The sequence below is a fragment of the Ensifer sp. ENS02 genome, from assembly GCF_014851885.1.
Classification (GTDB): Bacteria; Pseudomonadota; Alphaproteobacteria; order Rhizobiales; family Rhizobiaceae; genus Ensifer; species Ensifer adhaerens.
Genome location: NZ_JACVAO010000010.1, coordinates 285,586 through 340,212, shown reverse-complemented (window position 1 = coordinate 340,212; position 54,627 = coordinate 285,586). Strand labels below are relative to the sequence as shown.

The 54,627-nt window shown below is 63.5% G+C and carries 54 protein-coding genes (1 of these 54 only partly in view); 27 read left to right on the top strand and 27 right to left on the bottom strand.

All coding sequences use genetic code 11. The annotated features are described in order from the left end of the window. Positions 1–1,082: sulfate/molybdate ABC transporter ATP-binding protein (locus IB262_RS23060; RefSeq protein ID WP_246802692.1), on the top strand; the 1,082-nt coding region annotated here is incomplete at its 5' end. Here IB262_RS23060 and IB262_RS23055 read toward each other — a convergent pair. Then, entirely contained in the window at positions 1,079–1,408 is a 330-nt protein-coding gene (locus tag IB262_RS23055) for a YciI family protein (RefSeq protein ID WP_060644362.1), read from the bottom strand. The genes IB262_RS23060 and IB262_RS23055 overlap by 4 nt on opposite strands. Positions 1,409–1,559: 151 nt before the next feature. Between IB262_RS23055 and IB262_RS23050 the strand changes: the two genes are divergently transcribed. The 4 genes from IB262_RS23050 to chrA all read left to right on the top strand — a co-directional run bounded on the left by IB262_RS23050 (position 1,560) and on the right by chrA (position 5,292). Continuing rightward, the gene (locus IB262_RS23050) at positions 1,560–1,826 is read left to right on the top strand and encodes a hypothetical protein (RefSeq protein WP_060530360.1); all 267 of its coding nucleotides are present in this window, start codon (positions 1,560–1,562) and stop codon (positions 1,824–1,826) included. Positions 1,827–2,016: 190 nt separating this feature from the next. Next, a complete protein-coding gene (locus tag IB262_RS23045; protein WP_192493819.1) occupies positions 2,017–2,775 on the top strand; it encodes an alpha/beta hydrolase in 759 nt (252 codons plus the stop codon). A 287-nt stretch (positions 2,776–3,062) separates the two neighbouring features. Continuing rightward, a complete protein-coding gene (locus IB262_RS23040) occupies positions 3,063–3,884 on the top strand; it encodes a sulfurtransferase/chromate resistance protein (protein ID WP_192493818.1) in 822 nt (273 codons plus the stop codon). A gap of 1 nt (position 3,885) precedes the next feature. Beyond that, positions 3,886–5,292 (top strand): chromate efflux transporter, encoded by a 1,407-nt coding sequence (gene chrA, locus IB262_RS23035; protein ID WP_060644359.1) that lies wholly within the window; start codon positions 3,886–3,888, stop codon positions 5,290–5,292. Positions 5,293–5,307: 15 nt separating this feature from the next. Here chrA and IB262_RS23030 read toward each other — a convergent pair whose 3' ends face one another. After that, positions 5,308–5,499: a hypothetical protein gene (locus tag IB262_RS23030; RefSeq protein WP_156623672.1), complete on the bottom strand. Its 192-nt coding sequence runs from the start codon at positions 5,497–5,499 to the stop codon at positions 5,308–5,310. Positions 5,500–5,736: 237 nt separating this feature from the next. On the opposite strand from IB262_RS23030, the gene IB262_RS23025 reads away from it, so the two are divergent. The 6 genes from IB262_RS23025 to IB262_RS23000 all read left to right on the top strand — a co-directional run bounded on the left by IB262_RS23025 (position 5,737) and on the right by IB262_RS23000 (position 11,270). After that, a complete protein-coding gene (locus IB262_RS23025; protein ID WP_060644358.1) occupies positions 5,737–6,765 on the top strand; it encodes a nitronate monooxygenase in 1,029 nt (342 codons plus the stop codon). Between the two features lie 107 nt (positions 6,766–6,872). After that, positions 6,873–7,805 carry a LysR family transcriptional regulator gene (locus IB262_RS23020; protein ID WP_060644357.1) on the top strand — a complete coding sequence of 311 codons (933 nt, stop codon included), beginning with the start codon at positions 6,873–6,875 and terminating at the stop codon, positions 7,803–7,805. Between the two features lie 142 nt (positions 7,806–7,947). Continuing rightward, positions 7,948–8,661, top strand: a complete 714-nt coding sequence (locus tag IB262_RS23015; RefSeq protein ID WP_034799680.1) for an SDR family oxidoreductase — start codon at positions 7,948–7,950, stop codon at positions 8,659–8,661. Positions 8,662–8,726: 65 nt separating this feature from the next. After that, the gene (locus tag IB262_RS23010; protein ID WP_034799678.1) at positions 8,727–8,966 is read left to right on the top strand and encodes a 4-oxalocrotonate tautomerase family protein; all 240 of its coding nucleotides are present in this window, start codon (positions 8,727–8,729) and stop codon (positions 8,964–8,966) included. A gap of 238 nt (positions 8,967–9,204) precedes the next feature. Next, on the top strand, positions 9,205–9,945 hold the full coding sequence (locus IB262_RS23005) for a response regulator (protein ID WP_090426578.1): 741 nt from the start codon (positions 9,205–9,207) through the stop codon (positions 9,943–9,945). Further along, entirely contained in the window at positions 9,942–11,270 is a 1,329-nt protein-coding gene (locus IB262_RS23000; protein ID WP_090426575.1) for a HAMP domain-containing sensor histidine kinase, read from the top strand. The genes IB262_RS23005 and IB262_RS23000 overlap by 4 nt, the downstream gene beginning before the upstream one ends. A 186-nt stretch (positions 11,271–11,456) precedes the next feature. On the opposite strand, the gene IB262_RS22995 is transcribed toward IB262_RS23000, so the two are convergent. The 10 genes from IB262_RS22995 to IB262_RS22950 form a co-directional block, all read right to left on the bottom strand. Next, positions 11,457–11,873 carry an organic hydroperoxide resistance protein gene (locus IB262_RS22995; RefSeq protein ID WP_060644355.1) on the bottom strand — a complete coding sequence of 139 codons (417 nt, stop codon included), beginning with the start codon at positions 11,871–11,873 and terminating at the stop codon, positions 11,457–11,459. Positions 11,874–12,179: 306 nt separating this feature from the next. Beyond that, the gene (locus tag IB262_RS22990) at positions 12,180–13,232 is read right to left on the bottom strand and encodes an alpha/beta hydrolase (RefSeq protein ID WP_192493817.1); all 1,053 of its coding nucleotides are present in this window, start codon (positions 13,230–13,232) and stop codon (positions 12,180–12,182) included. A 149-nt stretch (positions 13,233–13,381) separates the two neighbouring features. Further along, positions 13,382–14,323, bottom strand: coding sequence for a GlxA family transcriptional regulator (locus tag IB262_RS22985; protein WP_192493816.1), 942 nt, complete (start codon positions 14,321–14,323; stop codon positions 13,382–13,384). 88 nt (positions 14,324–14,411) lie between these two features. Beyond that, positions 14,412–15,050, bottom strand: a complete 639-nt coding sequence (locus tag IB262_RS22980) for a VOC family protein (protein ID WP_192493815.1) — start codon at positions 15,048–15,050, stop codon at positions 14,412–14,414. A gap of 53 nt (positions 15,051–15,103) precedes the next feature. After that, on the bottom strand, positions 15,104–16,447 hold the full coding sequence (locus IB262_RS22975; protein WP_246802691.1) for an epoxide hydrolase family protein: 1,344 nt from the start codon (positions 16,445–16,447) through the stop codon (positions 15,104–15,106). An 82-nt stretch (positions 16,448–16,529) separates the two neighbouring features. After that, positions 16,530–17,327, bottom strand: coding sequence for an SDR family oxidoreductase (locus IB262_RS22970; RefSeq protein ID WP_192493814.1), 798 nt, complete (start codon positions 17,325–17,327; stop codon positions 16,530–16,532). A gap of 328 nt (positions 17,328–17,655) precedes the next feature. Next, positions 17,656–18,981, bottom strand: a complete 1,326-nt coding sequence (locus tag IB262_RS22965) for an acetamidase/formamidase family protein (protein WP_246802690.1) — start codon at positions 18,979–18,981, stop codon at positions 17,656–17,658. A gap of 63 nt (positions 18,982–19,044) precedes the next feature. Continuing rightward, positions 19,045–19,239, bottom strand: coding sequence for a hypothetical protein (locus IB262_RS22960; protein ID WP_060530346.1), 195 nt, complete (start codon positions 19,237–19,239; stop codon positions 19,045–19,047). 181 nt (positions 19,240–19,420) lie between these two features. Next, a complete protein-coding gene (msrA, locus tag IB262_RS22955) occupies positions 19,421–20,161 on the bottom strand; it encodes a peptide-methionine (S)-S-oxide reductase MsrA (RefSeq protein WP_246802689.1) in 741 nt (246 codons plus the stop codon). Between the two features lie 9 nt (positions 20,162–20,170). Next, positions 20,171–21,940, bottom strand: coding sequence for a cytochrome c biogenesis protein DipZ (locus IB262_RS22950; RefSeq protein WP_192493812.1), 1,770 nt, complete (start codon positions 21,938–21,940; stop codon positions 20,171–20,173). A 225-nt stretch (positions 21,941–22,165) separates the two neighbouring features. On the opposite strand from IB262_RS22950, the gene IB262_RS22945 reads away from it, so the two are divergent. The 4 genes from IB262_RS22945 to tsaA are packed head-to-tail and all read left to right on the top strand — an operon-like array spanning position 22,166 to position 25,551. Further along, complete coding sequence (locus IB262_RS22945) at positions 22,166–23,203, top strand: iron ABC transporter substrate-binding protein (protein ID WP_192493811.1); 1,038 nt, start codon at positions 22,166–22,168, stop codon at positions 23,201–23,203. Between the two features lie 23 nt (positions 23,204–23,226). Beyond that, positions 23,227–24,234, top strand: a complete 1,008-nt coding sequence (locus tag IB262_RS22940; RefSeq protein ID WP_246802688.1) for an iron ABC transporter permease — start codon at positions 23,227–23,229, stop codon at positions 24,232–24,234. Beyond that, complete coding sequence (locus IB262_RS22935; protein WP_192493809.1) at positions 24,231–25,055, top strand: ABC transporter ATP-binding protein; 825 nt, start codon at positions 24,231–24,233, stop codon at positions 25,053–25,055. Before IB262_RS22940 ends, IB262_RS22935 begins: the two co-directional genes overlap by 4 nt. After that, positions 25,030–25,551, top strand: a complete 522-nt coding sequence (tsaA, locus tag IB262_RS22930) for a tRNA (N6-threonylcarbamoyladenosine(37)-N6)-methyltransferase TrmO (protein ID WP_113136222.1) — start codon at positions 25,030–25,032, stop codon at positions 25,549–25,551. The genes IB262_RS22935 and tsaA overlap by 26 nt, the downstream gene beginning before the upstream one ends. 58 nt (positions 25,552–25,609) lie before the next feature. On the opposite strand, the gene IB262_RS22925 is transcribed toward tsaA, so the two are convergent. From IB262_RS22925 to ligD, 6 genes are all read right to left on the bottom strand, one after another. Beyond that, complete coding sequence (locus IB262_RS22925) at positions 25,610–25,816, bottom strand: molybdopterin-binding protein (RefSeq protein WP_034799649.1); 207 nt, start codon at positions 25,814–25,816, stop codon at positions 25,610–25,612. Between the two features lie 163 nt (positions 25,817–25,979). Next, positions 25,980–26,753, bottom strand: a complete 774-nt coding sequence (xth, locus tag IB262_RS22920; protein WP_192493808.1) for an exodeoxyribonuclease III — start codon at positions 26,751–26,753, stop codon at positions 25,980–25,982. Between the two features lie 13 nt (positions 26,754–26,766). Beyond that, a complete protein-coding gene (locus IB262_RS22915) occupies positions 26,767–27,408 on the bottom strand; it encodes an alpha/beta family hydrolase (protein WP_034799647.1) in 642 nt (213 codons plus the stop codon). Position 27,409: 1 nt separating this feature from the next. After that, positions 27,410–28,492 carry a tetratricopeptide repeat protein gene (locus IB262_RS22910; protein WP_112772181.1) on the bottom strand — a complete coding sequence of 361 codons (1,083 nt, stop codon included), beginning with the start codon at positions 28,490–28,492 and terminating at the stop codon, positions 27,410–27,412. Beyond that, on the bottom strand, positions 28,492–29,376 hold the full coding sequence (locus tag IB262_RS22905; protein WP_034799645.1) for a Ku protein: 885 nt from the start codon (positions 29,374–29,376) through the stop codon (positions 28,492–28,494). The genes IB262_RS22910 and IB262_RS22905 overlap by 1 nt, the downstream gene beginning before the upstream one ends. Positions 29,377–29,402: 26 nt before the next feature. Further along, positions 29,403–31,874, bottom strand: a complete 2,472-nt coding sequence (gene ligD, locus IB262_RS22900; protein ID WP_192493807.1) for a DNA ligase D — start codon at positions 31,872–31,874, stop codon at positions 29,403–29,405. A 133-nt stretch (positions 31,875–32,007) separates the two neighbouring features. On the opposite strand from ligD, the gene IB262_RS22895 reads away from it, so the two are divergent. The 3 genes from IB262_RS22895 to IB262_RS22885 all read left to right on the top strand — a co-directional run bounded on the left by IB262_RS22895 (position 32,008) and on the right by IB262_RS22885 (position 36,036). Beyond that, positions 32,008–32,655: a TetR/AcrR family transcriptional regulator gene (locus tag IB262_RS22895; protein ID WP_112985875.1), complete on the top strand. Its 648-nt coding sequence runs from the start codon at positions 32,008–32,010 to the stop codon at positions 32,653–32,655. A gap of 164 nt (positions 32,656–32,819) precedes the next feature. Next, entirely contained in the window at positions 32,820–35,099 is a 2,280-nt protein-coding gene (locus tag IB262_RS22890; protein ID WP_192493806.1) for a methyl-accepting chemotaxis protein, read from the top strand. A 127-nt stretch (positions 35,100–35,226) separates the two neighbouring features. Next, a complete protein-coding gene (locus IB262_RS22885; protein WP_060518324.1) occupies positions 35,227–36,036 on the top strand; it encodes a PhnD/SsuA/transferrin family substrate-binding protein in 810 nt (269 codons plus the stop codon). Between the two features lie 25 nt (positions 36,037–36,061). Here IB262_RS22885 and IB262_RS22880 read toward each other — a convergent pair whose 3' ends face one another. Further along, positions 36,062–36,805 (bottom strand): SDR family oxidoreductase, encoded by a 744-nt coding sequence (locus IB262_RS22880; protein ID WP_112974760.1) that lies wholly within the window; start codon positions 36,803–36,805, stop codon positions 36,062–36,064. 97 nt (positions 36,806–36,902) lie between these two features. On the opposite strand from IB262_RS22880, the gene IB262_RS22875 reads away from it, so the two are divergent. Continuing rightward, positions 36,903–37,808, top strand: coding sequence for an AraC family transcriptional regulator (locus IB262_RS22875; RefSeq protein ID WP_192444851.1), 906 nt, complete (start codon positions 36,903–36,905; stop codon positions 37,806–37,808). Between the two features lie 129 nt (positions 37,809–37,937). Next, positions 37,938–38,525 carry a YqaA family protein gene (locus IB262_RS22870; protein WP_034799640.1) on the top strand — a complete coding sequence of 196 codons (588 nt, stop codon included), beginning with the start codon at positions 37,938–37,940 and terminating at the stop codon, positions 38,523–38,525. 16 nt (positions 38,526–38,541) lie between these two features. On the opposite strand, the gene IB262_RS22865 is transcribed toward IB262_RS22870, so the two are convergent. The 4 genes from IB262_RS22865 to IB262_RS22850 all read right to left on the bottom strand — a co-directional run bounded on the left by IB262_RS22865 (position 38,542) and on the right by IB262_RS22850 (position 43,435). Beyond that, the gene (locus tag IB262_RS22865) at positions 38,542–39,981 is read right to left on the bottom strand and encodes an amidohydrolase family protein (protein WP_192444849.1); all 1,440 of its coding nucleotides are present in this window, start codon (positions 39,979–39,981) and stop codon (positions 38,542–38,544) included. Then, positions 39,974–41,080 (bottom strand): amino acid ABC transporter permease, encoded by a 1,107-nt coding sequence (locus tag IB262_RS22860; protein ID WP_192444847.1) that lies wholly within the window; start codon positions 41,078–41,080, stop codon positions 39,974–39,976. Before IB262_RS22860 ends, IB262_RS22865 begins: the two co-directional genes overlap by 8 nt. A gap of 3 nt (positions 41,081–41,083) precedes the next feature. After that, positions 41,084–42,232 carry an ABC transporter permease subunit gene (locus IB262_RS22855; protein WP_060601369.1) on the bottom strand — a complete coding sequence of 383 codons (1,149 nt, stop codon included), beginning with the start codon at positions 42,230–42,232 and terminating at the stop codon, positions 41,084–41,086. Positions 42,233–42,403: 171 nt separating this feature from the next. Next, on the bottom strand, positions 42,404–43,435 hold the full coding sequence (locus tag IB262_RS22850; protein ID WP_060530331.1) for an amino acid ABC transporter substrate-binding protein: 1,032 nt from the start codon (positions 43,433–43,435) through the stop codon (positions 42,404–42,406). 240 nt (positions 43,436–43,675) lie between these two features. Between IB262_RS22850 and IB262_RS22845 the strand changes: the two genes are divergently transcribed. Together IB262_RS22845 and IB262_RS22840 are read left to right on the top strand one after the other, a co-directional pair. Further along, positions 43,676–44,362, top strand: a complete 687-nt coding sequence (locus IB262_RS22845; protein WP_112772172.1) for a GntR family transcriptional regulator — start codon at positions 43,676–43,678, stop codon at positions 44,360–44,362. Positions 44,363–44,516: 154 nt separating this feature from the next. Then, the gene (locus tag IB262_RS22840) at positions 44,517–46,106 is read left to right on the top strand and encodes an ABC transporter substrate-binding protein (RefSeq protein WP_060518168.1); all 1,590 of its coding nucleotides are present in this window, start codon (positions 44,517–44,519) and stop codon (positions 46,104–46,106) included. A 59-nt stretch (positions 46,107–46,165) separates the two neighbouring features. Here IB262_RS22840 and IB262_RS22835 read toward each other — a convergent pair whose 3' ends face one another. The 4 genes from IB262_RS22835 to IB262_RS22820 form a co-directional block, all read right to left on the bottom strand. Further along, positions 46,166–46,840, bottom strand: a complete 675-nt coding sequence (locus IB262_RS22835) for an HAD family hydrolase (RefSeq protein WP_083523538.1) — start codon at positions 46,838–46,840, stop codon at positions 46,166–46,168. A 113-nt stretch (positions 46,841–46,953) separates the two neighbouring features. Next, a complete protein-coding gene (locus IB262_RS22830) occupies positions 46,954–47,625 on the bottom strand; it encodes a metallophosphoesterase family protein (protein WP_034799633.1) in 672 nt (223 codons plus the stop codon). Positions 47,626–47,839: 214 nt separating this feature from the next. Next, positions 47,840–48,211 carry a hypothetical protein gene (locus IB262_RS22825; protein ID WP_090295831.1) on the bottom strand — a complete coding sequence of 124 codons (372 nt, stop codon included), beginning with the start codon at positions 48,209–48,211 and terminating at the stop codon, positions 47,840–47,842. 142 nt (positions 48,212–48,353) lie between these two features. Continuing rightward, the gene (locus tag IB262_RS22820; protein ID WP_060586247.1) at positions 48,354–50,066 is read right to left on the bottom strand and encodes a phosphoethanolamine--lipid A transferase; all 1,713 of its coding nucleotides are present in this window, start codon (positions 50,064–50,066) and stop codon (positions 48,354–48,356) included. Between the two features lie 270 nt (positions 50,067–50,336). Between IB262_RS22820 and IB262_RS22815 the strand changes: the two genes are divergently transcribed. From IB262_RS22815 to hlyD, 5 genes are all read left to right on the top strand, one after another. After that, positions 50,337–51,011, top strand: coding sequence for a response regulator transcription factor (locus IB262_RS22815; protein WP_034799630.1), 675 nt, complete (start codon positions 50,337–50,339; stop codon positions 51,009–51,011). Further along, the gene (locus tag IB262_RS22810) at positions 51,008–52,366 is read left to right on the top strand and encodes a HAMP domain-containing sensor histidine kinase (RefSeq protein ID WP_090295834.1); all 1,359 of its coding nucleotides are present in this window, start codon (positions 51,008–51,010) and stop codon (positions 52,364–52,366) included. Before IB262_RS22815 ends, IB262_RS22810 begins: the two co-directional genes overlap by 4 nt. A gap of 169 nt (positions 52,367–52,535) precedes the next feature. Continuing rightward, entirely contained in the window at positions 52,536–53,702 is a 1,167-nt protein-coding gene (locus IB262_RS22805) for an HPP family protein (protein ID WP_034799628.1), read from the top strand. Positions 53,703–53,883: 181 nt separating this feature from the next. Further along, positions 53,884–54,585, top strand: a complete 702-nt coding sequence (locus IB262_RS22800) for a CerR family C-terminal domain-containing protein (RefSeq protein ID WP_060586245.1) — start codon at positions 53,884–53,886, stop codon at positions 54,583–54,585. Beyond that, positions 54,582–54,627, top strand: the start of a protein-coding gene (gene hlyD / locus IB262_RS22795) for a secretion protein HlyD (protein WP_192372802.1). The gene runs 962 nt beyond the window's last position; only the first 46 of its 1,008 coding nucleotides appear in the window; its start codon is at positions 54,582–54,584; its stop codon lies beyond the right edge, outside the window. The genes IB262_RS22800 and hlyD overlap by 4 nt, the downstream gene beginning before the upstream one ends.

Below are 54,627 nucleotides of genomic sequence, written 5' to 3'. Positions count from 1 at the left end.
TCGACATCCGCTCCGGCGAGCTGATCGCGCTGCTCGGCCCCTCCGGCTCCGGCAAGACGACGCTTCTGCGTCTCGTTGCCGGGCTCGAAAGCCCGACCGAAGGCACGATCTTCTTCGGCGACGAGGACGCCTCGCAAAAGACCGTGCAGGAGCGCAACATCGGCTTCGTCTTCCAGCACTATGCCCTGTTCCGCCACATGACCGTGCTCGACAACGTCGCCTTCGGGCTGAAGGTGCGGCCCTCCAATCGCCGCCCGCCTTCGGCCGAGATCCGCAAGCGCGCCCTCGATCTGCTCGACCTCGTGCAGCTCTCCGGCCTCGACAAGCGCTATCCGGCGCAGCTGTCGGGCGGCCAGCGCCAGCGTGTGGCGCTCGCCCGCGCCATGGCGGTGGAACCGAACGTGCTTCTGCTCGATGAGCCCTTCGGCGCGCTCGACGCGCAGGTCCGGAAAGAACTGCGCAAGTGGCTGCGCGACATTCACGACCGCACCGGCCACACGACGATCTTCGTCACCCATGACCAGGACGAGGCGCTGGAGCTCGCCGACCGCGTCGTCGTCATGAGCAAGGGTGTGATCGAACAGGTCGGCACCCCCGACGAGATCTACGACCATCCGGTCTCGCCCTTCGTCTACGGCTTCATCGGCCAGTCGAACTGCCTCAATGTTACGCTGCAGAACGGCGAGATCTGGTTCGAGGATCGGCCGATCGGGCTGCGCGCCCCGTCCGAGCCCGACGGCCCGGCGAAACTGCACTTCCGCCCGCATGACATCGAGCTGATCGACGGCTGCGGCGGTTGCCTTGCCGGCCTCGTTGCCGCCAGCCGCCGCGTTGCCGGCACCCGCCATCTCGAACTCGACCTTGGCCGCAACCATCCGCATGTCGAGATCGAACTCTCGCCCGAACGCGCCGCTGCCGGCGACCACAGCCGCATCGCCTTCCGACCGACAAAGTGGAAGATCTTCAGGGAAGGTCGACCGGAGATGAAGATCGCTCCGGCCGGAGCCACGGAATCCCAGCGCCAGACGGCCGATGAGGCCGAATCCATGCTCGCCGCTCAGGTCTCCTGGGCGACTCCCTAAGGAAGTTCAAGCGGCCAGACTTCGACCACGCCGTGAGCAACGGCGCAGGGTGTCTGCGAAACCAGGGCGATGGCTTCGTCGAGATCGGCCGCTTCGATCACCGCGAAACCGGCCACCGGCAACGGGGATGACAGGAACGGACCATTCTTGGTTTCGACCCGCGCCGCATCCGCATTGCGCACCTGCACGGGCGCGCCGGCAATCCCCATCAACACGCCATCGGCCTGAAGTCGCGCGTCATGCGCATGCGCCGCATCGCGCACCACCGCCGCCGTGCGATCGTAGCCGGCGCGATCGCCGTATCCGATGGTGATGAATTTCGGCATGAACCTCTTCCTTCAAGTTGCTCGATGAGAAACGCGTCTAGCTCTGACGGGCTAATTGACAGCCCGGCCTTCAGGCCGTTCCGTTGAAGGAACGCGGATGCGCCGGGAAAGTTGCGACGCCGGTGCACCGCGTCAAAAGAGGGAGGATCCGATGCCAACCATCATCGCCCATCACAACATTACCAAAGGCGCCGATCACTGGCTGAAATCGCCGAGACGCAAGGAACTCTTCGGCGCGCTCGGCATCACCAACATCCGGACCTTCGTCGATCCAAAGGACCCGACGCGCGTGGCCGTCATGATGGATGTTCCCGATATCGGCGCCCTCTCGCAGGCGATGCAAAGCCAGGCTGCGGCGGACGCCATGGCCTATGACGGGGTTGTGCCTTCGTCGCTTGTGATCCTGGTTGAATCGTAGCGCGCCTTCGCGCGGCGTGCCTCTGTACCTTGCCATGTAGGGTGAAAGACCGCGCTTCGGCCTCTCGCCATGGCGTCGAGATTGAGCCGCTACAATGCGGTACATATTGCGGCGAAGACCAACACATCCGGGATACCTCGCCTGAACAGATTGCGATCGTTGCCTCACGAACAGAAGAAGGAACGATCGCATGAGCCACCGCATCCTCCCGACCATCGCGCTTGCCTTGGCGACAAGCGTCGTCGCCTTCGCAGCGCAAGCAGCCGAGATCAAGAACATCGTCATCGTTCACGGCGCTTTCGCCGACGGTTCCGGCTGGAGAGAAGCCTCCGAAATCCTCGGGCGCCGCGGCTTCAACGTGACCGTCGTCCAGGAGCCGCTGACGTCGCTCGGCGCGGACATCGAGGCGACGAACCGCATCCTCGATCTGCAGGACGGCCCGACCCTGCTCGTCGGCCACAGCTATGACGGCATGGTCATCACCGAGGCCGGACACCATAGCAAGGTCGAAGGCCTGGTCTATGTGGCCGCCTTTCAGCCCGACAAGGGCGAAAACCTTGCAACGCTCGCCGGATCGAAACCTGCGGCCGCCATGAGCGTGCGCGAAACCCCGGACGGCAAGTATCTCTATCTCGACCCAAAGGCGTTTCCGGCCGACTTCGCCGCCGATTTGCCTGCGGCGGAGGCGGCCTTTGCGGCGAAATCGCAGGTCCTTGCCGCCAAGGAGGTCTTCGCCGCCAAGGTCGGCGACCCCGCCTGGCGCACCAAGAAAAGCTGGTCGATCGTCGCGACCGATGACCGCGCCATCAACCCGGACCTGGAGAGAAGCATGGCCAAGCGCGCCGGCAGCCAGGTGACCGAAATCAAGGCCAGCCACGCTGTCTTTGCTTCGCAACCGGAGAAGGTTGCGGGCATCATCGAGGCCGCAGCCAACGAGGCCGGCAAATAGCCCGAATGCCGTCCTCCGCGACCTGAGTGTGACCTTCGGCACTCAGGTCGCTTCCTTAACGGCAACCGAGATCTGGCGCCAAAGACCTGTAACAATCCTTCGGTAGTTTGCCTCGGATCACGCCTCAGCGCGAAGCGCTTTCGCCATGTCCCGTAAAGTCGCCGCCGAAGCGCGGCTTGACAGCGTGCGGCCAACGGCGGCAAACTTTGCTGATGGGGGTGCGATCACCCCATGAGGCGCCAGCCGAAGCATCGCGTCCATAGAACCGCTCATCCGGAGGACGCGTCATGTCGTCGTATCTCGAAATATCATCGGAAAAACTCGCTCGCCTCATCGGCACGCCGAACTGTCCCGCGCTGATCGACGTTCGCGTCGACGAGGACTTCGACGCCGATCCACGTCTCGTCCCGGGATCCGTCCGGCGCGACTATCGCACTGTGCAGGACTGGACACACGACGTCGACAAAGCGTCGGCGATCGTCATCTGCCAGCAGGGCAAGAAGCTCAGCCACGGCGTTGCCGCCTGGCTGCGCAATGCCGGCATCTCCGCCGATGTGCTCGAAGGCGGGTTCGAGGCGTGGGTCGAAGGCGGCAGCCCCGCCGTGCCGTCTTCGGCTCTACCGGAACGGAACGCCCAAGGGCACACGGTCTGGGTCACCCGGGCGCGGCCGAAGGTCGACCGCATCGCCTGCCCCTGGCTGATCCGGCGCTTCGTCGATCCGCATGCCGTTTTCCTTTACGTAGCGCCGTCGGAAGTGGAGATGGTCGGCGAGCGCTTCCGGGCGACACCGTTCGACATCGACGCGTCCGTGCGCTGGAGCCACCGCGGCGAGCGCTGCACCTTCGACGTCATGGTCGAGGAATTCGGGCTTGCCACGGCCCCGTTGCTGCGGCTCGCCACGATCGTGCGTGCTGCCGATACCGCCCGCCTGGAACTCGCGCCGGAGGCATCGGGCCTGCTTGCCGCCTCGCTCGGGCTCTCGCGCATGTATGCGGACGATCTGGATCAACTGGACGCCGGCATGCTGCTCTACGACGCCTTCTATCGCTGGTGCCGGGATGCTACCAACGAGACCCACAACTGGCCCTCGGCCAAGAAGGACGCCTGAGATGACCGACATCGCAGACAGGGCCGCGCCGGGACCGGCGCGGCAACGGGAAAGCCACGGCATCTCCTTCGGCGAAGCGGTCCGGGTCTGGGCGCGGATTGCGGCGCTGAGCTTCGGCGGGCCGGCTGGACAGATCGCCGTCATGCACCGCATCCTGGTCGATGAAAAGCGCTGGATCGGCGAACACCGTTTCCTGCACGCGCTCAACTACTGCATGCTTCTGCCGGGACCCGAGGCGCAACAGCTTGCCGTCTATATCGGCTGGCTCCTGCATCGCACCGCCGGCGGTCTCGTCGCCGGCATCCTCTTCGTGCTTCCGGGGTTCCTCGCGATCCTGGGCCTGAGCTACATCTACGCCGCCTTCGGCAATGTCACGGTCGTCGAGGGCCTTTTCTTCGGTCTGAAGGCCGCGGTGCTCGCGGTCGTCGTTCAGGCCGTCTTCCGCATCGGCGGGCGAGCGCTGAAGAACAAGGTGATGATCGGCATTGCCGCAGCCGCTTTCATCGCCATCTTCGTTTTCCGGGTCCCCTTCCCGCTCATCATTCTTGCAGCCGGGGTGCTTGGCTACATCGGTGCACGTTCCGGCTCGGATTTCTTTCGCATCGGCGGAGGCCACAAGGCCGGCACGGGTCCGGTACTCAAGGACGAAGACTCCGTGCTCGGCGACGAAATTCCCGCGCATGCGCGCCCGAGCCTCGCCTGGTCGCTGCGGATCTCGGCGATCCTGCTTGCCCTGTGGCTGGTGCCGCTGGCGTTGCTCGTCGCCATTCTCGGCACGGGCAACGTCTTCAGCCAGATTGGCCTCTTCTTCAGCCAGATGGCGGTGGTCACCTTCGGTGGCGCCTATGCCGTACTTGCCTATGTCGCCCAAGAAGCGGTGCAGCACTACGGCTGGTTGAAGCCGGGCGAGATGCTCGACGGGCTCGGCATGGCCGAGACGACACCTGGGCCGCTGATCATGGTCGTCCAGTTCGTCGGCTTCATGGGTGCTTATCGCGATCCCGGCACGCTTTCGCCCATGGCGGCTGCGACCCTCGGAGCGATGCTAACGACCTGGGTCACCTTCGTTCCCTGCTTTCTCTGGATCTTCCTGGGCGCGCCCTTCATCGAGCGGTTGCGCAACAACGTCGCGCTGACCGGCGCCATGTCGGCGATCACCGCCGCCGTCGTCGGGGTCATCCTCAACCTTGCGGTCTGGTTTGGCCTGCACACGCTGTTTGCCGAAGTCGCCCCCTGGACGCTCGGGCCGTTGGCGCTCGATATTCCGGTCCTAGGGTCGCTGGTATTGCCGTCGCTGCTGCTGACGCTCGCGGCCGGCGTGGCGATCTTCCGCTTCAATGTGTCGGTCATAACCACGCTGCTTGCCTGCGCGCTCGCCGGCATGGCCTGGACGCTGGCAACGAACTGAGGGCGGAGCCGGCGCTCAGTCGTCGTAGACAGATTGCGGCAGGTGAAATCCCTCCGGCAATTGCGATCCGTATTGGCGCTCTTCCGGTGGCGGCGGAGGCTCGCGGTGCTTTATTGCGCGAGCCGCAAGCACGGCCTTCAGCTGCACGGGCCGGTAGTGTTCGACAAGGCTCGGAAGTGTCTCTTGCTTGTCCGTCTGTCGCGACATCGCGGGCTCCTTGGAAAGGTCTCTCGCCACCGAGCGACAGTGCCAGTCAACCGACTGTGTTGCAACAGTTGCCGCGCGATCGACGGTCCCGAGGGGGCCATCGCCTCCGCCATACCTGCCGCGAGCGACGCACAAGATATTCGGGTGAACTGTGGCGCCTGCCCTTGCGTCCGTAACCGCTCACCCTACCTCTGCAGCGCTGCCAGATGGCAGGCAACACGCAGCGAGGACACGACTATGCAAGGCACCCTTTCGAAACTCGGCCTGAGACATCCCCTGATCGTTGCGCCGATGGCCGGAGGTCCTTCGTCGCCGGCGCTCGTGGCAGCCTCTTCCGCCGCCGGCGCGCTCGGCTCGATCGGCGCGGCCTATTCGAGCCCGCCGGCGATCGCAGAGTTCGCCCAGGCCGTGCGTGCCCGAACCGATTGTCCCTTCGCCATAAACCTCTTCATCCAGCATCCGCAGCCGAAGATCGACGCGGCGGCGCTCGAGCGCGCCCGGCGCGCGACGGCGGGATACCGCGTCGAACTCGGCCTGCCCACGCCGGAATTTGCAGCGCCCTACGAAGAGGATTTCGACGCGCAGTTCGAGGCGGTGCTGCGGGCAAAGCCTGCGGCGCTGAGCTTCGTCTTTGGCGTTCTGCCCGCCGAGCACATGCGCGCTGCTCGTGACGCAGGAATGCTGATCATCGGCACGGCAACGACGCCCGAGGAAGCCCTGGCACTCGAAGAGAGCGGCGTCGATGCCATCACGCTGCAGGGGTACGAGGCCGGCGGGCATCGGGGTATCTTCGACCCGTCCGCGGAAGACAGCGAAATCGGCCTTGAAGACCTGCTCGCCTGGAGCCTGGGAAAGGTCAAGGTACCGCTCATCGCCGCGGGGGGGATCATGACGGGTTCCGACATCCAAGCCGTTCTCGCAAAAGGCGCCAGCGCCGTGCAGATGGGTACGGCCTTCCTCAAGACCGCCGAAGCTGGGACGTCGGCCCCCTATCGCGCGGCGCTAGAGGGCACGGAGCGGAAGACGCGAACGACGCGGGCCTTTTCCGGCCGGTTTGCGCGCGGCGTCGAAAACCGTTTCATGAACGAGGTGGATGCCGCCGCCGTAATGCCCTTTCCGGCCCAGAACAAGTTCACGCGTGACATCAGAGCGGCGTCCACGGCGAAGGGGTCGCCAGACTTTCTGTCCTTGTGGTCGGGAACCGGCAAGGGCGAGCTTTGGCAGGGCTCCGCGTCCGATTTGATCGCTCGCCTCTTTCCGGCGTAGCTCAGAAGTTACAGCACTCTCCTATGCAGTGCTGTCGGCCCTTTACTTCCGCCGTCTTGCAGACGAATTCTTGCTGATTGACGTCATCTCTTGCGAAAGTCGGCAGAATGGATCGTATCGATGCGATGAAGGTCTTCGTCACGGCGATTGACGAAGGCAGCCTTGCGGGTGCGGCCCGTCGGCTGAAGCGATCGCCAACGGCCGTCAGCCGCGCGCTGAACCTGCTCGAAGCCCATGTCGGTGTCGAACTGCTGCACCGGACGACCCGCTCGCTGAAACTCAGTGAAGCGGGCCAGCGCTATGCAGCAGCCTGCCGGCGGGTGCTGGTCGATCTCGAAGAGGCCGATATGCTCGCAGGCGGCGAGCGCGCGGCTCCGCGCGGCACGGTAACGATCTCTTCGCCGCCGATCCTCGGTGAAGAGATGCTGCGCCCGATCCTCGACGACTTCCTCAATCTCTACCCGGCGGTTTCGGCCAGGTTGCTGCTGCTCGACCGCTTCGTGAACCTTGTCGACGAAGGCGTCGATATCGCGCTGCGCATAGGGCACCTCGCGGATTCTTCGCTGATCTCAACACGCATCGGCGGCGATATCAGGCGCGTCGTCGTCGCTTCCCCACGCTATCTCGCCAGTCATCCCCGCATCGACGAGCCGGCAGACCTCGCCAAGCACCAGATCGTCGCCTTCACCAATTTCGGCCTTGATTCCTGGGCCTTTACGCCGGCCGAAGGTTCGCTGATCCCGCGCACGGTACAGTTCACGCCGCGCTACATCGTCAACAGCGTGCGCGCAGCGGTCGATTCCGCCGTTGCGGGCACCGGCCTTACCCGGCTCTACTCCTACCATGTCGCGCGCCATGTCCACGACGGACAGTTGAAGATCGTGCTGGCCGATGCCGAGCATCCGCCGATGCCGGTTCATCTTCTGGCACCGCAGGGCCGCATGTCGGTTCCCAAAGTTCGCGCCTTCGCGGATTTCGCCTTGCCGCGGCTCAGGACCGAGTTCGCACGCATGGCGATGGAAGCTGGCACGCTTGACTGATTATGCCGAATTTCGGTTGATTGACCGCCTATTATCGTCAATTCTCCCACAGCTCGGATGGGTCTAAATCTGATTGCACCAACGCCGAGGGCGAAGGACGGGCTGCACGAACGCCCGTTGCAATCGAAGAAGGATCACATCTATGAGTAACGAACAGAAGGTCGCCATCATCACCGGTGCATCGCAGGGTATCGGCGCCGCCCTGGTGCAGGCCTACCGCGATCGCAACTACCGTGTCATCGCCACGTCGCGCTCGATTAGGGAGAGCGCGGACGCTGGCATCCTCGCCGTTGCAGGCGATATCGGAAATCCCGAGACCGCCGAGCGCGTCGTGCGCCAGGGCCTCGAACGGTTCGGCCGCATCGACACCCTGGTCAACAATGCCGGCGTCTTCACCGCCAAGCCGTTCACGGACTTCACCCAGGAAGACTACGACCTGAACATGAGCGTCAATGTCGCCGGCTTCTTCCATATTACCCAGCACGCCGCCCGCGAGATGCTGAAGCAGGGCTCCGGCCACATCGTCAGCATCACTACCAGCCTCGTCAACCAGCCGATCGCCGGCGTGCCCGCCGCGCTCGCCTCCATCACCAAGGGCGGCCTGAATTCGGTAACCCAGGCGCTCGCGATCGAATTCGCGACTTCAGGCGTTCGCGTCAACGCGGTTTCGCCCGGCATCATCAAGACGCCGATGCACGCGCCGGAAACGCATGCGGCGCTTTCGACACTTCACCCGGTCGGACGAATGGGCGAGATCCGCGATATCGTCGACGCCGTTCTCTACCTGGAGGGTGCCGGCTTCGTAACGGGCGAGATCCTGCATGTGGACGGCGGCCAGAACGCCGGACGCTGGTAGGCCAGTAACTCTCCAAACAAACGCGGCACCTTTGGGTGCCATCAAGTTCCAGAAAGGAGACGGCAATGCCGATCGTAACAGTTCAGGTGACCCGCGAGGGCACCACGCCGGAGCGTCAAACGGTGACGGCGGAGGAAAAGGCCGAGATCATCAAAGGCGTCAGCCAAGTGCTGCTCGACGTGCTCAACAAGCCGCTGGAATCGACCTATGTGGTCATCGAGGAAGTCGATCTCGACAATTGGGGCTGGGGCGGCCTGCCCACCGCCCAGTATCGCGCGCAGCTTGCTGCAAAAGCTAAAGCCTGACGCGATCAGCCACAGTTCCCACGACCCGCCGCTTGACAGCAAGCGGCGGGTTTCCTTTGTGAAATTGTGTCGAAATGTATCTGCAGGCGCTTGCATTACATTCGCATGCAAGTCTGGATGTTGCGAACACACCGACGACATATCCAGAGCGTCAACCAGACAGAGCAAGTGGCACAGCCCCCTCGCCCAGAAGCGGCGGCACCATGCGAAGACCAAACCGACTTGAGGAGTTTGCTCGATGGAGCATATCGACCATGTGCTGATTGTCGACGACGACCGAGAGATCCGGGAACTCTTGTCGAGCTACCTGAAGAAAAACGGCCTGCGCGCGACCGCGGTCGCCGACGGGCGACAGATGCGCAGCTTCCTCGAAGGCGATACCGTCGATCTGATCGTCCTCGACGTGATGATGCCGGGCGACGACGGGTTGGTGCTCAGCCGCGAGCTGCGCGCCGGCAAGCATAAAGCGATCCCGATCATCATGCTGACCGCCCGCTCGGACGAGATGGATCGCATTCTTGGGCTCGAAATGGGTGCCGACGATTATCTCTCCAAGCCATTCTCCGCGCGTGAACTGCTGGCCCGTATCAAGGCCGTGCTTCGGCGCGCGCGCATGCTGCCGCCCAACCTGCAGATTTCGGAGGCCGGGCAGTTGCTGCGCTTCGGCCGATGGAAGCTCGACACGACGGCGCGGCACCTGATCGATGCTGATGGCACCGTGATCGCGCTGAGCGGAGCGGAGTATCGGCTGCTGAAGGTGTTCATCGACCACCCCCAGCGCGTGCTCAACCGCGACCAGTTGCTCAATCTCACGCAAGGCCGCGAGGCCGATCTCTTCGACCGCTCGATCGACCTGCTCGTCAGCCGGGTCCGCCAGCGACTCGGCGACGACGCCCGCGAGCCGGCCTACATCAAGACGGTGCGCAGCGAAGGCTATGTCTTCTCGGTGCCGATCGAGATCGTGGAGGCGCGCGAATGACCGCGAACGCTGCTGAAAGAGGCTTTCGACTATGGCCGCGCACGCTCAGGGCGCGGCTCTTTGTTATTCTGCTGGCCGGCCTCGCCATCGCACATGTGATGTCGTTCACAGTTCTGTTCTTCGAGCGCTACATGTCAGCCAAGTCTGTCATGTTCAACACGCTCGAAAACGACATAGCGACCTCGATCGCAATCCTCGACCGCCTGCCCGCTAACGAGCGTGCCTCCTGGCTCAATCGCCTCAGCCGCGACAACTACGGCTTCATTCTCGGACCGGGCGTGCCCGGCAACGCGTCGGTCGATCCGGCCACCGCGGAGCTCTCCGCCAACATCCAGCGCGCGACCGGCCCGAAATATCCGGTCACCGTCGAGACGATCCCCGGCGATCGCCGCCACGTGCAGGCGCATCTGACATTGAGCGACGGCTCGCCGCTGACGATCGACGTCTATCCCAAGGGGGTAATGCCGCTCGCCGATTGGCTGCCTTACGTGCTGCTGGCGCAACTCGCGCTTCTGCTTTTCTGCAGCTGGTTTGCCATGCGGCAGGCCGTCCGCCCGCTCGTCAACCTTGCCGCAGCGGCCGACACGCTCGACCCGAACCGCAACACGCCGCGGCTCAGTGAAACCGGCCCGACGGAGGTCGCCTATGCGGCAACCGCGTTCAATGCCATGCGCGACCGCATCGCCCAATATCTCGAAGAGCGTGTCCAGATCCTGGCAGCCATTTCCCACGACCTGCAGACGCCGATCACCCGCATGAAGCTGCGCGCGGAAATGGCCGAGGATTTCGCCGATCGGGAGAAGCTGATCCAAGACCTCGGCCAGATCGAGAGCCTTGTGAAGGAGGGGGTTGCCTATGCCCGCAGCGCCCACGGTAATGTCGAGAAATCGACGCGCGTCGATCTCGCCTCATTTATCGAAAGCCTCGTCTACGATTATCAGGACACCGGCAAGTCCGTCAGCGCCAGCGATATCGATGGCGGCACGATCGCGACCCGGCCGCAGGCGCTCAGGCGCATTCTCACCAACCTCGTCGACAACGCGCTCAAATTCGCAGGCAGCGCCGAGATCGAGGCACGGCGGCTTGCTGACGATACGGTGGTTATCAGCGTGCTCGACCGCGGGCCGGGCATCCCGGATGATCAACTGGGCGCCGTTTTGAAACCCTTCGTCCGGCTGGAGGATTCCCGCAATCGCGAGACCGGCGGGACCGGCCTTGGTCTCGCCATCGCCCAGCAGTTGGCAGTCTCCATCAACGCGTCTCTGACCTTGCGCAATCGTGACGGCGGCGGCCTTTTGGGCGAGCTGGTGATCCGCCCTCAGTAGAGAGGAGTTTCATAGAACGCCGTATAATGCGATATAAAACAATCGAATATTTTATTTTCCTAATGTCACGATTGAGATCAAAAGCTCAAGAAGCCAAGGCTTACCGGGCTCGGCCAGCCCATGGCCGATGCAAAGAGCGGCGACCCTGATGGTCGCCGCTCCGGAGGTGACAAGAGCTAGTGCTGATCAGACGAGATTGATCGTCACGTCAATGTTGCCCCGGGTCGCCTTGGAATAGGGGCAGGTCTGGTGCGCGGCATCGACGAGCCGACGCGCGACGTCGGCGTCGATCCCCGGTAGGCTGACATTCAGCCGTGCCTTCAGGAAGTAGCCGCCGTCGCGGTTCAGCAGATCCACTTCGGCATCAACGGCGACGTCGGCGGGAAGCGCGACCTTCGACTGGCCGGCCGCCAGACCGATCGCGCCGATGAAACACGCGGACCAACCGGCGGCAAAAAGTTGCTCCGGGTTCGTCCCCGGCCCCGAACTGCCGGGCGTGGAAAGCTTGGTGTCCAGGCGTCCGTCGTCGCTGCGGGCAGCGCCGTCGCGGCCGCCGGTCGTGTGGGTCTTGCCGGTGTAGAGTACCTTTTCAGCTGCGCTCATGGTGTTTTCCTTTCGACAGGTTTGCCGTCCGGGCCCGATTGCCCTGCGACTGTCGAGACGCATCTGGCGCCCTCAAGATGTATCGAATGTTTCACCGACGCCCGAAAATGTATGGAAACCCGCCAGGCGCCGGCGCCGATACACGCTGATACGAAGCCCATCCGAAAGTGGTTGTCGCGCATTGCGCCACACCAGCATGACGCGGCGCCGCATCCGGCGGGCCCTGTCTCCAATCACCGCGCACAAAAAAAACGCGGGGCCGGCGAACCGGATCCCCGCGCCTCCACGCAATCTGCGGGAGAAAAACTAGAAACGATCGACGGCGACAATTGCCTCGGCAAAAGCGAGCGGCGCCTCCTGCGGCAGGTTATGGCCGATTCCGCCGGCAATCAGCCGATGCTCGTATCTGCCGGAAAAACGCTTGGCGTAGGTGGCGGGATCGGGATGCGGCGCGCCATTGGCGTCGCCCTCAAGCGTGATGGTCGGGACGGTAATGGTCGGGAACTGCGCCAGCCGCTTTTCGAGGTCGTCGTACTGTGCTTCCCCCTCGGCCAGGCTGAGCCGCCAACGGTAGTTGTGGATCGAGATATCGACATGATCGGGGTTTTCAAGCGCCTCGGCACTCCTGTCGAAAGTGGCGTCGTCGAAGTTCCACTTGGGCGAGGCAAGCTTCCAGATCAGCCGGGCGAATTCCTTTCGGTTCTGCTTGTAGCCCTCATAGCCCCGCTCGGTGGCGAAGTAGAACTGGTACCACCAGGCAAGTTCGCCCTGCGGCGAAAGCGGCTTCCTGTTCACCTCCTGGCTGCCGATGAGATAGCCGCTGACAGAGACCAGCGCCTTGCAGCGCTCGGGCCACAGGGCCGCGATGATGTTGGCGGTTCGCGCACCCCAGTCGCAGCCGCCGATGACCGCCTTCTCGATCTTGAGCGCGTCCATCAGGGCAATGATATCCGTTGCGATCACAGCCTGCTGGCCGTTCCTCGGAGTGTCGGCAGACAGGAACCGGGTCGTGCCATAGCCGCGCAGATAGGGAACGATGACGCGATAGCCGGCATTGGCGAGCACCGGCGCCACGTCCACATAGGTGTGAACGTCATAGGGCCAGCCGTGCAGCAGGATCACGGCAGGAGCATCGCTGGCGCCAAGTTCGGCGTAGCCGACGTTGAGCACGCCCGCATCGATCTGCTTGAGGACGGGGAAGGACTTGTTCGTGCCCGGGGCGACGGCCGGTAGGCGCGGCGCCTCACCGGCTCCCGCTTGCGCTCTGACCGCGCCAGCCGATGCGAACTGCGTTGCCGCCAACGAGAGTGCGATTGCGCCGATGAAACGGCGGCGCGGGTGGTTGATTTCGTCCGACATTGGAAGCCTCCGGTGAACTGAACTGCAGTCAGAAATGATGGGCTGGTGTATCCCGCGCGTGTGCTCTGCCGCCCCAATTGAAAGCGCATGTAGAAAGACACGTCCCGGATACACGGAGATACAATTGATCTCTCGAGGCAGTCTCGCCGTCAGGCAACGCCTTCGCGCGCATTGCGTCGGATCGTCTGGGGCGGCTGCCCGAGCGTGCGCAGGAAGGCCCGGCGCATGCGGTCGCTATCGGCAAAACCGGTCTGCTCGGCAATTACGTCCATCGAGTGACGCCCCTGCTCCATCAGGAGCCGCGCGGCTTCCACCCGCAGATGCTCGACAGCTTTTGCCGGCGACTGGCCGGTCTCCGAACGGAAGGCGCGACTGAACTGGCGCGCACTTAAGCCCGCGGCATCCGCGAGTTCGTCTACCGAGAGGACGTTTCGCAGGTTGGCCTTGGCGTAATTGACCGACTTCTGAATGCGATCCGACTTCGGATCGAGTTCCAGCAGGGCGGAAAACTGCGACTGGCCGCCGGCGCGCCGGTGATAGACGACGAGCTTGCGTGCCACCTGACGGGCGACATCCTCGCCATGGTCCTTCTCGATCATCGCCAGCGCCAGATCGATGCTTGCCGTCATGCCGGCCGAGGTCCACACGCTGCCATCGACGATGAAGATACGATCCTCCTCGACCTTGACCTCGGGAAATCGCTCGCGCAGTTGACGGGCGAACACCCAATGGGTCGTGGCGCGACGACCGTGGAGCAGTCCGGACTCGGCGAGGATGAAGGCGCCTGTGCAAGGGGCTGCCACCCGGCGCGAGACCTCCAAGGCATGGCGCGCGAACGCGGCGAGTCCCGGCGTTACCGGCTCGATCACGGTGCCCGCGCCGAACATGACGGTGTCATAGACCGCATCGTCGAAGGCTTTCGTGAGGACGCCGAAGCCGGCGGACGCCTTGACCTCGCCGCCGACCTCCGACAGCAATTCGATCGCATAGGCTGGTTCGCCAAGCGTCAGGTTGGCGATCTCGAAGGCGGTGACCGCCGCGAACCCCATAAGCTGAAATCCCGGAAAGACGACGTAGCCGATCCTGTGCATCTCACACCACCCCTGTCCGACTCTGTCTGGAATGGCCGCTTATAGCAGATTTACGCCATGGAGGAAACGCGACGGTCATGGCCGGCGCTCATTCGGGAAGCGGCTTGCCCGCATGTTCGGCCACCATGTAGGCCGCATACCAATCCGGCCAGTTATGGTCGTGCTCACCACCGTTGCGCTTTTCGTGGTCGCCATGGGCGGCAGCAGCGCGACGCAGGGCCGCCGCAAGGTCACCGACGGAAGCAAAGTCCGTCACCTCGGTATCCACACGCCCGGGCAGACGTTCGGTCACCTCTTGCAGCAGCCAGCCGTTGCCGTCGGGGTCGCTGAAGGTGGCATAGGAGCGGTAGCTGCGGCGCGCGGGATCGCGTCCGCTGATCGCTGGCTTTCCGGGGCCATCGCGGTGGAAGATGTCGCTGACCTCGGCGCCCCGTTCGACGAGTTCCGCACGCGCGGCTTCGATATCCGAAACGACCAGATAGAGGCCGCTCGCCGAACCGGGCGTAGCCGAGGTCAGCCCGGTGCCGAAGTGGATCGATGCCGGCGAGCCCGGGGGAGTGAACTGCACAACGCGAAACGCATCGCCGACGGGAAAGTCGGCATCGAGCCGCCAACCGAGGCGACCGTAGAAATTTTTGGCGCGATCGACATCCGCGACCGGAATGACGGCGACCTCGAACTTCAGGTCGACCGATGGTCCTCTGTTGTTGCTATCTGCACCTGTCATGACACTTCTCCTTTGTTGCGACGGTGGGGCGCGCTTTCGCACGCCTCTTCCTGTCAGCTCGGTTGACGCAGTGACTTGAATGAAGCCCTCAACTCGTCGACTAGGGCTTGCGGCTGTTCCCAGGCTGCAAAATGCCCGCCCTTGGCGAGACGATTATAATGGATGAGCTTGGGGAATGCCTTCTCCGCCCAGGATTTTGGTGCCTGATAAAGCTCGTCCGGGAAGGCGCTGACGGCCACCGGGATCTGCACGCCCTTCGGCTGGAAGAAGGCAAGCTTGTTTTCCCAATAGAGCCGTGCCGACGACACGGCGGTATTGGTCAGCCAGTAGAGCGTGACATTGTCGAGCACGTCATCGCGCGTCAGCCCTTCCGGCTTGCCATCGAAGACGCGGGCGATCAACTCGTAGCTGCGGGCATCGTGGTCGAGCATCCAGCTCGCAAGCCCGATCGGCGAATCCTCAATCGCATAAAGCGTTTGCGGACGTTTGCTCATCTCCTGCGCATAGGACAGCCCGTTCCGGTAGAAGAAGTCGAGCTGCTCATAGGCGCGGCGCTCGTCGGCCGAAATGTTCGCTGGTGCCGGCTGGCCGGCATCGAGGCTCTTCTGGATCTCGTCAGGCACGGTCGCCGGCATGTTGGTGTGGATCCCGAGCAAGCCCGCCGGCTGCTGCAGCGCCATCTGCTCGGTAACGGCGTCGCCCCAGTCGCCACCCTGCGCGACGTAATGGGAATAGCCGAGACGCTGCATCAGCACTGCCCAGGCGCGCGCGATCCGGACAGGGTCCCAGCCGCGCTCTGTCGGCTTACCGGAGAAGCCGTAGCCGGGAAGCGAGGGGATGACCACGTCGAAAGCATCGGCTTCCGTGCCTCCATGCTCGGTTGGATTGGTCAGGGGATCGATGATCTTCAACTGCTCGATGATCGAGCCCGGCCAGCCGTGGGTGACGATGAGTGGCATCGCGTTCTTATGCTTGGAGCGCACGTGAATGAAGTGGATGTCGACGCCGTCGATGTTGGTCACGAACTGCGGCAGGTCGTTGAGTGTCTTCTCCACGCGGCGCCAATCGTAGTTTGTTGCCCAATAGTCGGCGAGCTTCTGCATGGTGGCAAGCCGCACGCCCTGGGTGCCGTCCGCCACCAGTTCGCGATCCGGCCACTTGGTCGCCGCGATGCGCTGCTTGAGGTCGGCAAGTGCGGCATCACTGGCGTGGAATTGGAAAGGGCGGATGGATTCGTCCGTGGCCGGTTTGGCAGCCGACGTGATTGGGACGTCGCCGCCGGCGGAGACGCCCGCCGCTTGAGCGGCGAGCGGAGGAAGCAGGATCGCGATCGCGCCCGACAATGCCAAGGCGGCCAGTCGGCGGTTTTGGACAATGGGCATGGAACGTCTGAACATCATCATTCTCCTGGTTCGATTGGCGAGGCGAGGAACCGCCTCGAAAGTCCGGGTTGGGAGGTTGCCCGAAGGTGAACGGGCGCTAGCTCCCGATACGGTAGCGAGCGGCCGGCGTTTTCCTGGAAAGGTTCGGCATCAGCTTCTGCCGTGCGGCCTCATAGGCTGCCCAGTCAGCGGCATCCGGCAGCGCTGGGATAGTGATCACTTCGCCCTGGTCGAGGCCGGCAAGTGCCGCGTCCACCATGTCCTCGGCGCGCATGACGATCTCGCTCGGCACGTGTTCGATGGGGGTGCCGGCAATGCCCCAGAAATCGGTGGCGGTCGCACCCGGCAACACGGCCTGGATGCGGATATTCTTCTCGGCAAGTTCCTTTTGCAACGACAGGGTGAAGGCCAGGACGAAGGCCTTGGTGCCGCCATAGACGCCGTTCAGAACTTCCGGCGCCACGCCGACGATTGAGGCGATGTTGATGATCGTGCCAGTGCTGCGCGCCGCAAATCCGGGTGCCACCGCATAGGTCAGCCGCGTCAGCGCGCTGACGTTGAGCGTGATCATCTCGTCCATCTTGTCGACATCGGAGGCAAGCAGCGGCGCCGTCGCGCCGACCCCGGCATTGTTGATCAGCATCGTGATGCTCGCATCGCTTTCGAGGATCTTCTCGACCCGCCTGACATCATCCCTGTTGCCGAGGTCCGCGGCGACGACTTCGATGGCGCGGCCGGTTTCGTCCGCCAGCCGGCGGGCTAGATCGTCGAGGCGTACGCGGTTGCGCGCGACGAGAATGAGATCATATCCGCGATGTGCCAGGCGGTCAGCATAGATCGCGCCGATACCGGACGAAGCACCGGTGATCAGTGCAGTGCCTTTTGAGTTGCTCATTTCAAGCTCCTTTGCTTGGGTTGGAGCCTCGATGGTACGGCCGAAAGATCGCGTCTCAAATGTCGTAATTCCGTCTTTTCAGGACATAACCCGCCTGGGCGGACGCGAACCAAATTTCGCCGTGACCATGCGTGTGCTGTGTATCCGCGATGTGTTCGGAAGCGGCGTCTGTGTATCGCAATGTTTGAACGGCCGCGGACGGCGGCAAACCGATACGAAATGCCCTGGGGTTTCTGCCACTGCGCCTTAGCGTCAGAAAGCGAAACGGGGCCGACATGACGTCGGCCCCGCTATCGTCTGCAAGCAACTCCTTGAAAATACAGGAGGCTCAGAGATTGTAGAGACTGCGCGCGAACACGCCGATGCCCTTTGCGTCGAGCAGGCTGAGCGGGGCACGAAACGTTACCCGCGCCACGCCCGGATGGCGGCCGATCTCGATTGCACCTGCGATCGTTGCCCGGTTCATCACTTCGGGAACGCTGAGACCGAGCAGGTCTGCCGCCCGCTCCAGCCCGTTCGTGGTCGCATCGTTGAGGTTCGCGCCCGTGCCGATGAAGGTGACCGGGGCGTCAGCTTCGACCTCTCGGACACCGTGCTTGCGGGCAAGTGCCGCCACCCGCGTGCGTTCCGCCTCGTCGAGCGGACGTGCAAGGAACGGTACATCATCCAGAACCGGCAGAAGGATCGGCCCGTCGATCTTGAGCCCCTTGATGACATGGACCTCCAGCGTCACCGTGCCGGCGACGTCGCAGGTATGGCCGGCAATTTCGCCGTCGCCCTGCAGGGCATGCATGTCCCCCATATAGATGCCACCACCCGGCACCTTGACCGGGCAGATCAGGATCGCGCCTTCCCGCACGGTATTCACGTCCATGTGGCCGTCAGTCTTATGCTGGACGAGTTCGTCCGCGGTCAGGGAGTAAGCATGTGGTGCGTCGGTCAAAAACTGGCCGAAATCGCCGGCATTGTGCGAGTCCGGCATCGCCTTCGACGGCGTCGTGCCCAATTGGCCGAGGAATGGCCGAAGCCTTGTGGCAACACCGATGAGGTCCGCTGGCGCGAAGGTCAGGATCGGATGCTGGATCGAGCCGTCCGGCAGGGCCAGCAGCCGTTCCGCATCCGTGGCAAAGGTCTCGGCAGTCGCTTTGCCGACGGTCAGCCCCACCTGGCGCTCATCGTCGAAGGCGATCGTGTAGCCGTTGGTGAAGATGAAGGGCGTCGCGTCCGCGCCGCACTTCTCGCAGCGGATCGCAGTCTGGCCGATGCCCTCCACGCGCGTGCGCGGCCATTCCGTGCCGCAGCCCGGGCAAACGGCCGCGCAGAAGGGATCACCGTTGAAGCGACCAGCCACCACCTCGTCGTTGCCCGAGGCCGTCGCCGCGGACGTGACGATCAGCGATCGGATCCGAATGGCAACGGCGTCGCCGATTTCAGCGCCCGCGACCGCCACAGGGCGCGTCACCTCATGTCCGCCGCGGATCTCCGGCGTGATCATCGGCCCCCAACATCCCGGCGCCGTGTTCGCGATGATGACACCGCCATCGGCGACAGGCCCCAGCATCGGCTCGGCGGGGTCGAGTATCCCGTTGGTCAACTCGTTGACAAATACTGTCCGAGCCCCGGTCGTCTGGCGCTCTCTCGTTTTCTCCAGCATGTCACTTTCCTCCAGGTTGATTGGCATCAAAGGTTCGGGCCGCCCGTCTCGGCGGTACTATCGTCAGTCGAAGAACGGATCGGCAAACTCCTCGTGCGGCGCCTCTTGCAGCAATCCTGCTCCCTTCTCAGCAACCGTTGCAGATCCGGAACCGGAGACGAGTGCGGCAAGAAGCGAGGGTTCTCTCGGGTCGCTATCCCAGGCGCATGGTGCCGCCGCGAGCGCGGCGATGGCGAAAACTGTCGCGAAGATACGCATGATGGCTCCTTCCGTTATTGATGTCAGCAGCGGCGTTTCGTCGCCGAAGGCTCGAAACGTGCTCGCGGCCAGAGTGTCTCTTGGGCGTATCGCGGATGTGTGCAGCAGGCCGCGAAACTGTATCCTTTGTAAATGGCGGATCTGGCTCGGTCCTCTGGGACGCCTCACGGCGCCTCATCAGCTAAGAAGCGCTGTCCGCCACAAGCACCGGCTTCTGCCGATAGAGGCCCGGAAACAGACGATGCAGCGCGCCGATCTTCGGTTTCTCGTAGATGACCACATAGGGCTGGCCGGGATTGTTGTAGACGTAATCCTGGTGATACGCCTCGGCCGGGTAAAAGGTCTTCCCGTCCTCGATGGTCGTCGCAATCGGGCGGCTGAAAACGCCGCTCGCATCCAGTTGCGCGATATAGTCGGTGGCAACCTTCGCCTGCTTTTCATCGCGCGGAAAAATCGCCGATCGATATTGCGGTCCGCTATCGGGTCCCTGCCCACCAAGCTGCGTCGGATCATGAGCGACGGAGAAGTAGATCTCGAGCAGCTTGCCGTAGCTCACCTGCTTCGGGTCGAACGTGATCTCCACCGCTTCGGCATGCCCTGTGGCGCCGGTCTCCGTCTCTTCGTAGGTCGCCGTCGCGGCGATGCCGCCCGCGTATCCTGACGTGACGCTCGCGACGCCAGCCACGTGCTGGAACACCGCCTGCACGCCCCAGAAGCAACCGCCGGCAAAGACCGCCGTCTGGCGGCCGGCCGTCGGCGCGATATCGTGGAGCGCCTTCGGCACAGGCCTGGTCTCCTGTGCCGCCGACGGCGGCCCGTTGAAAACGAAGGTCAATCCGCCACCGACCATGGTCGCGGCGACGAGAAGGCGTCGCGTGAAGGCGGACCAGGTGCGCCTGCGCCGTTTTTCATTGTCGCTCATGGCAAACTCTCATCCAAAGGTGAAAACGAAGGCTTCTGCGCCGGGTGCGAGAAAGCGGATCTCGAAGGTCCGCTCCCGGGCTGCTCCGGACTGGCGGACGAGTTGATAAAGGCGGGTCGCCGTAACGGTACCTTTGCCGGCCGCATCGATATCCGCGCCATGGTCCGCGCCCGGCGCCACCCCATCGATGGTTATCTGAAACGGAACCGGCCTGCCGCCGGCGCCAGTGCCGAGCACCAGGTGCAGGTCCCGCGCGCGGAACCGGTAGGTGATGCCGCCGCCGGCCTCGTTGAGGCGCGCCTCTTCGGCGCCGACCGTCCAGTTGCCGGTCAGCCCCCATTCATTGAGCCCCGGTTTGCCGACCGTGTACCGCGCGGACGTATTGGCCGAGACGCCCTCGGGCGAGACGAAGTTTGCGGCTCGCGCATAACCGACATAGGTCTCGCCGGATCCGAGGCGTGCCAGGTCCGGCGAGGCCTCGGCACCCTTTGCCTCCGGCTTGACCAGATCGCCTTCGGCATTCTTCTTGCCGGCGGCTTCCGCCAGCAGGTCCTGGATCACCCGCTCGGATCCTTCATAGTCGCCCTCGCCGAAATGGGTGTAGCGGATCTGCCCCTCGGCATCGATGAAGTAGTGGGCCGGCCAGTAGCTGTTGGAGAAGGCGCGCCAGATGGCGAAGTTGTTGTCGATCGCCACCGGATAGGTGATCTTGAAGTCGCGCACCGCCTTCTCGACGTTGCCGATCTGCTTTTCGAAGGCGAATTCGGGGGCGTGCACGCCAATGACGACCAAACCTTGGTCGCGGTACTTCTCCGCCCAGGCCCGAACGTAAGGGATGGTGCGGATGCAGTTGATGCAGGAATAGGTCCAGAAGTCGACGAGAACGACCTTGCCGCGAAGCTCGGCCGGCGTCAGCGGCTTCGAATTCAGCCACTGAACCGCGCCGTCGAGCGACGGAAATTGCCCTTCCACCGGAAGATCGCTGCGATAGGCCGCCTGTCGCGTATCCTTTGCGGCAAGGGTCATGCGGGTGCTTGCGACGTCCACGGGCGAAGCACCGCTGCGCAGGCGATCGAGGATCGACTGTTCGACGCCCGACGTGCTGGCATAGGAAAGCTGCGCCAAAAGACCGGTGTCGAGGCCCAGCGCGATCGCGCCAACACCGGCGAGCACCGCAACGCCGAGACCCTGGCGGATGCGGTCGCCAAGGCCGAGGAAGCGCTTCATCGCCGCGAATACTCTGGCACCGGCCAGGACGGCGAGCGCCAGCGAGGTCGCAGCACCGGCCGCATAGGCCACAAGCAGCAGCGTGGTCTGCGCATTCGCGCCGTTCAGCGCCGCCCCGGTCAGCACCAGACCGAGCACCGGTCCGGCGCAGGGCGCCCAGAGCAATCCGGTCGCAACGCCAAGGAGGATCGAGCCGCCGATGCTGCCCTTCTCCCCGGTCGCAGCCTTTCTCGACAATCGGTTGCCGAGTTCCACGAGCGGACCGGTCACAAAGGCGGCAGCCCGCGTCGAGAGCAGCGTCACGCCGAAGACTGCGAGCATCGCGATCGCTGCGTAGCGGCCATAGGCGTTCGCCTGCACCGCCCAGTTGCCGCCTAGGGCTGCAAGCGAGGCGATACCCGCAAAGGTCACGATCTTGGCGAGCAGCATCGGAAGAATGCTGGTGGAAAAGGGTTGGCCGGCGCGGGCAAACACGAATGGCAGCACCGGCAGGATGCACGGGCTGACGATCGTCAGCACGCCGGCAAGATAGGCTACAACAAAGAGGATCATCACCGTCTCTCCGCATGGGATCAATGCCCGAGGCACAGATCGCTTGTCACGTGCGGCAGAGGACCATCGCGACGTATCGCGGATGTTTCCGACAGGAGCGGAATTGTATCTCAGTGCATCAGGGTGGCTCCCGATCGTCGCAAATCGCGCAATCAATATATTCCATGAAATATAACGACATGCCATAGTGCGGCCTGACCGATCCCTCTCGCTATCGTGGCCTTCATGTTGAAATCTCTTGCGATAATCTTCTCAGCCGTGCTCGGCCTTGCCTCAGGCGCAGCCGAGGCGCGTACGATCACCGATGCCGCCGGGCGGACGGTTGAGGTTCCCGATACCATCACCCGCGTGCTTGCTGCCGGCCCGCCGGCCTCGGTGCTCACCTATGTTCTGGCACCGGACAAGCTCGCCGGCTGGGTGCGCGAGCCGACGGAGGAGCAAAAAGCATATCTGCTACCGTCGGTCCGCGACCTGCCGACCTATGGCCAACTCACGGGCAAGGGCGGTAGCGCCAATGTCGAGGCGGTGCTTGCCGCCAAGCCGGACATTATTCTCGACGTTGGAACCGTCAACGACACCTACCGCTCGCTGGCCGATAAGGTGCAGGCGCAGACCGGCATTCCCTACGTGCTGATCGATGGACGCTTCGCCGATAGCGGCAAGACGCTGCGCGACGTCGGCGCGCTGCTTGGCGTGGCCGAACGCGCCGAAACGCTCGCAACCTATGCCGACCAGCGGATCAAGGATCTGAACGACAGTCTCGCCATGATACCGGCCGATCAAAGGCCGCGCGTCTATTATGGCCGCGGCCCGGAAGGGCTAGAAACGGGGCTTTCCGGCTCGATCAATGTCGAGATCCTGGAAGCCGTCGGCGCCGAAAACGTCGCGGCGGCAGCCGGCAAGGGCAGCCTGACCCAGGTGTCGCTCGAACAGATTCTCTCCTGGAACCCGGACGTCGTCATCGCAGCAAGCGGAAAGTTCGCAGCCTCGGCAAAGAAGGACCCGCTCTGGGCCGACGTGAAGGCAATCACGACCGGTCGAGTCTTAACCGCGCCGTCCCTGCCTTACGGCTGGTTCGACTCGCCGCCTGCGATCAACCGAGTGATCGGCGTCGTCTGGCTGCAGAACCTGTTTTATCCCGACCGCTTCAAGGGGGACCTGAAGGCTGAGACCCGCGATTTCTACCAGCTGTTCTACCAGGTCGACCTGACGGACGAACAAGTGGCCACGCTCCTGAAGGGGGCGGTGCCGGCTTCGAAATGAACCGGAGGCAGGAAACATCGGGCATGCTGGCCGACGGGCGCAAGGGCAATCTCTGGCTCCTCGTCGGCCCCCTCCTCCTGCTCGCCCTGGTGTCGATGTCGGTCGGCAAATATGCCGGCCCGTCGGAGATCGCCGGGGCGCTGCACGCGGCCCTATCGGGACAGCCGAGCGACCCCGTTCTTTCGACCGTGCTTTGGAACGTGCGGCTGCCTCGGGTGGGGGGTGCGATCCTGATCGGCGCAGCACTTGCCGCAGCCGGCGCCACCTATCAGGGGCTTTTCCGCAATCCCCTCGTCTCGCCGGATATCCTTGGCGTTTCCGGCGGTGCCAGTCTCGGCGCCGTCATCGGCATCTTTCTGTCGCTGCCGGTCCTGGCAATCCAGGCGATCAGCTTCGCAGGCGGGCTGCTCGCCGTCGCCGCAGTCTATGCCGTCGGCATGGCAATCCGCGGACGCGATCCGGCCCTGACGCTCGTTCTGGCAGGGATCGCCATCGGCGCCCTCGTCGGTGCCGGCATATCGCTGATCAAGATCCTCGCCGATCCCTATGACCAGTTGCCGGCGATCACCTATTGGCTGCTCGGCAGCCTCACTGCGATCACGCGTCTCGACGTCGTTTCGATCCTGCCGTCGCTTTTGATCGGGCTGGTGCCGCTGGTGCTTTTTCGCTGGCGCATGAACCTGATGACGCTCAGCGACGAGGAAGCCCAGACCTTGGGCGTCGACACGCGTCTTACCCGCGCATTGCTGATCGCGGCGGCAACGCTGATCACGGCGGCGGCCGTCTCCGTCAGTGGCGTCATCGGCTGGATCGGCCTCGTGATCCCGCACATCGCGCGCATGCTGGTCGGCCCGGACTTCCGCCGCCTGCTGCCGGCCGCGATGATATCTGGTGCTGCCTATCTGCTTGTTGTCGACATGCTGGCGCGCAGCATCGCGCTCATCGAAGTGCCGCTCGGCATCCTGACCGCTGCCGTTGGCGCGCCCTTCTTCCTTTGGCTGCTCGCGTCCGGCCGGAGGGCCTGGCAATGACGCTGGACATCAGGGATCTCGCCTTCGGCTATGGCGGACGCACGGTAGGCGAGAATGCCTCCCTGTCGCTTGAGTCCGGCGAGGTTCTGGCCCTGCTTGGCCCCAACGGCGCCGGCAAGACGACGCTGTTCAAGACCATCCTCGGTCTCCTGCCGGTCAAGGCCGGCGATATTCTCCTGGACGGTCGACCGCTTTCCGCCTGGTCGCGGCGCGAACGCGCCAGGCAGATCGCCTATGTTCCGCAGGCGCATGCGGCACTTTTCCCGTTTACAGTGCTGGAGGTGGTGTTGATGGGGCGAGCCGCTCGCCTCGCGCCGTTCTCATCGCCTGGCGCCCGCGACCGTCGGATTGCCATGGAAGCGCTTGGCGGCCTCGGCGTGGCCCACCTTGCCATGCGCCCCTATACCGAGATCAGCGGTGGCGAACGCCAGATGGCGCTGATTGCCCGCGCACTGACGCAGGAACCCGCCATCCTCGTCATGGACGAGCCGACCGCCAATCTCGACTATGGCAACCAGATGCGGGTGCTTTCGCATGTCCGAGCGCTGGCGGCACGCGGGCTTTCGGTCGTGCTTTCGACGCACAATCCGGATCACGCCTTCCTGGTCGCGGACCGCGTCGCCCTTCTCCACGCCTCGAAACTCATCGCGCTCGGCTTACCCAAGGACGTGTTGACGCCCGCCTCTCTCAAACAACTCTACGACATCGATGTGGTGATCGGCTCGATCGACGGCAGCGACGCCCGTCTCTGTGCGCCGCGCCTCACCACCCCCTCTATAAGGAAAGGAACTGACCATGGTCCGCCAGAACGAAATCCGTGAGAACGAGGTGACCGTGGCACCGCCCGCGGCAACCGACGCCGGTCTCGTCTTTATCGGCCGCATTTCCACGCCCTGGACCTCGCGCATGGAAACCCCTCGCCAGGGTCGGCATGACGGCCCGGTCTGCCGTATCGAAATCTTCGAACCCTGGGTCCTGGCGCTGAAAGGCGTGGAGGCGTTCGAGCGGCTGGAAATCCTCTACTGGCTCGACCGTTCGCGGCGCGATCTGGTGTTGCAAAGCCCAGCCAGCAACGGCGAAGTGCACGGAACATTTTCACTGCGCTCGCCGGTTCGGCCGAACCCGATCGGCACCTCGATCGTCAAGCTCGAAGCCGTGGAAGGCTCGAGCCTTCTCGTGCGCGGCCTTGATTGCCTCGACGGTACGCCACTCATCGATCTCAAGCCCGACCGGACGCTGTTCAAGCCGATTGCGCCGCCGCAACGCGGCGACTTCGAGACCGGCGACGGCAACGCGCATTACTGCCAGAAGGCGTGATCCGGTCGCGATTTGGCAGGGCGCGACGGTCGATCCGCGCGCCCTTGCCGCAAGCGTATCAGTCGATACCGACCATGACATCCGAGGCCTTGATGACCGCGTAGGCTTCGCCGCCGACCTTCAGGCCAAGTTCGTCCACCGACTCGTTGGTGATCGCTGCAGTCACGATCGAGCCGCCGACGTCGATCCGGACATGGGCGGTGGTTGCGCCCTTGATGACTTCGACAATCTTGCCCTTGAGGCGGTTGCGCGCGCTGATTTTCATGCGGTTCTCCTTCGTGTTGACCAGGCTGAATGTCGCGGTCACCGCATTCAGCCGCTAGGCCAGACGGGGTTTACCCCGGATCGCGGCTGCGAATAGCGGCGCTCGAGGCGAAACAGTATCACCGTCGCGCATGGACGTGCAGTCTCCCCGCAGCATTGTCAGGTCAATCGCGGAGCGTGACCCACACCGGCGCATGATCGCTCGCACCCTCCATGCCACGAACCTCCCGGTCGATGCCGGCACCGGTAAGCTTGCGGGAAAGCTTGCGGCTGAGCAGCATATGATCGAGCCGAAGGCCCGCGTCGCGCTGCCAACGGTTCCGGCGATAGTCCCAGAAGGTGAAAAGCTGGTCCTTCGGGTGGATCTTGCGCAGCGCATCGAGCCAGCCCTGGTCGAGAAGTTCGCCGAATGCGGCGCGGCTTTCGGGCTGGACCAGCGCATTGTCGTCATAGGAGGTTGTCGGGTAGATGTCGCGCGGCTCCGGAACTATGTTGTAGTCGCCGGCAAGCACGACAGGCAGATCGAGGGCGAAGAGTTCGGCGGCATGTTTGGCCAGACGCTCGTGCCAGGCAAGCTTGTAGACGAACTTGGGGCCTGGCTGTGGGTTGCCGTTGGGCGCGTAGAGACAGGCGACCAGGATGCCGCTGACGGCAGCCTCGATATAGCGCGCCTCGGCATCCGACGGGTCGCCGTCGAGCCCGACACGGGTCAGCACCGGCTCGCTGTCTCGGGCGAGGATCGCCACACCGTTCCACGCGGATTGTCCCTGCCGCACGGCGCCGTAGCCGGCCGCTTCGATCGCCGAGCGCGGGAACTGGCGATCGAGCGCCTTCAACTCTTGCAGACAGACGATGTCCGGCTCCGCCTCGCCCAGCCAGGCGATCAGGTTGTCGAGCCGCCTGTTGATGCCGTTGATGTTGAAGGTGGCGATCTTCATTCCGGCGATCGGATCAGCGTGTCAGCCGGGCAGCCCAGGCTGCCACCGCATCGGCCAAGGTCCTCAAATGATCGGCGGTCGAAAAGCCGGAAATGCTCTTGCGCGGTTTGAGATCATGGTCTCCGTCCTCGAGCCACAGGACTTCGATCGCATCGGAAAGCACGTAGTTCTGCACTTCCTCGCGCGTGCCGAATTCGTCGCGGGTTCCCTGGCAGATCAGCGTCGGCGTCTTGAGGCCGGCCAGGTGCTTGGTGCGCAGTTGCTCGGGCTTGGCTGGCGGATGGAAGGGATAACCGAGGCAGAGCAGCCCGGTGATCCTGCCGGCCGCATGCAGCGGATCGGCGATCATGCTCGCGACGCGTCCCCCCATCGACTTGCCGCCGATGATAAGTGGGCCTTTGACGTCCAGATCCTCGATGGCGGCGAGATATTCCGGATTGAGCGTGTCGGCGCGAGGCGGCGGCTTGCGCCCCTCAACGGTGCGCCTTGCCGCCATATAGCCGAACTCGAAGCGTGCAACGCGAAAGCCTGCCGTCGCAAGCGCCCCTGCGGTCGCGGTCATCGAAGCCGAATCCATCGGCGCGCCGGCGCCATGGGCAAGAAGGATGGTGACCGCGGCATCGTCGGGTCCGTCGAAGAGAAATTTGTCGCCCATATCAGCCTGTTCTCGGGCGGCTCTGCAGGTCGACATATTGCACGCCGCGCTCCGCCGTTCGCGCCCATTCGCTATCGCTATCGAGTTCGAGATAGCGGGTCCACCAACGCTTCGCCTCCGCGAGATCGCCGGCATCGAATTCGAGTTTCGCCAGGTTGAAGACGGCGTCGGCATAGTCGCCGTCAATCTCGATCGCCTTCCCGAGATGCCTGCGCGCGGCGTCGATCCGCCCCCGTTCGTTCATCAGCCCCGCGAGGTTGAACCAGGCCTCGACGAAGGATGGATCGAGCTTGATGGCGCGGGCGTAATCATGGGCCGCATCTAGCTCCCGTCCGGCTGCCTTCAGGCAATTGGCGCGGTTGAAGGCCGCGACCGAATCCGTCCGGTCCATGGCAAGATAGCGTTGATAGAAGGCCGCAGCCTCCAGGTAGTCGCCATTGGCTTCCGCCTCCTCGGCCAGATCGAAGAGATCTTCCAGGGCGGCATCGTCGGGTGTGTCGAGATCGAAGAGCAATTGCCCATTCAGCTCGCTCAGGCCCTCGGCGCTGCGGGCATAGATCGCATCGGTGCCACCGTGGTGCAGCGAAAGCGCCGTCAACGAGGCGACCGGTCCGGAGCGATGAACGGACCGGGCGATCGCAGTCCAACTCGCGCCGCTGGCAATCAGCTCGGCATATTTCCTGGCGAGAATGAGGTCGCGGAACGAGTAGGGCTCGCTGTCATGCTCGAAAGCGTCGAACAGGGAGAGCAAGTCGAAGATGCGCGGCGAGAGCCTCGCCTGATCGATCAGCGACTGGCGACTAAGCGCGGACGCAGCCGGCACCGACATCAACCCCAAAAGGCGAAGAAAGCCGTTCTCGCTGATAAGCCACCGCCCGGACGAATGTTCGGCATCGAAGCGGGCTTCGATCTCCGCCTCGCTCGATTTGGCAAGCAGGCTGCGGCCGAACACCAGATAGGTCGTCTGGCGCGTCACGCCGCGACGCACGTGGCCGTGCTGGCGCTCGACCTCGCGCGCCACAAGCCGGCGCGGGAAGGCCGACAACGCCCCGACGATACCGAATGTCTGGCCTGCAACAGCCATCAGGCTTTCTTCTTCGCGGCCGGCTTTGCCGCCGTCCGCTTGGCTGGCGCTGCCGCCTTGGTGGTTTGCTTGGCTGCCGGCTCGGCCTTGGGCTTGCTCTTTGCAGGCGGCTTCGACTGCGACAGGCTCGCCTTCAGCGCATCCATAAGGTTGATGACATTGCCGCGCTCAGGGGCTGCCGCAATGATCGGCTTATGACCTTTGAGCTTCTCGCGGATCATCTTCATCAGCGCGATCTCATAACGATCCTCATAGTTCTTCGGGTCGAAGACCGTCATCTTCTGCTGGATCAAGGCTTCGGCAAGCTGCAGCATTTCAGGGTCCGGATGACCAACGGGTACATTGCCGAAATATTCAGCGGTTCCGCGCACTTCGCTCGGGTTTCTCAGCGTACAGACGAACATTCCGGTTTCGCGCGCGCCGATGGTCACGACGCGTTCACGGCTCGAAAGCACCAGGCGCGCGATCGCCACCTTGCCGCTCTTTTTCAGCGCTTCGCGCAGGACGACGAAGGTTTCCTCGGCCATCGCGCCGTCGGGCGCGAGATAATAGGGCGCGTCCTGGTAGATCACGTCGACGGAGCCTTCATCGACGAAGGCCTCGATGTTCATCGTGTGATTGGATTCGATCCTGACGCTGTCGAGATCGCTGTCCTCGATGATGATGTACTTCTTGTCTTCGTATTCGTAGCCCTTGACCAGATCCGAGCGCTCGACGAGCCCGAGTTCCGGATCGACCGGCTTCATGTTGATCCGGTTGTGGGTGTCCTTGTGCAGCTGGTTGAAGCTGATGCGCTCGCTCGAACTGGTCGCCGGATAGAGCCTGACGGGGCAACTGACGAGACTGAGTTTGAGATAACCTTTCCAACTTGCCCTGGGCGCCATTGATGTCTCCTACGCGGCCAAACGCATTACGTCCTCGTTTCGGACAGAAGCGGCAGATCCTTGGCAAAGTCGTCGATATCCGCCCAGGGATCGCCGAAAGTATCCAGAAGTCCAGGCAGCGAAGAATAGTTCAAATCCTCCGGAGCGTCGATAGTCTCCAGATCCGCCCACTGAAGCGGGGCCGAAGCCGGCAGATTGGTGCGTGCCCGCAGCGAATAGGGAGCGGCCGCCGTATGGCTGCGCGCATTGCGATGGAAGTCGATGAAGATGCGCTTTTTGCGGTTTTCCTTGCCCATGGTCGTGGTGAAGGTCTGGGGTGCAGTCGCCGCCAGCCGCGTCGCTATCGCGCTCGTTGCCTGGTGTGCCTTCTTCCAGTCCAGCTTCGGCTTGACCGGCACCACGACGTGGATGCCGCTGCCGCCAGACGTTTTGACGAAAGGAACGAGGCCGATTGCTTCCAGCTCGCCGCGAATATGGACCGCTGCCTCGACCACGTCGCGCCACGAGATCCCCTCGCCGGGATCAAGATCGAAGACGACGCGATCGGGCTTCTCCAAGCGCGTGCGCCGCGAACCCCAGCTATGAAGCTCGATCACGCCGAACTGGGCGAGCGCCAGATAACCCTTCGTGCCCTCGATCGAGAGGAAGGACTTGCTCTCGCCCTCGGAATTGGTCGCGTTGAAGCTGACGATGGAGGGCGGCATGCCGGTGAAGGGATGGCGCTGGAAAAAGCAATCGGCCTGCTTCCCCGTCGGGCAGCGGAAAAGCGACACCGGTCGTCCGAGGATATGCGGCAGCATGAAATCGCCGACGAGCGCATAGTAGACGGCAATGTCGAGTTTGGTCGGTCCGGATCTTCCGAACACCCGGCGGTCGGCGTTGGTCACCTGGATCGTCGCCAGGTCGGCGTCCGTGATCAGCCGCTTGCGCGGCGCCGTCGCCGGGGCCGAAAGCTCGACATCGCGAAGCCCCTTGAACACCGCATGCCGCAAGACATTGTCGGTCGTGCGGTTGGAGTAGTGGATGCGGGCGGATAGCACCGGCCGCACCCAGAGGATTTCCTTGGGCGCACCGTCCAGCGCGGTCTCACCCCCGCGCAAGGCTTGCAGCCGGGCGAGTAATTGCTTGGCTGTCGCCGCATCGAAGCCGGTGCCGACCTTGCCGCGGTAGTGCAGCTCGCCGTCCACCCACTCCCCGAGCGCCAGTGCCGCCAGCCCCTCGGCCGCCTCGGAGACGGTGTAGCCTGCGATCACGAAGTCTTCGCTTTTGAGCGCTTTGGTCTTGGTCCAGGTCTGGGTGCGTCCGCTGCGGTAGGGTGCGGAGGCACGCTTTGATACGATCCCTTCCAGCCCCAGCTCGGCGACCTGATCGTAGAGCCCGCGCCCGTCACCTTCCACATGGTCGCTGAACTGAATGGCGGAACGGCTCGATATCTGCCCTTCAAGCAGCTGCGCCAGCAGACCCTTGCGCTTTTCCAATGGAACTTCGGCGAGATTCCAGCCGTCGAGATGGAGGATGTCGAAGGCATAGAAGACGAGCTTGCCATCGGTCCCGGATGAAAGAGCCTCCTGCAACAGCGAGAAGCGGCTAATGCCCTTGTCGTCGAGAGCGACGATCTCGCCATCGATCATCGCTTCCCGACAAGGCAACTTGCGGAATGCGTCTGGCAGATCGCCGTAGCGTTTCGTCCAGTCGAGCCCGCTGCGCGTGATTAGCCGTACGGAACCATCCGAGAGATCCGCCATCGTGCGGTAGCCATCGAACTTGATTTCGTGCAGCCAGGTCTGTTCTCCCGGTGAGGCCCCGGGCGGTTTCGGGGTCGGGCTGGCGAGCTGCGGCTCGATCCGCTGCGGCTTCGGACCTTTCACAGCGCCCGGCAACGAGCCGGGCTTGAGGACGGCCGGCTTCGCCGCTTTAGCCGGCTTCTTTGGCGGCTCGACCAATTCTTCGATGCGCCGCCCGCTTTTCACGCTCTCCGGGCGTGCCGTCAGAATGTCGACATCAGGATCGGCGGCTGGATCATGCTCTTTGAACAGCAGCCAGTTGCGCGTGTCGTCGTCTCCCGGTTTCGGCTTCAGCCGCGTCAGCATCCAGCCGCCATTGAGCTTTTCGCCGGCTAGACGGAACTTGAACGCGCCGGTTCTCAGGCTCTTTTCGATATCGTCCATCGGTGCCCAGACGCCGGTATCCCAGACGATCATCGGCCCACCGCCATATTCGCCTTCCGGGATGACGCCCTCGAAGTCGACGTAGTCGAGCGGATGATCCTCAGTCTCGACAGCCAGCCGTTTGTCGGCGGGGTTGAGCGACGGCCCCCTGGGGACCGCCCAGCTTTTCAGCACGTCGCCGACCTGTAATCTGAGATCATAGTGATCGGCAGTGGCATGGTGCTTGTGCACGACGAAACGATTGCCCTCCGCGCCACTTCTTCCGGCAGGCTCCGGCGTCCGGGAAAAGTCCCGCTTCGCACGATAGGTCGTGAGTTTCGACGTCGCCATGCAGCAAAGCTAGAACGTGTTCGCAAAGGTCGCAATATCCGCCACGGCCAGGACAGGCGGCACAGAAATTTCGGAAAACAATTGCTTTCTCAACTCGGCTCACCTAAAAATTCGATGAATTTGGAAAGCCGCCATGATCGAAAAGCAGAAGACGCCACGCTCCCGCGGCCGTCCCCAGGTCCGACCGGACGACGAGACGCGCCAGGTGATCGTCCTCGCCGCCGAACGGCAATTCTGCGACTTCGGCTACGAGGCGGCGAACATCAACGTCATAGCTCAGAATGCCGGCGTTTCCACCAAGACGCTCTATCGGCTGTTTCCCACCAAGGCCGATCTCTTCGAGCGCGTCATCTCCCTCAGGATCGCCGAGTTCGTACTGGAAGCCGATGAAGAGAACCTGGAAGATCTGGGCGTAAGGGGTGGCCTGGTGCACCTGCTTGCCGCCTACGGACATCTCGTGCTCTCGCACGACACGATCGCGATCATCCGCCTGGTGCTCGCCGAGGCAGAACGCTTTCCCGAAGTTGCTGCCACCTTCTGGGAACAGGCGATCCAGCGGACAAGTGCCACCTTGGAGCGATGGCTGAGGACGCAGGTGGCCCACGGCCGGCTCGCGGTGGCAGACCCGCGTCTGACCGCAGGCATGCTGCGCGGCATGATGGCGATGGAGCCGCAACGCGCCGTCATGATGGGTTGCCTTGGCACCATCGACGAGGCGACGATCACGGCGCGAGCAGAAAGCTGCGCCGACATTTTCCTGACAGGCGCCTTGCCGAGATAGAGCCGTCGCTCTTCACGGCAAACTTTGGCGATGTCATCCAGCTGTCATCAAGCTGTAACGTGAGACAGTATAACTCTCCGCGCGGAAGCCCTTCCGCCGGACGCATGAGGCGTCGCGACCAGCCTTCGGCATGGCCTCCTCCCCTTGCACGTCCGGTGATTGTTATGCGTTTGTCCGCGAAGCTTCCTCTCGCTGCGGCGGCTCTGGCCGCTTTTTCCATTGCTGCCACCAGTCTTGCCAGCCTGACCGTCAGCGGCAATCTCTCGTCACGCGCGGCAATCGAAAAGCTGGAGGCGCTCGCCGATGCCCGCCGCAACGAGCTACGCCATTACCTCACCACCGTGGAAAACGACCTGCGCAATCTGCAAGCACAGAAGTCCGTCGCCAAGGCGCTAACCGACCTCAATGGCGCAGCCGCCAAGTTCGGGGAAAAGACCGAAAGCGAATTGCAGCGCCGCTATCTGGCGGAAAACCCCAACGCCGAAGACAAGCGCGCCCTCTACAGCTCCGCCGGCGTCGACGACTACGACGCGCTGCATGCGCGCTATCACCCGTTCTTCCGGCGCTTCGCGGAAGCCCACGGCTATCGCGACGTGCTGCTCGCCAATCTCAGCGGCGATGTCGTATACGCCCTCAACAAGAAGCGGGATTTTGGCGTCAACCTCAAGGACGCGGCCTGGAAGGACACCGGGCTTGGCCGCGTCTTCCGGGAAACGGCCGAGGGAACGGACAAGAGCAAGCTCGCCTTTGCGTCCTACGAGGCCTATTCGCCGCTTGGCGGCAGCCCCGCTGCGTTCGTCGCCACCCCCCTGGAATCGATCGACGGCAAGATCGGCACGCTGATCCTCGAAATGCCGGATGGGCGCATCGGCGAAATCGTCGGCAACCGCACGGGCCTTGGCGAAACCGGCGAAACGATTTTGCTCGACAGTAACGGGTTCTTCCTCGCCGACAGCGCCGCCACACCCGGCAACGATATGCTGAACGCCCGGATCGTGGTTGAGCAGCCGGCGGAAGACGGCATCGTCAGCAGCAGGCTTGCGGATTTCCGCGGCGAGGAAGCCCAGATGGCGGCCACCAACCTTGATGCTTTCGGCACGCGCTGGACCATTGCTGCGGTCATGACCTCGCAGGAGGCCTTTTCCGCGGTTACCGCCTTGCGCAACTGGACGCTCGCGACCGCGCTTGCCGTCCTCGCGGCTGCGCTGGCGATCTCCATCTGGTACTCGCGCCGACTGACGCACCCGATTACCGGTCTCGTCCGCGACATGAGCAGGCTCGCCGATGGCGACACGACGATCAGCGGTGTTGGCGGTACCCGCAAGGACGAGATCGGTGACATGGCCCGCTCCGTCCTTGTTTTCCGCGACGCTCTTCGCGACCGTGCCCGCCTCGAAACCGAGGCAGCGGAGACGCAAACCATGATCGAGGAGGAACGGCACGGCCGCGAGACGACCCAGGCCGAGGTATCGCGCCAGATCAACGAGGCCGTCGAAATGCTGGCCTCGGGGCTCGAACGTTTGTCCCACGGCGATCTGACGGCCCGCATCGACCGCCCCTTCGGCGCCGGCTTCGATCGCCTGCGCTCGGACTTCAACCTGTCGCTGGAGAGCCTGGCGGTCACGCTCGGTGACGTGAAGGCGAGAAGCGCCGAGATCGACGGCGAGACCGGCGAGATGCGCGACGCCATCGGCCAACTCGCCAAGCGCACCGAACATCAGGCGGCGACGCTGGAGGAAGCGACCGCGGCGCTCGGCGCAATCACCGCCACCATCGGCCGCACCGCAGAACACGCCACATCCGCAACCACGATCGCCGCCGCTGCCAAGGCGAGTTCCGATCGTTCGGGTCAGGTGGTGATGAACGCCGTCTGCGCCATGGCCCAGATCGAGAAGGGATCGGTCGCCATCTCTCAGATCATCGGCACGATCAACGATATCGCCTTCCAGACCAACCTCCTGGCGCTGAACGCCGGGGTCGAGGCGGCGCGTGCCGGCGAAGCGGGTAAGGGCTTTGCGGTCGTTGCCCATGAGGTGCGGGAACTCGCGCAGAAGTCGGCGCAGGCCGCCCGGGAGATCAAGGCGATCATCACCGCGTCGGCCGAGGAAGTGGCGAAGGGCGTTTCTCTCGTCAGGGCCGCTGGCGACGCGCTCGACGAAATCTCCGGTCAGATCCACGCGATCAACGAGCAGACGCTGCAGATCGCGGGCGACGCGCGCAACCAGGCAACCGACCTGCAGCACATCAACCAGACCATGCTGTCGCTGGACGCCGTGACCCAGCAGAACAATGCGATGGTCGAGGACAGCACCGCCATGACCCACAGGCTCTCAGGCCAGGCATCCGGCCTGTTCGATCTGGTCGAGCGCTTCCGCACGACATCCAGCGGACGTCGATCTGAAACGGCCGCGGTGGAGCGGGCTGGCCTTCGCCGCACGGCCTAGCACCGCACATCGGCGCCGCCATCCAGACGCATGGCTGCCACCGCTTTGGCGCCGCGACCACGGCCTTGACGCTTCGCCGAACGCATTTTACGCCATGGCGGGAGTGCTCATGGAGCGCGGGGAAACCATGCGGATAGCCAGCCTTGCGATGTATGTCAGCCCTCAGCCGCTCGCGGCCGCAACGGCAACGCTCTGGGCGTTCCTGCGCGACGACCTGCGGCGCGAGGGCCTGACGGATGTGCCCGACCGATTGGACGCCGTCCTCCATCATGCCGATGCCTGGCTTCATCCGGCGCTGCTGCTCGCGCAAACCTGCGGCTATCCCTACGTGCGGCATTTGCGCGGCAAGGTTCGCCTTGTCGCTACGCCGGTCTACGGGCACCCGGGCTGCGACGGGCCCGACATGTGCAGCTTCGTCATCGTGCGAGCAAACGCACCGGTCCGTTCCCTCGAAGATCTCCGGGGGACACGGGCTGCCATCAACGATCCGATCAGCAATTCCGGAACCAACCTGTTGCGCGCCGCGATCGCGCCCCGCAGCCGCAATGGCCGGTTCTTCTCCTCTGTTGCCGAAACCGGCAGCCATTTGGCAAGCATAGATGCGGTTGCATCGGGCACTGCCGACGTGGCCGCCATCGACTGCGTGACCTATGGCAACACGCAACGTTTTGATCCGGAACGCGTGGCCGGTCTGCGGGTCTTGACCGCCACCGCCAGCACGCCGGGCCTGCCTCTCGTCACCCGCGGCGACGCCTCGGACGACGAGCTTTTGCTGCTGCGCAGTTCACTCGGACGGGCGATCACGGAGCCCCATTTGGCTGAGGCCCGCGCTGTGCTTTCCCTAAAAGACTTCGCGGTTCTGTCGGATGCCGATTACGAGCCTGTGGCGGAACTGGCGCGGTTCGCGCATCGTCTCGGCTACCCCGAGATCGCCTGAAGACGCGCAGTTGAGTTCAGGTACGTCAGCCTGCCTGTGCCAGCGCCACCGCATCGTCGCCGGCCGGGAAATGGAGCTGGCCGGACAAATCGTTCGCCGCTTGCCAGACGGCCTCCGCGACGTCGGCCTCGGTCGTCACCAGAGACGGTGCTGCAAATTGGGCGAAGATCGGCGCTGCGAATTCGGCATAGGCCTCGGGGATCAGGTCCTCGACCCGCATCGTCGTGTTGTGAGCAAAGCGCGTGGTTGGCGCGTAACCTGGCTCGACCAGCTTGACACGGATATCGAAGGCGGCAAGCTCGTGGGCAAGCGAACCGGTGAAGCCAGTGATCGCCGTCTTGCTGGCGGTATAGGCGGCAGCCAGCGGCATGGAAGCAAGCGTCACGCTGGAGGTGACGTTGACGACGACGCCGGACCGGCGAGCACGGAACTGCGGGATCACCGCCTGGGTCATCGCCATCACGCCGAAGGTATTGGTGTCGAAGACCTTGCGGATATGGGACATCGGCGTTGCCTCGAAGGCACCCACCACGCCGATGCCCGCATTGTTGACGAGCGCATCGATCGGACCGCTTTCCGCGATGGCGGCTGAGACGCTGTCGGGATCGGTGACATCGAGTGCCAGCAAACGAAGCCGCTTCGAATTCGGCAGAATATCGTGTCGGGGCGAGCGCATCGTGGCAATCACGCCCCAGCCTTCGGCATGAAAGCGGCGCGCAGTCTCCAGCCCGTAGCCGGAAGAGCAGCCAGTGATCAGTACGGTCTTCATAGCGGTATCCTTCGTGGTTGCGATGGAAACGGAGTACTGCGCGGACTGCGGACGTTCTACGGCTTGAAGTCCTGATTTTATTTGCTAGCATCCTGAAATGACCGATCCTCTCTCGCAGCTCATTCAGCTTCTCCGCCCACGCACAGTGTTCACCAAAGGCATCAGCGGTGCCGGCCGCTGGGCGGTTCGCTACTCCGAATTCGGTCATCCGAGCTTTTGTACCGCCATCGAGGGATCGTGCCGGCTGGCAGTCGATGGCGCGGCGCCGGTGACGCTGCAGGCGGGCGACTTCGTGTTGTTGCCTCGCACGCCCGGCTTCACCATCTCGGGCTTCGATCCGGTTCAGCCGACCTTCATCGATCCCAAGGCGGCGCCGTCACCGGTCGGCGAAGTTCGCCATGGCAGGCAGGACGGCGAACCGGACGTGCGCCTGCTCGGCGGCTATTTCGTCCTCGAGTCGCCCGACGCCGGACTGCTCGTTTCGCTGCTGCCGGCATTGATGCATCTGCGCGGGATAGAACGGCTTTCGACGCTCATCCGCATAGTGGGCGAAGAAGCACGCGACGTACGCCCGGGCCACGACCTGGTCCTCGCACGCCTTGTGGAAGTGATGCTTGTCGAGGCGCTTCGATCAATTGAAGGGGAGAGCGCGGCACCCGGCCTGTTGCGCGGGCTGGGAGATGCGCGGCTGGCGGTGGCCATTCGCCAGATCCACGCCGATCCCGCCCATCCCTGGACCGTGACGGAGCTGGCGCACGAGGCCGCACTGTCGCGCTCCGTCTTCTTCGAGCGCTTCACGCGCGCCGTCGGCGTGCCACCGATGGAGTATCTGCTCGTCTGGCGCATGGCGATCGCCAAGGACCTGCTGCGGCAACGCGAACTGGATCTTGCCGCCGTCGCCGAACATGTCGGCTACAGCTCGGCAAGCACCTTCAGCACGGCCTTCAGCCGCCATGTCGGGCAACCGCCAGGGCGCTACGCGCGCATGGCGGCTGCCCGATAACGCCGGCACGGCTTCTCGTGAGAATTGTCTCAAATACAGAAGTCAGCCACATTTACACCCTGCTCTCTGGCCTATAGACGAGCCTTGGGGCCTGTAAACGGACCCCGGGCCAACAGAGAACCGCACCTCATGCTCCGACGCCTGTACGATTGGACAATGTCGCTCGCCACACGGGAAACCGCCATTGTCTGGCTTGGCATCATTGCCTTTGTGGAAAGCTCGATCTTCCCGGTTCCGGCCGATCTTCTCTTGATCCCGATGGCGCTGGCGCGCCCGGAACGGGCCTGGCGCTATGCGCTCGTGGCGACGGTCTGCTCGGTACTTGGCGGCATCGCCGGCTGGTATCTCGGCCATTATGCCTTCGACACCATCGCAAGGCCATTGCTCGAGTTCTACGGCAAGCTCGACACCTTCGAGCACCTGAAGGCCTCGGTCGACAGCGAGATGCTGGCATTGCTGCTCGTCACCTCGGGCCTGGCGCATCTGCCGCCGATCAAGGTCGTGACCATCCTTTCAGGCGCCGCCAACATCAATCTCGGCCTGTTCATCGTCTCGGCGATCATTGCCCGCGGCGCGCGATTCTTCCTGCTCGCCTGGCTGCTGCGCCGTTTCGGCGAAGAGATCCGGGATTTCCTCGAAAGGCGTCTTGGCGCGCTGGCGGGCGCGGCGGCGACAGTCCTGATCTGCCTCTTCGCCGCACACCGCTTTCTGTCCTGACGGACCGCGGCCGGAATTACCTGCGCGGCAGTGAGAGCGGCGCAAGTGTCTCCATCGCGCGACCCTTCGTGTCATTCTCAGCCGCCTTGCGGCAAGCGCAGTCCTGCGCTTCCTGGAGCTTTGCGAGCGCGCCGTCATAATCGATCAAGGTCGGGCGGCCATCACTGACGACGCAAGTGCCGTCCACGTGGACACGCTCGATCGCCCGCTCCGCCGCGCAATGCAGGAGATTGCGCAAGGGGTCGTAGACCGGCTGCATGGCGTGGTGCCTGAGATCGACCACCAGGAAATCCGCCTTCGAGCCGACGGCGATCCGGCCGATGTCGTCCCGGCCAAGTGCCCGCGCGCCGGCGGTCGTCGCCGCCTCGAAGATGTCGCCGGTGGATACGTCGAAGACGGACTTGCCCGAGAGCCGCGCGCAGATCATCGCCTGGCGCATTTCTTCGAGCATGTTGAACGGATAACTGTCGGTTCCGAGCGCGACGTTGACGCCGGCGCGGCGGTAGCGGCCGACCGATTCCAGCGCCATGCCGCTGCGCGAGAAGGTGACCGGGCAATGGGCGACGGTCGTCTGGCGATCGGCGAGCAGACGCAAGTCGATCTCCGTGCGCTGTCGCGTCCAGGAATGGCTGTCGACGAAGATGCAATGACCAAGGATCAGGTCCTTGCCGAGCAGACCCAGCTTTTCGAGATATTGTACGGCCGTCAGCCCGTGCCGGCGCAAGAGTTCTTCGTGCTCGGTCATGGTCTGGGCAGCATGAATGGTGATCGGCATGCCGCGCTGACGCGCTGCCGCCACCGCATCCTGCAGCAGTTCCGGCGAGCAGGTCTCGATCTGCGACGGTGCGACGACGCCGCCAAGGCGGCCCGATGGGTGTGCATTCGCAGTATCGACGACCTCAAGCGCTCGCGCAAAGGCATCGCGCCCCCGCGCCCTGTCCCAACGGAAGTCAAGACGATGGCTGTCTTCGACGTGCCATTGCGCTTCGCGGAAACCCGGCGCGACGAAGGCGCGTGCACCACTCTTGGCAAGCGTCGGCAGCCAGCTCGCATGCGGGCCGGCAATATCGAGCAACGTGGTGACGCCACTACGCATCAGGTCGCCGACCATGACCGTCAGCGACGCCTCAATCGCATCGTCATCGATTTCCAGAAGGTTGGAGTATTCGTAGAGCGCATTGCCCCAGAGCGCTGCCGTCCCCATGTCCTCGAAGATGCCCTTGGAGATCGGCTCCTCGCCGGAATGGCAATGCACGTTGACGAAGCCCGGCAGGATCATCCGGTCGCGGCCGGAGCTTTCGCTGACGAACGGACCGTCATAGTGGCCGCCGACATGCACGAAGCCCTTCTCGTCATAGGCGACGTCGGCGTCGTTGAGATAGACATGGCCATTAAGCTTGCGGTCGAAGGCGACGAGCGTATGCGCTTTGCGGATGACGTGGATCTCTTTAGTCATGCGTGGTCCTGAAATATTGCTCGAGGAAACGGCTGTAAGCCCCCATGAGAGCGCTGAAAACGAAGTATACAACAGCCGCGAAGACATAGCCCTCCAGCACCGCGATGCCCTGCCATTGCGGGTCGCGCATGGCGGTGCGGACGGTGTCGAGGAAGTCGAGCAGACCGACGATCGTCACCAGCGTTGTATCCTGGAAGAAGCCGATGAACAGGCTGACCAAGGGCGGAATGACCTTCTTCAGCGCCTGCGGCAGCACGATTTTACGCATGATCTGCCAGTAATGCAGACCCAGCGAATGGCCGGCCTCGACCTGCCCGTTGGGAACCGCCTGCAGGCCGCCGCGCACGATCTCGGCAATATAGGCGGCGGCAAAGAGGATGATCGCCACCTGCGCCCGGACGAGCTTGTCGATGGTGATGCCATTGGGCATGAACAGGGGCAGCATGACCGTCGCCATGAACAGGATGCTGATCAGCGGCACCCCGCGCACGATCTCGATGAAGCCGACGCCGAGGACGCGGATTGCCGGAAGGCTCGATGCGCGGGCGAGCGCCAGCGCAATGCCAAGCGGGAGCGCGCAGGCAAGCCCGATGAAGGAGAGCATGAAGGAAAGCGGCAGCCCGCCCCATTGCGTCGTGGGCACGACCGTGAGGCCGAAATAGCCGCCCGCCATCAGCACATAGAGCACCGGCAGGACGATGGCGACCCAGGCGATCAGCAGTCCCCGCCCCCAGACCTTCGGCATCATCGAGACGAGGCAGGCGCCGAGAAACAGAAGCATCGCCGTCAGCGGGCGCCATTGCTCTTCAAAGGGATAAAAGCCGAAAAAGATGTAGCGCATCTTCGCCGACAGGAACGGCCAGCAGGCGCCGCTCGTCGCCTTGCATTCCGCCGGCGTGCCGACAAAGGTGGCGTCGACGAAGAGCCAGCCGATTGCGAGCTTGGCGAGCGCAAAGACCGTGCCGAGGCAGAGGATGGTGATCAGCGCATTGCCGGGCGTGCCGAAATAGGCGCTGAACCAGCGGCTGCGCGATGCCGGTGGCGCTTCGCGGCTCGGCGCAAGCGTCGCATTGCTCACGAGGGTGTCGACCTGTGTCATGGCTCAACGCTCCCTCAGCGCGACCCGCGCATTGTACCAGTTCATCACCAGCGAGATCAGGATCGACAGGCCGAGATAGACGCCCATGAAAATGGCAATGGCTTCAATCGCCTGGCCCGTCTGGTTCATAATCGTGTTTGAGACCATCACCAGATCCGGATAGCCGATGGCGATCGCGAGCGAGCTGTTCTTGAACACGGTCAGATAGGTGTTGGTGAGCGGCGGAATGATGATGCGCAGCGCCTGTGGCAGGATCACGAGCTTCAGCGTGCGTGCCCGCGACAGGCCAAGTGCCGTCGCCGCTTCCCACTGCCCCTTGCTGACTGCCTGGATGCCAGCGCGAACGATTTCCGCGACATTGGCCGACACGCTGAGCGTCAGCCCTAGCAGAAGCGCCACGAATTCGGGGCGCAAATGATAGCCGCCGCTCAGGCGGAAGCGGCCGAGTTCCGGCACATCCCAGGTGACCGAGATGTTTGCGAAGAGGATGGTTGCGGCGAGCGGCAGCAGAAACGCGATCGTCGCGAACAGGGCAATCGGCCGCTCCTTGCCGGTTGCGATGCGGCGGCGGCCGAGAATGCGCGCGGTAACGACGGCGGCAGCGACGCCGGCAACAAAGGCCGTGACCAGCGCAGCGAAACCGCTCTGCCAGTGCAACGCCGGCGTGACCAGGCCGCTGTTCGAGAGAAAGACGCCGGGAAGCATCTCGATCGCCTGCTTGACTGGCGGAAACACGGAGATGATCAGCGAATACCAGAGCAGAAGATAAAGCAGCAGCGGCACGTTGCGCAGCGCTTCCACATAGGCAAGCATCAGCCGCGACAACACCGGATTGTGCGACAGCCGCCCGATGCCGACCAACAGCCCGAGAACAGTGCCGAACAGGGCAGCGAGCAGCGAAACCTTGACCGTGTTGGTGATGCCGACGAGGATCGCGCGGCCGATCGTATCCGTCGGCTCATAGGTGATGGCAGATTCGGTAATGACAAATCCGGCCTGGCGCGCCAGGAAGCCGAAACCGGTCGCAATATCCTGCTTGGCAAGATTGGCGCTTGCGGTGCTGAACATCACCCAGGCGATGAGCAGCACGACGCCGACGGCGATCACTTGATAGAGATAGGCGCGAATGCGCGCGTCATAAAACAGGGGCATCGGCACCCGTCCCTTGGAGCACAATGATCTCGGGCCGGCGCGACCCAAGATCATAACTTGATCGATTTCTATCGTTTATAGTACGGCGGCATACCGCGCGCACTCTCCACGGGCCGATTAGGCACCATCTGGAGACGTGGACCCGAGCGAAACGCGCGGGCCCGTCGATTCTCAACGGAACGGCGGTGCGTAGAGTAGGCCACCTTCGCTCCAGCGCGTGTTCGGGCCACGCGTCAGGCCAAGCGCGGTCTTGGTGCCGAGGTTGCGCTCGAACACTTCGCCGTAGTTTCCAACCCCCTTGATGATGTTGTAGCCCCACTTGTTGTCGAGGTTCAGCATCTTGCCGAGTTCTTCGCTGACGCCGAGCATGCGCTGGATCTCCGGATCCTCGCTCTTGGTCATCTCGTCGACATTGGCCTGGGTGATCCCACGCTCTTCGGCAGCCATCAGCATCCAGGCAGACCAGGAGACGATGTCACGCCAGTTGGAATCGTTCTGGCGAACGGCCGGCGCCAGCGGCTCCTTGGAGATCGTTTCCGGCAGCACGACGTAATCGTCCGGGTTGTTGGCAACGGCGCGGATCGAGGCAAGGTCCGAACGGTCGGACGAGATCGCCTCGCAGCGGCCGGAGAAGAAGGCGTTGCGGTTTTCGTCCGGGCTTTCGAAGACGACCAACTCGAACTTGCCGCCGATCGTACGGAAGAAGTCGCTGAGGTTCTGGGCGGTCGTGGTGCCCGGCAGCGTGCAGATCGCCGCGTCGGTCAGTTCCTTGGCGCTGCTGACGCCGAGCGACTTCGGCACCATCAGACCCTGGCCGTCGTAGAACACGGTCGGGCCGAAATCGAGCCCGAGTGAGGTTTCGCGCGAAAAGGTCATGGTCGTCTGGCGCGACAGCATGTCGATCTCGCCGGACTGAAGCGCCTGGAAGCGCGTATTGATGTTGGTCAGGACGAAGTCGACCTTTTCCGGATCGCCGAATACGGCAGCCGCCACGGCGCGGCAGACATCGACGTCGAAGCCCTCCATGTGACCCTTGGCATCGGCCGTCGCAAAGCCCGGCGTGCTCATCGAGACGCCGCAGATCAGCTTGCCGCGGGCCTTGACGGTTTCGAGCGTCGTCGCGGCGTTGGCAGTGGTCGTGGCCACCAGGCCGACGGCGATGCCGGCAACTGTCGCACAGAGCTGCAGAATCCTGCTGTTCATGAATTCCCTCCCATTGGCTGTTCCCTTTCAGGCCTTCTCAGGTCGCGCGGTCCTCTCCGCACGCCTCCTCCCGAACCGGCCGGCACCGGCCTTTTTTTGTCGGCGCCTGCAATTGCATACGACAAGAGAATACAAACATCAACATTATTGTATACAATATTGACGACCATTTGGACGGGCGCTATCGAAGACAAGGGGCATGTTCGGCCGGTCCCCGATCGGCCCGTTGGGGAGGCAACCTTGTCTGAGAAATCTAGCCGCAGCGAAGTGGTCTACAAGCTTTTGCGCCAGGCGATCCTGGAACAGGCCCTGAAGCCCGGAACGAAACTTTCCGAAGATACGATCGCCGACCATTTCAAGGTCAGCCGTACCAGCGTTCGGGCGGCCCTGGTCCGGCTCAACGCAGAAGGCATTGTCGATTTACGCGCCAATAAGGGCGCCTGCGTGGCCGAGCCGACATTGGAGGAAGCCCGCGACATCTTCGCACTGAGACGCATGCTCGAAGCCGAGGTGATCCGACGGCTCGTCGCCGATCTCGACGCCGCCGGCGTCAAGCGGCTGCAGCAGCATGTCCGGCAGGAGGAGACGGCGCTTACAGATCACGGCCCGCTTTCGATCCGGCTCGCTGGCGAGTTTCACATCCTGCTTGCCGAGCTTACGGGCTCACAGGCGCTGACGCGGTTCGTCCGCGAGATCGTCTCACGCTGTTCGCTGATCCTCGCTCGCTTCGCGCGGCTGCATTCGCCGGAATGTGCCGTCGACGAGCATGTCCAGATCATCCGCGCCCTGCAATCGCGCGACACCGCCACGGCGGAACGGATCATGCTCGAACACCTCGACGCGGTCGAGCTTCGCGCCGAACTCGACACCGACAAGACCGAGCCGGATATCTCCGCGATCCTGCAACGCTACGCCCGCAAGGGGTGACGGCGCCTCAACTATTCGGTCGAGAATACGACTTTCTTTCGCCGATCTGCGCCACCATCTGTCGCGCGGCAACACACCAGGCGCGGCATCTGCCTCCAATATCTGCAACGATACCGGTTACACCGGGTGGGTCTTGCAAGAGAGGGAGTAAGACATGCCAATTGAACTGGAATTCATGAGCAAGCAGGTTGCCGCGGGCCGGCTGTCGCGACGGGAGTTTCTCGGACGCGCCGCGGCACTCGGGATAACCGCCGCCTCGGCGAACCTGCTGCTTGGCCAAGCGGCCCGCGCCGCAGGGCCGGTCAAGGGCGGAACACTCAAGGCGGGCCTCGTCGGCGGGGAATCGACGAACAGCCTGGACCCGGCAACCTGGGCAAGTCAGGTCCCCTACACGCTCGGGCGCTGCTGGGGCGAACAGCTCGTCGAAGTCTCGCCGACGGGCGAGATCGAGTACCGGCTTGCGGAAGCCTACGAGGCGACGCCGGACGCCAAGACCTGGCGCTTCAAGATCCGCAAGGACGTGACCTTCCACAACGGCAAGGAACTGACCCCGGCCGACGTGGTGGCGACGTTCGAGCGTCATGGCGACGCGGACTCCAAGTCTGCGGCCCTGCCCTTCGTTCAGGACTTCGAGACGATCAAAGTCGATGGCGACAGCGTGGTCATCACGCTGCGCGCGCCCAATGCCGACCTGCCCTATATCGTCAGCGATTACCACCTGATGATCCAGCCGAACGGCGGCAAGGACGACCCGACGGCGGGCATCGGCACCGGCCCCTACAAGGTCGTGTCCAACGAGCCGGGCGTCAAACATATCGCAGAGCGGCACGAAGGTTATTGGGGCTCGGCCGAGCGCGGCCATGCCGATCAGATCGAAATCGCTGTCATCAACGACTCGACCGCTCGGACCGCGGCCCTCCAGAGCGGCCAGATCCACATGATCAACCGCATCGAGCCCAAGGTGGTCGCCCTGATCAGTCGCCTTCCCGGCGTCGTCATACGGAATGTGCCGGGCAAGGGTCACTATGTCTTCATCGCCCATTGCAACACGGCGCCCTTCGACAACAACGACCTGCGCCTGGCGCTGAAATATGCCGTCGACCGCGAGGAGATGGTGGCAAAGGTGCTCGCCGGCTATGGCACCGTCGGCAACGACACGCCGATGATCAAGGGCTATCCGCTGTTCGACAACGATATCGAGCAGCGCGTCTTCGATCCGGACAAGGCGAAGTTCCACTACAAGAAATCCGGGCACAGCGGCTCGGTTCTGCTTCGGACCTCCGATGTCGCCTTTCCCGGTGCCGTCGATGCGGCGCAACTCTTCCAGATGAGCGCCGCCAAATGCGGGATCACCATCGACCTGAAGCGCGAACCGGGCGACGGCTACTGGTCGGACGTCTGGAACAAGCAGCCCTTCAGCATGTCCTATTGGACAGGGCGGCCGACGCAGGACCAGGTCTATTCGATCGCCTATCTCTCCAAGGCCGAGTGGAACGATACCCGCTTCCTCCGGGAGGACTTCGACAAGCTGATCTTTGCGGCGCGTGGTGAACTCGACAACGCCAAGCGCAAGGCACTCTATCATCAGGCGGCGATGATGCTGCGCGACGAAGGCGGCGTCATCGTACCGATGTTCAACAACTATATCGACGCGACCAACGACAAGGTCGGCGGTTGGATCGACGATCCGAACGGCGAACTGATGGGCGGGCACGCGCTGACGAAATGCTGGCTCAACGCCTAAACCAGCGACGCGAATGACGGGAGGTCGGCACGCGGCCTCCCGTTCTCATCGACGGGTTTTCAAGCGGTACGGCGCAGTGATACCGTGCCGTCTGTTGCGCGCTCCACCGCGATGTCGTGGTAGCGGGCAAGCGTCATGTGCGGCGTTCCCTCGGCGGCCGCATGCGCACCGGTGACGACGACGACATCGGCCCCGGCTGCGAGCCCGGCCAGAATTCCGGCCGGTGCGTCCTCGAACACCAGGCAATCCTCCGCACGCACGCCCAGCCGCTCGGCCGCCATCCGGTAGCCCTGTGGATCGGGCTTGCCGATGGAAACATCCTCACCGGTGATCATCAGTTGGGGCGTCGGAATGCCGGCGGCCGCGAGACGGCGCACGGCGAGATCCAGCGGCGCGGACGTCACGATCGCCCACCTTTCCGGCGGCAGAGAATTCAGGAAATCAACCGCACCGGGGATCTCGACAATACCTTCAACGTCGGCGATCTCGGCCAGCGCCAGGTCGTAGGCTTCCTTCTCCGGATCGATGTCCGGCAGCTCGAGATTGCGGATCGTATCGACGGCGCGCACGCCATGTACGGTTTTGGTAAACTCGACTGGGTCAAGACCATTGCGCTCCGCCCATGCGCCCCAGACACGCTCGACCACGGCCATGGAGTTCAGCAACGTGCCATCCATATCGAACAGGAGGGCAGCAAAATTCTTCGTGAAAACGGATGAAGGCGCGGCGTCCAAGGCAATCCCCTGAGATGATGAGACGGGCGGCAAAGGCTTCGCCCAGCGGAGAAGCCACACCTACTACCGGAGAGCCGCCCGCACAATGCCATTTACGCCACCGATGCCAACGCTCACTCGACGCGCCAGGCAGCCTTGCTCGCCGTCAGGAAGTCGATCGGCCCGCCCGCCTGATCGTCGTCGAAGATGGCGCAGGAGAGGATGCCGCTGAACACCGCGCCGGAATCGACATTGGTGCGGTTTCCGACCGTGCGCGGATTGGCCGTGCTCGGCGTGTGGCCATGACAAAGGTGCCGGCCCCAGTACTCGCCGGAATAGTCGTCGGGCGGCCGGATCCAGAGGAAAACCCCGTCGTCCTGCTGTTCCAGCGGCCGCGTGTCGTCGACGCCCGCATGAACGAAAATGCGAAAGCGCTCGACCAGGATCGTCGGCAGCTCCTTGATCCATTTCAGGTGCCGCCCGGGAACCGTGCCGTCATAGGAGATCAACGTCTCTCGGCCACCGTTGACCAGCCACCAGTCGACATCGCTTTCACCACTGCTGGCACCCCAAAGCATTTCCTCGTGGTTGCCCTTGAGGGTCAGCCAGGTCCAGCCGGGCTTCGTCGGACCAGCCATGATCAGTTCAATGACGGCGCGGCTGTCCGGCCCCCGGTCGATCAGGTCGCCGAGAAAGATCACCCGCCCCGTTGGCGCATAGTCTTCGATTTCATCCAGCAGCGCGCGCAGCTGGTCGAGGCAGCCGTGAATATCGCCGACGGCGAACGTCAGATGCCGGACGGCCATGCATTCACTCTCCAAATTCCGATAGCGGGCGCCGGCCGGTTCGAGGCCGAAAATATCGCCAGATCAAGGCGCTATAACATGCCTTTTGCGGAAAGGATGCAAGATGCGGCGGCCGCGACGCGGACCCGTGCGACAATTAAGAATGAGGGCCGCCGTGTAAGGAGCCACGGGCGAGATGCCCGCACTTGGGAGCCACTATTGTGCCGTCCTGATGTCAGCGTCGGGAATGGCCTTTGGCGATGGTCGAGCTGGCGATCGACACCGGGTCGCTTGCCGGAAAAGTATCCTCGAGCCCTTCGTCGAGTTGCTCTTCCATCGCATCGCGATCATGCGCCCGGCGCGCGTTCGGCAGGGTGCCGCGACGCACCCCTGCCTGGTCGCCGGCGGCCGCGACCGTTTCGTCGGCCGCAATGGCCGCATGCAGAATTTCCTTTGCCTTCGCGATCGCGTTCAGCCGGTTAAGGGATCCGGCCTTGTCCTGGGGACACATCACTGTCACCACCTCATCGCCGTCGCCTATGAATTCGACGGTGAACCCTGAGCGACCGGCTCTTTCGGCAGTGACCTGCTGGCCGACGATGCGCATCGGACCTCTCCTTCCTTGGGCTGTCCCGAAGGGCCGAGGCCGCGTTGGCCGCCCCGGCCGTGGCGGGAACGAAATCGGGGTGTGTTTTCAAGGAAGCGTCGAGGCCGGGTTTTGTTCCGACCGTGGGCAAATTTACGGGCCGTTAAAGGGCGCCTGGAAACCCTGAGGAACGCACGGGGCTTGCCGGCAAGTCGTTGGTCGTATCCGCGGCCTGGAACGCCGCCCCGCCGCCCGGCTTCTTCGTGCAGCTCGCAAAGGCATCAAGGCCCGGCTTGTAGACCTTGGTCTCGACATTCATCATGCCGAGCACGGTATGAAACAGGTTGTCGTGGGATTTCGGCTGCGCCGTATCCTTGGCGAGGCACGCCGTATCGACACCCATTGCCGCCTGGTAGGGCTTCGAGAACCACGCAATAAACGGCACCTGCGTCTGTTCGCGCGGGGCGATGGCATAGGGCGCGCCGTGCAGATAGATGCCGTTCTCGCCGAGCGACTCGCCGTGATCGGACATATAGATCATCGCGCCCGCGATCTGGTCCTGATGCTTTTCCAGCAACCGGGCGACACTCGCCACCACGTAGTCGGTGTAGAGGATCGTGTTGTCATAGGCGTTCGTGATTTCTTCAACCGAACACTTCATCAGTTCGGGCGTGCGGCAATCGGGCGTGAAACGCCGGAACTTCTCGGGATAGCGCAGGTAATAGGACGGTCCGTGGCTGCCGAGTTGGTGGAGTACGATCACGCTGTTCTTCTTGGTCGCCGAGAGCTTCTTGTCGAGCTCGCCGAGGAAGATCTCGTCCAGGCATTCCCCGTTCTTGCAGAGCGGGCTGTTCTTCTGGTCGGTCATGCTGGCGAAGTTGATGAGGTCGGCAATGCCCTTGCTGCCGGTGTTGTTGTCCCACCAGGTGGTCGAAACGCCGGCGCGCGTCAGCACGTTCATGAGGTTTTCCGTCGAGCGCGCCTTCCAGTCGCTGTACTCATCACGCGGGTAGACGGAGAACATGCAGGGGAGCGACGTTGCCGTCGCCGTGCCGCAGCTCGTGGTGTCGGTGTAGTTGACGACGCCCAGAGCCTTGAGTTCCGGATTGGTCTCGCGCCCATAGCCGTTCAGCGAGAAGTTCATCGCGCGCGCGGTTTCGCCGGCAACGACGACGACAACCACGGGCTTGCCGGCAGCGGCAATCCGCGCACCCTGTCGGGCATCGGTTGCGAGTGGCTGCACGACGATGTTGCGCTGCTTATAGGTCGAGGATGCATATCGCACGGCAGCCGAAACCGGCCCCGTCGGGTTGAACCGCTTCATCAGGTCCTTGTGTTCGCGGATCACGTAGGCGACGTTTGCAAAGTTCGCGTAAACCAGCCCCCCGCTGACGAGGAGGCAGGGAATGATCACCGCCAGGTTGACCGCAGCATTCGACAGGAAGGGCCGGTAGCGGAGCTTGAACCAGATCACCAGCAGCGACGGAAGTACCCCGTAAAGCAGCAGATGCGTCGCCAGACTGCCGGTCAGGAGGTGGCTGGCTTCGGCCTGCGTCGTCACCGCCGCGTTGCCGATCATGTCCTTGTCGATGATGACGCCGAAAGTATCGATGAAGTAGGAGGCGGCGGCCGATACCATGATCAGGAAGATCATCACCGGCTTCATCACATATTTGACGGAGGCCAGCGTCAGGCCTGCGAAGGTCAGCAGACACAGAGCCGCGCTGAAAGACAGACGCGCCGTGAGGGAATCGTCGAAATAGGCAACCGTGTGTGTCCAGAAGGATTTGTTGGTGGCGAGGAGCAGATAGGCACTGACAAGAGCGCTGAGCGCAATACTGCCGATTTCGGGGCGGCGAATACCTGAAAATCTCAAAACTGTAGTCTCCTGCGGTGACTGCAAGAGCGCCTGGGAGGGGCGTTGCAGGCACGGGCATTCAATCGAGATGGAGGCCGCGTGGCGGCCACCTGCTAGGTTGCAGCCTCCCCCTCAGCCGTTGAGATACGACGGACAAGCTGTCCAAACCCCGTCAAGATTGCTCATTGTTGCGCCGATACGCGCGCTGGTAGGTGTCGCGCAGGCAGTTGGCAGTCCCGGCGAAAGCCCATATGGTCGGCGGTGGCCCTGTAATATCGAGACGAATCAATGCGCCTGCTCCTGGTCGAAGACAGTCCGCGACTGGTTGAACTGGTCGGTGAAACCATGCGGGATGCGGGCTGGCGCCTCGATGCGGTTTCAAGCGTGGCCGATGCCGAAACGGCGATCGCGGCGCGCGAGCATGACCTGGTGCTGCTTGACCTCGGGCTGCCCGATGGCGACGGCCTGTCGCTGCTTCGCCGCGTCCGCCTGGAGTATCCCGGGCTGCCGGTGCTGATCATCACGGCCAAGGGCTCTGTCGACGAGCGCATCGCCGGGCTCGACGCCGGGGCCGACGACTATCTCGTAAAACCGTTCCACCATCGCGAGCTGCTGTCGCGCTGTCGCGCGATGCTGCGGCGCAATCCCCAGGCCGTACAGCCGGTACTGGAAGCTGGGACATTGCGCTACGACCCGGCAACCGCCGACCTCACCTGCGACGGCACGGTGGTGCCTTTGCCGCCGCGCGAGCGGTCGTTGATCGAGATCCTGATGCGCGAGGTCGGTCGCGTCGTGCCGAAGCGGAAGCTCGAAACGGCCCTTTCGGAATATGGCCAGGAAGTCACGCCCAATGCCCTGGAACTGGCTGTTTCAAGGGTGCGCAAACGCCTGCAGCCGCTCGATAGCGGCGTTCAGATCGAGACGGTGCGCGGCATCGGCTACCTCCTCAGGCAAGCTCCATGAGGAGCCGAAACCCTTCCCTGATCGGTATCGTAGCCCGCCGCATCATCGCCTTCTCGCTGTTGGCCATGGCGATCCAGATCGGCGTCGTCTTCGCCGACTACTGGTTCGACGACGACAAGCTGAGCGTGCTCATGCTGCAGCAGGAAACCGAAAACCTGATCGAGTATGTCCAGGTGCGCGACGGCGTGGCGCGTTACGAGCCCAATCGCGACGTGCGCGAACGCTATCTCGACCGGTCCGACGACAACGGCGCGATTTTCCTGCGTATCCGCACTGCGTCCGGCGAGATGATCCATTCGAACTGCACGGCCGAATGTGCCCAGCACTTCCTGCCGCTCAACGTCGACGCGCCGCAATTCTGGAAACGCCTGATCGCGCCGGGCAAACCTTTCAGCGTTGCCGGCGGCCAGACTTTCGAACGGGGCGGCCTGGTCGTCCTGGTCGAACTCGCGATCCTCAACGATCCGAACGGCTTCATGTACGGCGCCTTGCTGCACGAGATGTTCGATTCGATGATCGTGCCGATGACGCTAATGTTCTGTCTCGTGATCGGCGCGACGATCTGGTCGGTGCGCAGCGCCCTGCGGCCGGTCGCCATGGCCGCGCAGGCCGCCGACGCCCTCGACCCGCGCGACAGCAATGCGCGCCTGCCGTTGACGCGGATGCCGCAGGAAATCGCCCGTCTCGTCACCGCAGTCAATCGGATGCTGACCCGGGTTGCCGATCTCATCCAGTCGCAAAAGCTGTTCTCGTCGTCGATCGCCCATGAAATCCGCACGCCGGTGTCGATCGCCAAGATGGAACTGAGCCGCATCGACGACCCGCGGGCGCGCAATGCGGAGCGCGACCTGGACGCACTCACCCATATTCTGGAGCAGTTGACCTCGCTCGCGCGCGCCGATGCCGTCGATCCCTCCGCCTACCAGCGCACCAGCCTGTCTCAGATCGGCGCCGCCGTTGCGGAGGCGATTGCACCTTTCGTCTTCGACCACGACAAGTCCCTCGAATTCGTAAACGAAGGCACGCCACAGATAACCGCCATTCCGGCGCTCGTCGAAAACATGCTGCGCAACCTCATCGAGAACGCCGTCAAGCACAACCCGCCGGGAACCCGGATCGTCCTGACCTGTGGCCCCGGCCCGGTCGTCTGTGTCGAGGATGACGGCAAGGGGCTGATCGACCTTCCGGAGCACAACGAAGACCTCGGCTATGTAAAAAGCTCCGGGCAGCTCGGCCTCGGCCTGAAGATCGTGCGGCGCATCAGTGAATTGCACCAGGCAACCGTCGCGGTCGACACGACGCCCGGCCGTGGCACCCGGTTCTCGATCGATTTTTCCGCCGCCCTGTCGGGCTGACGAGCCCGACGACAGGGACAGCACGCGCCCGCGTGTGCATCGCACATTTTTTAGGCGCGATGCATATATTTCAATCCAACGCCGGTTTTTGGATGCGGATTTCATGCCCAATGCTGCGCCATGTGCTAATGGCGTGCCCAAGTCCGTACCTCCCCTCCCGAGAGGCTCCATGTCGAAGGCCCGCGCGTACATCAAGCGTTTCATCCCATCGCTCGTTCCGATCAGCCATCTGGAACGCCTGCGTGCGTCTTTGGGCGCGCTTCTTGGCATCCTGCTTACCGGCTTGATCAGCAGCTATGCCCTCGGGGCGGGCGCCAGCCTGCCGCTGCTGATCGCGCCAATGGGCGCCTCGGCCGTCCTTCTCTTTGCCGCCCCGGCCAGCCCGCTCGCCCAGCCCTGGTCGATCGTCGGCGGCAACACCATCTCTTCGCTGATCGGCGTGACCGCGGCGTTGCTGATCCCGGATCCGGTCGTCGCAGCCGCAGTCGCCGTCGGGCTCGCCATCGCGATCATGCTGCTGCTCGGCTGCCTTCATCCGCCGAGCGGGGCGGTTGCGCTGACCGCCGTGCTCGGTGGCCCGGCGATCCACGAGGCGGGCTACTGGTTCGTCCTGTCGCCGGTCGCCATCAATTCGGTCGTCATCCTCTTGATCGCGCTGGCGTTCAACAACGTGACCGGTCGCCGCTACCCGCATCTTGCGCAGGCGCCGACGCTGCATGGAACGAGCGACCCCGCGCCGACGCACAGGCTCGGCATCGTCCCCGAAGACCTGCAGGCCGTTCTCGCCCAATATGGTGAAGTGGTCGACGTCAGTCCCGAAGAGCTCGACGCGTTGATCCACCAGGCGCAGATCCGCGCCTTCAACCGCCGCTCCGGCGAAATCACCTGCGCCGAGATCATGTCGCGCGACGTCGCCACGGCCACGCCCGAGACGACCTTGCGCCAGGCCTGGCAGACCCTGATCAAGCATCACATCAAGGCGCTACCGGTCGTGACTGAAAAGGACGGCCTCGTCGGTATCGTCACGCAAACCGATTTCATGAAACACGCGATGCTCACGCCGCAGGGCGGCATCCGCCAGCGGCTCGGAAACGTTATCGGCTTCGGGCCGAAAACGCCGCGGCTCGTATCCGACATCATGACCCGCAAGGTGCAATCCGCCCTGCCGGAAACCATGATCGCCAAACTCGTGCCGCCGATGTCCGACATGGGGCTGCACCATATGCCCGTGGTCGATCCGGATAACCGGCTGCTCGGCGTCGTCACCCAATCGGATCTCATCGCCGCCCTCTTTCAGCGCCGCCTCGAACGGGGCGAAGAGCGCGACGTCGCTTAGGCCAAAAAGGTTCACCGGAGGTTCCTCGCCCGCAAAATAGAGCGCCACAGCAAAACCGCTGTGCGCCTTTGCGCGACTCGCTTTCTGCAACACGACCTCATCGAACCAAGGCATGTCGTCATCCGTCGCATCCATTCATTCGATTGACTTAATCAATGGAATGATGTAATTTCAGTATGCCATGAAAAAAGAAACCTCGCCCCGTCCGACCAAGCAGGACCGCGGAGATGTCACCCGCGAGAAACTGTTGACCAGTTCCATCGACGTCTTTGGCCGCTACGGCTTTGACGGCGCAACCACTCGCATGCTCGCCGAAACGGCAGGCGTGAACCTCCAGGCAATCCCCTATTACTTCGGCGGCAAGGAAGGCCTCCATATCGCCGCTGCGGAGCACCTTGCCTCGATCATCATCGACCACGTCGCAGACCTTCGAAACGCGGTTCTTGCTCGCCTTGCCCACCTCGACAGCCAAGGCCAGCCGTTGGAACCCCGGGAAGCCCGCGACATGCTCACCCAGCTGGCGCAGCACATGGTCGCCCTCTTCGTGAGCCGTCAGTCCGAAAGCTGGGCGCGCTTCATCATCCGCGAACAGATGGAGCCGACGGAAGCCTTTGAGCGCGTCTATTCCAACGTCATGGGCCCGATGATCGGCATGGCCGGCAGGCTGGTTGCCACCATCCTTGGCGAGCCTCCTCAATCGGAACAGGTCCGGCTGAAAACCCTGTCCTTCGTCGGCAGCATCCTGGTCTTCCGCATGGCCCACGCAGCCGTGCTTCGGCAGATGAAATGGCAGGCGGTCGGTCCTGACGAGCTCGACCTCTTGCGCCGACATGCTGCCGAGCTGGTCGCGGCCATTGGAAGCAAGCGGGAGGACCGATCATGAACAAGCCAGCAGTAGCCCTTGTATTGCTTGCCGGCGCCGCGG

Coding starts and splice junctions, on each gene's coding strand:
- IB262_RS23055 (WP_060644362.1), bottom strand. CDS start 1,408: ATGCCGAAATTCATCACCATCGGATACGGCGATCGCGCCGGCTACGAT.
- IB262_RS23050 (WP_060530360.1), top strand. CDS start 1,560: ATGCCAACCATCATCGCCCATCACAACATTACCAAAGGCGCCGATCAC.
- IB262_RS23045 (WP_192493819.1), top strand. CDS start 2,017: ATGAGCCACCGCATCCTCCCGACCATCGCGCTTGCCTTGGCGACAAGC.
- IB262_RS23040 (WP_192493818.1), top strand. CDS start 3,063: ATGTCGTCGTATCTCGAAATATCATCGGAAAAACTCGCTCGCCTCATC.
- chrA (WP_060644359.1), top strand. CDS start 3,886: ATGACCGACATCGCAGACAGGGCCGCGCCGGGACCGGCGCGGCAACGG.
- IB262_RS23030 (WP_156623672.1), bottom strand. CDS start 5,499: ATGTCGCGACAGACGGACAAGCAAGAGACACTTCCGAGCCTTGTCGAA.
- IB262_RS23025 (WP_060644358.1), top strand. CDS start 5,737: ATGCAAGGCACCCTTTCGAAACTCGGCCTGAGACATCCCCTGATCGTT.
- IB262_RS23020 (WP_060644357.1), top strand. CDS start 6,873: ATGGATCGTATCGATGCGATGAAGGTCTTCGTCACGGCGATTGACGAA.
- IB262_RS23015 (WP_034799680.1), top strand. CDS start 7,948: ATGAGTAACGAACAGAAGGTCGCCATCATCACCGGTGCATCGCAGGGT.
- IB262_RS23010 (WP_034799678.1), top strand. CDS start 8,727: ATGCCGATCGTAACAGTTCAGGTGACCCGCGAGGGCACCACGCCGGAG.
- IB262_RS23005 (WP_090426578.1), top strand. CDS start 9,205: ATGGAGCATATCGACCATGTGCTGATTGTCGACGACGACCGAGAGATC.
- IB262_RS23000 (WP_090426575.1), top strand. CDS start 9,942: ATGACCGCGAACGCTGCTGAAAGAGGCTTTCGACTATGGCCGCGCACG.
- IB262_RS22995 (WP_060644355.1), bottom strand. CDS start 11,873: ATGAGCGCAGCTGAAAAGGTACTCTACACCGGCAAGACCCACACGACC.
- IB262_RS22990 (WP_192493817.1), bottom strand. CDS start 13,232: ATGTCGGACGAAATCAACCACCCGCGCCGCCGTTTCATCGGCGCAATC.
- IB262_RS22985 (WP_192493816.1), bottom strand. CDS start 14,323: ATGCACAGGATCGGCTACGTCGTCTTTCCGGGATTTCAGCTTATGGGG.
- IB262_RS22980 (WP_192493815.1), bottom strand. CDS start 15,050: ATGACAGGTGCAGATAGCAACAACAGAGGACCATCGGTCGACCTGAAG.
- IB262_RS22975 (WP_246802691.1), bottom strand. CDS start 16,447: ATGTTCAGACGTTCCATGCCCATTGTCCAAAACCGCCGACTGGCCGCC.
- IB262_RS22970 (WP_192493814.1), bottom strand. CDS start 17,327: ATGAGCAACTCAAAAGGCACTGCACTGATCACCGGTGCTTCGTCCGGT.
- IB262_RS22965 (WP_246802690.1), bottom strand. CDS start 18,981: ATGCTGGAGAAAACGAGAGAGCGCCAGACGACCGGGGCTCGGACAGTA.
- IB262_RS22960 (WP_060530346.1), bottom strand. CDS start 19,239: ATGCGTATCTTCGCGACAGTTTTCGCCATCGCCGCGCTCGCGGCGGCA.
- msrA (WP_246802689.1), bottom strand. CDS start 20,161: ATGAGCGACAATGAAAAACGGCGCAGGCGCACCTGGTCCGCCTTCACG.
- IB262_RS22950 (WP_192493812.1), bottom strand. CDS start 21,940: ATGATCCTCTTTGTTGTAGCCTATCTTGCCGGCGTGCTGACGATCGTC.
- IB262_RS22945 (WP_192493811.1), top strand. CDS start 22,166: ATGTTGAAATCTCTTGCGATAATCTTCTCAGCCGTGCTCGGCCTTGCC.
- IB262_RS22940 (WP_246802688.1), top strand. CDS start 23,227: ATGCTGGCCGACGGGCGCAAGGGCAATCTCTGGCTCCTCGTCGGCCCC.
- IB262_RS22935 (WP_192493809.1), top strand. CDS start 24,231: ATGACGCTGGACATCAGGGATCTCGCCTTCGGCTATGGCGGACGCACG.
- tsaA (WP_113136222.1), top strand. CDS start 25,030: ATGGTCCGCCAGAACGAAATCCGTGAGAACGAGGTGACCGTGGCACCG.
- IB262_RS22925 (WP_034799649.1), bottom strand. CDS start 25,816: ATGAAAATCAGCGCGCGCAACCGCCTCAAGGGCAAGATTGTCGAAGTC.
- xth (WP_192493808.1), bottom strand. CDS start 26,753: ATGAAGATCGCCACCTTCAACATCAACGGCATCAACAGGCGGCTCGAC.
- IB262_RS22915 (WP_034799647.1), bottom strand. CDS start 27,408: ATGGGCGACAAATTTCTCTTCGACGGACCCGACGATGCCGCGGTCACC.
- IB262_RS22910 (WP_112772181.1), bottom strand. CDS start 28,492: ATGGCTGTTGCAGGCCAGACATTCGGTATCGTCGGGGCGTTGTCGGCC.
- IB262_RS22905 (WP_034799645.1), bottom strand. CDS start 29,376: ATGGCGCCCAGGGCAAGTTGGAAAGGTTATCTCAAACTCAGTCTCGTC.
- ligD (WP_192493807.1), bottom strand. CDS start 31,874: ATGGCGACGTCGAAACTCACGACCTATCGTGCGAAGCGGGACTTTTCC.
- IB262_RS22895 (WP_112985875.1), top strand. CDS start 32,008: ATGATCGAAAAGCAGAAGACGCCACGCTCCCGCGGCCGTCCCCAGGTC.
- IB262_RS22890 (WP_192493806.1), top strand. CDS start 32,820: ATGCGTTTGTCCGCGAAGCTTCCTCTCGCTGCGGCGGCTCTGGCCGCT.
- IB262_RS22885 (WP_060518324.1), top strand. CDS start 35,227: ATGCGGATAGCCAGCCTTGCGATGTATGTCAGCCCTCAGCCGCTCGCG.
- IB262_RS22880 (WP_112974760.1), bottom strand. CDS start 36,805: ATGAAGACCGTACTGATCACTGGCTGCTCTTCCGGCTACGGGCTGGAG.
- IB262_RS22875 (WP_192444851.1), top strand. CDS start 36,903: ATGACCGATCCTCTCTCGCAGCTCATTCAGCTTCTCCGCCCACGCACA.
- IB262_RS22870 (WP_034799640.1), top strand. CDS start 37,938: ATGCTCCGACGCCTGTACGATTGGACAATGTCGCTCGCCACACGGGAA.
- IB262_RS22865 (WP_192444849.1), bottom strand. CDS start 39,981: ATGACTAAAGAGATCCACGTCATCCGCAAAGCGCATACGCTCGTCGCC.
- IB262_RS22860 (WP_192444847.1), bottom strand. CDS start 41,080: ATGACACAGGTCGACACCCTCGTGAGCAATGCGACGCTTGCGCCGAGC.
- IB262_RS22855 (WP_060601369.1), bottom strand. CDS start 42,232: ATGCCCCTGTTTTATGACGCGCGCATTCGCGCCTATCTCTATCAAGTG.
- IB262_RS22850 (WP_060530331.1), bottom strand. CDS start 43,435: ATGAACAGCAGGATTCTGCAGCTCTGTGCGACAGTTGCCGGCATCGCC.
- IB262_RS22840 (WP_060518168.1), top strand. CDS start 44,517: ATGCCAATTGAACTGGAATTCATGAGCAAGCAGGTTGCCGCGGGCCGG.
- IB262_RS22830 (WP_034799633.1), bottom strand. CDS start 47,625: ATGGCCGTCCGGCATCTGACGTTCGCCGTCGGCGATATTCACGGCTGC.
- IB262_RS22825 (WP_090295831.1), bottom strand. CDS start 48,211: ATGCGCATCGTCGGCCAGCAGGTCACTGCCGAAAGAGCCGGTCGCTCA.
- IB262_RS22815 (WP_034799630.1), top strand. CDS start 50,337: ATGCGCCTGCTCCTGGTCGAAGACAGTCCGCGACTGGTTGAACTGGTC.
- IB262_RS22810 (WP_090295834.1), top strand. CDS start 51,008: ATGAGGAGCCGAAACCCTTCCCTGATCGGTATCGTAGCCCGCCGCATC.
- IB262_RS22805 (WP_034799628.1), top strand. CDS start 52,536: ATGTCGAAGGCCCGCGCGTACATCAAGCGTTTCATCCCATCGCTCGTT.
- IB262_RS22800 (WP_060586245.1), top strand. CDS start 53,884: ATGAAAAAAGAAACCTCGCCCCGTCCGACCAAGCAGGACCGCGGAGAT.